This window comes from Streptomyces sp. NBRC 110611 (genome assembly GCF_001590865.1).
Taxonomy (GTDB): Bacteria; Actinomycetota; Actinomycetes; order Streptomycetales; family Streptomycetaceae; genus Streptomyces.
The window spans coordinates 460,663-518,333 of the sequence record NZ_BBUY01000003.1; the positions used below are offsets into that span (position 1 = coordinate 460,663).

A 57,671-nucleotide genomic window follows, 5' to 3' on the forward strand; every position below is an offset into this window, starting at 1 on the left:
GGAAACCGTCGGATGTGCCGGAGGGCGTTCCGGGCAGCGGAGCGGACTCCGGAGTCTGTCCCGCCATGGTCCACACCATGGGTCCCTGACTGGCCCCCTGAGTCATCGACCCCTCCACCGTCGCGCCGCCGTGCACCTCTCGGACCCGTGCCTGGTCGACGGCGGTCCGCGGTGTCGTCCGCCCATCATAGGAATGCCGGTCGCGGGTTGTGACGCACCCGGGGGTGATCAATACGGCGGGGCCCGGCATTCGCAGCTGTTTTCTCCCGGGATCACCCTGTTTTTTCCGGCAGGCGGGGGGCGCCCGGAGCCGGCCGGTACGCCCGTCCGTATGCGGCGGCCTGCTCAGTCGCGGGCGGGTCCCCGTGGCGGGCTGACGGTCGTCCTGGGGGAGCGTCGCTGCGACGAGGTCCGCACGATCAGATCGGTCGGTATCACCTGTTCGATGGGCCGCCCGTTGTCGAGCCCCTCGATGGCGTCGATGAGGATCTGGACGACGGCGGTGCCGATGCGGCGCGGCTTGAGCGACAGGGTGGTGATGGGCGGCTCGGTGTTCGCGTAGACCGTGGACTCGCTGCAGCAGACCAGCAGCAGGTCCTCCGGTACCCGCAGGCCGTAGCGCCGGGCGGCGGCGAGCAGATCGGTGCCGTTGGGGTCGAAGAGCCCGTAGACGGCGTCCGGCCGGTCCGGGCGGGCCAGCAGCCGGTCCGCGGCGACGGCGCCCGCGCACGGGTCGTGCGCCGGATAGGACTCGTACACCGGGTCCTGGCCGACCCGCTCGCACCAGCGCAGATAGGCGGTGGTCGACAGGCGGGTGTAGGTGTCGGTGGTGGTGCCCGTGAGCAGGCCGATACGGCGGGCGCCGGCGTCGGCGAGGTGGTCGAGCAGGCCGAGGACGGCGGCCTCGTGGTCGTTGTCGACCCAGCCGGTGACCGGCAGGGTGCCGCCGGGGCGGCCGTCGGAGACGACGGGGATGCCGTGCCGGACGAGTTCGGTGACGACGGGGTCGCCGTCCGCGGGGTCGATCACGACGGTGCCGTCCAGCGCGACGTTGGACCACACGTCGTGGCGGGACGTCGCCGGGAGGATGACCAGGGCGTATCCGCGGGCCAGCGCGGCGGAGGTGGCGGCTCTGGCCATCTCGGCGAAGTACGCGAACTCGGTGAAGGTGAAAGGTTCATCCCCGTACGTGGTGACGGTCAGGCCGAGGAGCCCCGACTTGCCGGTACGGAGCGTGCGGGCGGCCGCGGACGGGCGGTAGCCCAGCCGGTCGGCCACCTCGCGGACATGGCTACGGGTGGCATCCGGAAGCCGGCCCTTGCCGTTGAGCGCGTCGGAGACGGTCGTGATCGACACACCGGCTGCGGCGGCCACGTCCCGGATGCCCGCCCGTCCCAGTCGGCGACCGGTCGACCGGCTCACCTGGTGCTTCCCTGCTGCTGTCATGGCGAGCCGATAGTAGGGCTCAATACGGCCATTCGCGGGGCGCGGCCGACGGCCACGGAAAGGCACGTTTCTGCAAGGTGATCACCCATCAATGTCCTGCTAAATCAAGGAAGTTGGCGATCATATTGATCGTTCAGGGGGAGATGTGCCGCCTCTGCCTGCCGATCGCTTCAGGTCTCGAAGAGGTCTCAAGTCACCTTGACGAGGGATGCGCGCCACGGCGCGAGCCACCGGCGCGCACTCACACGGGGAGCGCGACTGAGGTGCTGCGCGCGGTGCGGTCCTGGCAGCGGGCGCCCGGGCGCGCGTGGGGTGCGGTGCCCGTACCGCTGACGGCTGGGGCTGCCGTCGGACGGGGCAATCCTCATAAGGTGTGCAGTATTGGAGATGAGCAGGACGGTTCGAGGAGGACCTGCGGTGAGCGAGAAGACCCCGAAGCTGCGTGCTGCGCTGGACGGCATTCCCACCTACAAGCCCGGCCGGCCGGCGCCCGCCGGTGAGGCCGTCACCTACAAGCTGTCCTCCAACGAGAACCCGTATCCGCCGTTGCCCGGGGTTCTGGAGAGCGCGGTGACCGCCGCCGGTGCGTTCAACCGCTACCCGGACCTGGCCTGTACGGGTCTGATGGCGGAGCTGTCGGAACACTTCTCGGTGCCGCTGGAGCATCTGGCGACCGGCACCGGGTCGGTGGGTGTGGCCCAGCAGCTGGTCCAGTCGACGGCCGGGCCGGGGGACGAAGTGATCTACGCCTGGCGGTCGTTCGAGGCGTACCCGATCATCACCCAGGTCTCCGGCGCCGCGTCCGTGCAGGTCCCGCTGACCTCCGGTGAGGTGCACGACCTGGACGCGATGCTGGCCGCGGTCACGGACCGTACCCGGCTGATCTTCGTCTGCAACCCCAACAATCCGACCGGCACCGTCGTGCGCCGTGCGGAACTGGAGTCCTTCCTGGACCGGGTGCCGGGCGACGTCCTGGTGGTGCTGGACGAGGCGTACCGCGAGTTCATACGCGACCCGGAGGTGCCGAACGGTATCGATCTGTACCGGGACCGCCCCAATGTCTGTGTGCTCCGCACCTTCTCCAAGGCGTACGGTCTGGCCGGGCTGCGGATCGGCTTCGCGGTGGCGCACGAGCCGGTGGCCGCCGCGCTGCGCAAGACGGCGGTGCCGTTCGGGGTGAGCCAGCTCGCGCAGGAGGCGGCGGTGGCGTCGCTGCGCAGCGAGACGGCGCTGATGGAGCGGGTCGACGCGCTGGTGGCCGAGCGCACACGGGTGGTCGAGGCTCTGCTCGGGCAGGGCTGGACGGTCCCCGAAACGCAGGCCAACTTCGTCTGGCTGCGGCTGGGGGAGCGTACGACCGACTTCGCGGCGGCCTGTGAGCGGGCCGGAGTGGTCGTGCGGCCGTTCCCCGGCGAGGGGGTACGGGTGACGATCGGCGAGACCGCGGCGATGGACCTGTTTCTGCAGGCCGCGGAGGAATTTCGCAAGGCGTTGTAAGCCGTTGCCGGCCATGTGGCGCTAGCAGGGCGCCGTAAGGCGTTGCGAAGCGAGACAAGGCTTTGCGCATCGAGGCCGTGGGTCTGCCGCCCGCGGCCTCCGGCGTGTGTACGCATGGTGTAAAGGTGCGTGACTGCAGTCACGCACCCCCGGGAGCGAAGGTTGCGAAGCCATGGGAGATAATTGCTTGTGAATGTGAACGCGTTCACAAGCTCGGTCGTTCCATCCCTGTATGTGCCGATTTTTGTGACGCGCACGGGACATTGCCCTGGGCAATGGCGACGTAAGGAGAGAAAGGGTGGAGCTGGCGTTGGCGCCAGAGACACTGGCGCGATGGCAATTCGGCATCACGACCGTCTACCACTTCCTGTTCGTCCCCCTGACGATCTCCCTTGCCGCTCTGGTGGCCGGACTCGAGACCGCATGGGTGCGAACGGGCAAGGAGAAGTACCTCCAGGCCACCAAGTTCTGGGGCAAGCTCTTTCTGATCAATATCGCGATGGGTGTCGTCACCGGCATCGTCCAGGAGTTCCAGTTCGGGATGAACTGGTCCGACTACTCGCGGTTCGTCGGTGACGTCTTCGGCGCCCCGCTGGCCTTCGAGGCGCTCATCGCCTTCTTCTTCGAGTCCACCTTCATCGGTCTGTGGATCTTCGGCTGGGACAAGCTGCCCAAGAAGATCCACTGCTTCTGCATGTGGATGGTCTCGATCGGCACGATCCTCTCGGCGTACTTCATCCTGGCCGCGAACTCCTGGATGCAGCACCCGGTCGGCTACAAGTACAACGTCGCCAGCGGACGGGCCGAGCTCACCGACTTCTGGAAGGTGCTGACCCAGGACACCACCCTGGTCGTCGTCTTCCACACGCTGACCGCCGCCTTTCTCACCGGTGCCGCGTTCATGGTCGGCATCGCCGCGTACCACCTGATGCGCAAGAAGCACATCAAGGTCATGCGGACCTCGCTGCGCCTCGGTCTGATCACGCTCGTCATAGCCGGCGCCCTCACCGCGATCAGCGGTGACGAGCTCGGCAAGGTCATGTTCCGGCAGCAGCCCATGAAGATGGCCGCGGCCGAGGCGCTGTGGGACACCGAACAGCCCGCGCCGTTCTCGGTCTTCGCCTACGGCGATGTCGACAAGGGCCACAACAAGGTCGCCATCGAGGTTCCCGGCCTGCTCTCCTTCCTCGCGCACAACGACTTCTCATCGCCGGTCCCCGGCATCAACGATGTGAACAAGGCCGAGCAGGAGAAGTTCGGGGCCGGCGACTACCGGCCCAACATCCCGGTCGCCTACTGGGGCTTCCGCTGGATGATCGGCTTCGGGATGACGTCATTCGCCATCGGGATCGCCGGTCTCTGGCTCACCCGTAAGAAGTTCTGGCTGTCGCCGGGGCTGCGCACGGGGGACGAGGAACCACCACACCTGGTGCTCACCAAGAACAAGGTGCTCGGTGCCCGGCTGAGCAAGTGGTACTGGTCGCTGGCCTTCGTCACCCTCGGCTTCCCGCTCCTCGCGAACTCCTGGGGCTGGATCTTCACCGAGATGGGCCGCCAGCCCTGGGTCGTCTACGGCGTGCTGCGCACCTCGGACGCGGTCTCCCCGGGTGTCTCGCAGGGCGAGGTGCTCACCTCGATGATCGTCTTCACCACGCTCTACGCGATCCTCGCGGTGATCGAGGTCAAGCTGCTGGTGAAGTACGTCAAGGCCGGCCCCCCGGAGCTCACCGACTCCGACCGCAACCCGCCCACCAGGATCGGCGGCGACAGCACGGACGCCGACCGGCCGATGGCCTTCTCGTACTAGGAGGCGACTGTGCAACTCCACGACGTCTGGTTCGTCCTCATCGCCTTCCTGTGGATCGGGTACTTCTTCCTCGAAGGATTCGACTTCGGGATCGGCGTCCTCACCAAGCTGCTCGCCCGCGACCGGCGCGAGAAGCGGGTACTGATCAACACCATTGGCCCGGTCTGGGACGGCAACGAGGTCTGGCTGCTCAGCGCGGGCGGCGCGACCTTCGCGGCCTTCCCCGAGTGGTACGCCACCCTGTTCTCCGGTTTCTACCTGCCGCTGCTGCTCATCCTCGTCTGCCTGATCGTGCGCGGTGTGGCCTTCGAGTACCGCGCCAAGCGGACCGAGGAGCGCTGGCAGCGCAACTGGGAACAGGCGATCTTCTGGACCTCGCTGCTGCCCGCGGTGCTGTGGGGTGTGGCGTTCGGCAACATCGTGCGCGGGGTGCGGATCGATGCGCACAAGGAGTACGTCGGCGGTCTGCTCGACCTGCTCAACCCGTACGCGCTGCTCGGCGGACTGGTCACGCTGACGCTGTTCACCTTCCACGGCGCGGTGTTCGCCTCGCTCAAGACGGTGGGTGACATCCGGGAGCGGGCGCGCAAGCTGGCCTCCGTCCTCGGCCTGGTCACCGCCGTGCTCGCGGTCGGCTTCCTGAGCTGGACCCAGGCCGAAAAGGGCGACGGCATCAGCCTGATCGCCATGGTCGTCGCGGTGCTGGCGCTGGTCGCGGCGCTCGGAGCCAACCGCCTCGGGCGAGAGGGCTGGGCGTTCGCCTTCTCCGGCATCACCATCGTGGCGGCGGTCGCGATGCTGTTCCTGACGCTCTTCCCGAACGTCATGCCGTCCACGCTGAACGAGAGCTGGAGCCTCACCGTCAGCAACGCCTCGTCCAGCCCGTACACCCTGAAGATCATGACCTGGTGCGCGGGGATCGCCGCTCCCCTCGTCATGCTCTACCAGGGGTGGACGTACTGGGTGTTCCGCAAGCGCATCGGTACTCAGCACATCGCCGAATCCCACTAGCCCGGGCTGAGGCCGCTTCCGCCCGGGGCGGCCTCAGCCGCGACCTCAGCAGTGGATGTTTCACAGGATGGAATGTTTCACGTGAAACCCGTCGACCCACGTCTGCTCCGCTATGCCCATGCCACTCGCGGCTTCCTCGTCGCGGTGGTGCTGCTCGGCCTGGCCGGGGCGGGTCTGGTCGTCGGCCAGGCGATGCTGATCGCCGAGATCGTGGTCGGTGCCTTCCAGCACGGCCTCGGTCCCGGCGGTCTGACCACCCCGCTGGTACTGCTCGCCGCGGTCTCCGTCGGGCGCGGTCTGGTCTCCTGGCTCACCGAGCTGGCCGCGCACCGGGCCGGCGCGGCGGTGAAGTCCGAACTGCGGATGCGGCTGGTCGAACGGGTGGTGCGGCTGGGACCCGGTGTACGGGTGGCGCGGCCGGGAGCGGGCGACGAGCCGGCACGGCCGGGGGCGGCCACCGGCACCGCGGCCGATGACCGAGGCGCGGAGATGCGTACCGGCGAACTGACCACCCTCGCCACCCGCGGTATCGACGCCCTGGACGACTACTTCTCCCGCTATCTGCCGCAGTTGGGGCTGGCGGTCGTCGTCCCCGTCGCGGTGCTCGCCCGGATCGTCACCGGTGACTGGATCTCGGCGCTGACGATCGTCCTCACCCTCCCGCTGATCCCGCTCTTCATGGTCCTGATCGGCTGGGCCACCCAGTCGCGGATGGACCGCCAGTGGCGGCTGCTCTCCCGGCTGTCCGACCACTTCCTCGATGTCGTCGAGGGGCTGCCCACCCTCAAGGTCTTCGGCCGGGCCAAGGCCCAGGCCCGCGCCATTGGCAGCATCACCAGCGACTACCGCCGCGCCACCCTGCGCACCCTGCGGATCGCCTTCCTCTCCTCGTTCGCGCTGGAGCTGCTCGCCACCATCTCCGTCGCCCTGGTCGCGGTCGGCATCGGGATGCGGCTGGTCCACGGCGAACTGGATCTCTACACCGGCCTGATGGTGCTGGTCCTGGCGCCCGAGGCGTATCTGCCGTTGCGGCAGGTGGGCGCGCAGTATCACGCCGCGGCCGAGGGGCTGGCGGCCGCCGAGGAGATCTTCGCAGTACTGGAGACGCCGCTCCCCACGCCCGGCACCGCGCCCGCGCCCCCGGGGACCGGGCTGGCCGTCGAGAACCTGGTCGTCCGCCACCCAGGCCGGACCGCCGACTCGCTCCCCGCGACCTCGTTCGAGGTCCGGCCCGGCGAGACCGTCGCGCTGATCGGGCCCTCCGGAGCCGGTAAGTCCACGCTGCTGAGCGTGCTGCTCGGCTTCACCGAGCCGTCCGAGGGCCGGGCTCTCGTCGACGGCCGGGACATCGCCTCGCTCGCCCCCGACAGCTGGCGGCAGCGGATCGCCTGGGTGCCGCAGCGGCCGCAGCTGTTCGCCGGCTCCATAGCCGAGAACGTACGGCTGGTACGGCCGGACGCGGACGACGCCGCCGTACGCACCGCTCTGGCCGACGCCGGCGCGCTGGACTTCATCGACGCGCTCCCCGACGGTATGGCGACTCGGCTCGGCGAATCCGGCGCCGGGCTGTCGGCCGGCCAGCGCCAGCGCCTGGCACTGGCCCGCGCCTTCCTCGCCGACCGGCCGATCCTGCTGCTGGACGAGCCCACCGCGAACCTGGACGGTGAGACGGAGGAGGCGATCGTCGCCGCGGTCCGCCGGCTCGCGGTCGACCGTACGGTCCTGCTCGTCGTCCACCGGCCGGCGCTGCTGGCGGTGGCGGACCGGATGGTACGGCTGCCGGATCCGGCGGCGGTGCCGGGACCGGCGGCGGTTTCACGTGAAACAGCGGGCAGCGCATCCCCAACGTCCGCACCGCTCCCGGCAGTCGAGGCGTCCGACGGCGAGACCGCCCCGGCTTCCGGCCCCGCCGGTGGTCCGGTGCTCACCCGGCTGCGGCGGATGGCCCGGGCCCGTCGGGCGCGGTTCGCGCTGGCGCTGCTGCTCGGAAGTCTCGCCCTGGGCAGCGCGGTGGGGCTGATGGCGACCTCCGGCTGGCTGATCTCGCGGGCCGCACAGCAGCCGCCGGTGCTGTATCTGATGGTGGCGGTCACCGCGACCAGGGCGTTCGGCATCGGCCGCGCGGTCTTCCGGTACGCCGAGCGACTGGTCGCCCATGACGCGGTCTTCCGGATGCTCGCCGACGTACGGGTCGCGGTCTTCCGCCGCCTGGAGCGGCTGGCGCCGGCCGGGCTCAGAGAGCGTCGCCGCGGCGATCTGCTGTCGCGGCTGGTCGCCGATGTCGATGCGGTGCAGGACTACTTTCTGCGCTGGCTGCTGCCCGTCGGCGCGGCAGTGCTGGTCGGGGCGGGCGCGGTCGGTTTCACCGGCTGGCTGCTGCCGGAGGCCGGGGTGGTCCTTGCCGTCGGACTGCTGCTCACGGGCGTGGGCGTGCCGGCCCTCTCGGGCGCGCTGGCCCGGCGGACGGAGCGCCAACTGGCGCCTGCCCGCGGTCGGCTCGCCACGCGGGTGGTCGATGTGCTCACCGGCACCGCCGAGTTGACGGTGGCCGGCGCCCTTCCGGCCCGTACGGAATCGGTGCGCCGTGCGGACCGCGAGCTGACCCGGGTCGCCGCCCGCTCCGCCGCCGTGGCCGGGACCGGCGCAGGGCTCTCGGCGCTGCTGTGCGGGCTGACCGTCGCCGCGGCGGCGGTGGCCGGTGTCCAGGCGGTGCACGCGGGCCGCCTGGACGGAGTGGCACTGGCGGTTGTCGTGCTGACTCCACTCGCCGCGTTCGAGGCGGTGACCGGGCTGCCACTGGCCGTGCAGTACCGGCAGCGCACCCGGCGCGCCGCCGAGCGGGTCTTCGAGGTGCTGGACGCGCCCGAACCGGTGCATGAGCCGGTCGCGCCCGCGGAGCCGCCCACGACACCGTTCCCCCTGGTCGTACGGGATCTGGGGGCGCGCCACCCCGGTCAGGACCGGCCGGCGCTGGAGGGGATCGGCTTCACCTTGACGGCCGGTCACCGGCTCGCCGTCGTCGGCTCGTCCGGCGCCGGCAAGTCCACGCTGGCGCAGGTGTTGCTGCGCTTCCTGGACCGGGAATCGGGGGCGTACACGCTGGGCGGAGCGGACGCCCAGGCGGTGGACGGTGATGCGGTCCGGCGGCTGGTGGGGCTGTGCGCGCAGGACGCCCACCTCTTCGACAGCTCACTGCGGGAGAACCTCCGGCTCGCCCGCCGCGACCGGAGCACCGGCGCGGAGGGCGACGACCATGACCTCTGGGAGGCGCTCGACCGGGCCCGGCTCGCCGACTGGGTGCGGGGACTGCCGGACGGGCTGGACACCATGGTCGGGGAGCACGGCGCCCGGCTGTCCGGTGGCCAGCGGCAGCGGCTGGCCCTGGCCCGTGCACTGCTGGCGGACTTCCCGGTGCTCGTCCTGGACGAGCCCGCCGAGCACCTCGACCTGGCCACCGCCGATGCGCTGACCGCCGATCTGCTGGCCGCGACCGAGGGCCGTACCACGGTCCTGATCACCCACCGGCTCACCGGCCTGGAGGCGGTCGACGAAGTGCTGGTACTGGAGCACGGCCGGGCCGTGCAGCGCGGCGGATACCCGGAGCTGGCCGCGGCGGACGGTCCGTTCCGGCGGATGCTGGAGCGCGAGCGGGCGGTGGACGCGGTGTACGGCGAGGCGGCGGGCGTACGGGCCGGCGCATAGCGCGGTACGGGCGGCAGGCGGAGGCGGTAGGAGCGGTAGGGGGCGGCAGGTACCAGGGCACCCAGGAGCCGAGCGCTCCCCGTTGCCCCATAACCGCACTTTCCTTGCAAATGCCCACTTATTACTCTCATGGGCATGGACACCGCCCCGGACCCCATGGACGCCGCCACCGCGGCCACCCGCAGCCTGCAGGGCCTGTCCTCCGAGCTGACCGCCCGGGTGCCGCAGCTGCTGGAGGCGATGCGTACCGTCGGCGCGGGCCTCGATCTGCACATCACCCTCGACCGGATCGTGGAGACCGCCGCCGAGCTCGCCGACGCCCGCTACGCCGCCATCGGGATCATCGACGACGCCCGTGAAGGGCTGTCGGACTTCGTCACGTACGGAGTGACCGGGCAGCAGCACGAACGGATCGGCGCCCTGCCCGACGGCCACAAGGGTCTGCTCGGCGCGCTGATCGAAAACCCCCGGCCGGTGCGCCTCGCCGACCTCACGCAGGACCCGCGCTCGGCCGGCTTCCCGCCCGGGCACCCGCCGATGCGGACGTTCCTGGGGGTGCCGATCCGTGTCCAGGGCGAGATCTTCGGCAATCTCTATCTGACGGAGAAGCGCGGTGGCGGGGAATTCAGCGAAGAAGATCTGCATATGGTGCGGGTGCTCGCGACCGAGGCCGGTATCGCCATCGGCAACGCCCGGCTGCATGCGGCGACCCGCCAGCGGGAGCGGTGGATCGACGGTTCGGTGGCGGTGACCACCGAACTCCTCGCCGGCAGCGACGTCGACGACGCGCTCGCGGTGGTCGCCGAGCAGGCGCGCAAGCTGGCGGACTCGGCGGCCGGCATCGTCCTGCTGCCCGACGACGAGGGCGGTCTGGAGATCGTCGCGGTATCGGCGGACGACCCCACCGGGATCTTGGGGACGCAGATTCCACCGGACAGCCCGGTGGCCGAGCAACTCCTCGCCGGGGAGCCGGTGTTCGTGGACGACTCGGCCACCGATCCGCGTATGGTGACGGCCATCGCACCCCGCTTCGGGCCGAGCATGATGCTGCCGCTCAAGAGCGGTGGGCGGGTGCTCGGCACCCTGGCCACACCGCGGTCCCGGGGCGCCCGCCCCTTCACCGCCGCCGAGCGGACGCTCGCCACCCAGTTCGCCGCGCAGGCCGCGCTGGCGCTGGTGCTGGCCGAGGCCCAGCGCGACCGGGAGCGCCTCGCGGTCTACGAAGACCGCGACCGGATCGCCCGCGACCTGCACGATCTCGTGATCCAGCGGCTGTTCGCGACCGGCATGATGCTGGAGAGCGCACAGCGCAGGTCGGACGTTCCGGATGTGACGGATGGCGTCGGCAAGGCCGTCGACGAGCTGGACGTCACCATCCAGGAGATCCGGACGGCGATCTTCGCCCTCCAGCAGGGCCCGGCCGAGGCGCCGTCCGGGCTGCGCACCCGGGTTCTGCGCGAGATCGGCACCGCCGCCGTACCGCTCGGCTTCCAGCCGTCGGCCAGCTTCATCGGCCCGGTCGACTCCCGGGTCGGCGAGCTGACCGGCAAGAACCTGATCGCCGCACTGCGCGAGGCGCTGTCCAACGCCTTCCGGCACGCCCAGGCCTCCCGGATCGACGTGGTCGTCGACGCGACGATCCGCCTGCCGGACGGCACCGACGGCGTCCGCCTGACCGTCGCCGACGACGGCATCGGCATCCCGGACGGCGGCCGCCGCAGCGGCCTGAAGAACCTCGCCAAGCGGGCCGAGTCCCTGGGTGGCGCCAGCGCCCACGGCCCGGGTCTGGGCGAGAACGGCAGGGGGACGACGGTGACGTGGGAAGCGCCGCTGTAGGCGATGCCGCGACGCGTTGACGTGATGCGCTACGTCGATACGACTCCCTCGGGGCGCCGCACTCCGGCACCGTCATGGCCCGCCCCGCGGCGGCCCGTCGCGTCGTGGCCTGTCGGCCGGCCGCAGAGCCGGTCGGCGTCCGTGGTGCGCTGGTAGTACACGCGGTTTCCGTCCCGTACGCGGGTGACCAGCCCCGCGCGGAGGAGGCGGCTGAGGTGGTAGGAGACGGTCGACGGGCTCAGGTGGTGGCGGGCGGCGAGCTGTGTGGTGGTGCGGGGCACGTCGAGGCCGGTCAGCACGAGGGAACGGGAGTGGCCGATGACGTTGCCGAGGGAGGGGGCGGTTCCCTCGGCGGTCCGGTCCTTCCCCTGTGGGCGGTGGGCCGGGCGGTGCGGGCGGACCGGGTAGACGAGGTGGATGCCGCGTTCATGCCAAGGATCCACGCTGATGAGCCAGCTGTGCGCAAGCGTCGAAGGGAAGAGTGTGACGTCCGTGGTCCCGGAGACCTCCAGCTGCTGTTCGTTCTCCAGGCGGAGTGCGCCGCGGTCGTAAGCGATGTCCCGGTGCAGGGAGTTGAGCGCGGTGTGCAGACCGCCGCGCGCGATGATGCGTGCCCGGTGGTCGATATCCGCCTCCGCCCGGGCGGAGAGGGCGGGCCACATGGGCGCGAGGCGCCGTTGCCAGAACGATGCCAGCTCGTCGGCGGCCTGCTGTGCGAACGCCTGCTCGCCGAGTTCCAGGAAATCCCGGACACCCGGGAGTTCGGATGCGGAGGTCCGCTTGGGCAGCGCTGCGGACTGGAGCACTCTGTTCATCTGGCGGGCGACGATGGGCGACGGCGTGGTGGCGACCTGATGCAACTCCACATCGACATCGGGTGCGAGGTCGCTGCCCGGCCCGGGGGTCAGGAAGTCCGGCGCGTAACCGTGGATCTCCCGGCGCAGTGCGGAGAGCAGGTGCAGGCCGCGCTCCCGTAGCGCGGCGTCTACCTGCTGTCCGTTCAAGTGCGTCCTGCTCGCCGCTCGCGGCCGGCGCGGGTGCAGCACCGCACCGGCCTGCATCAGCGGTGATACCGCGAAACGTATGGCCGCCAGGGTATCCGTGCTCACCGCGATGTCGATCAAGGTTGCCCCCGTTATGCCCCGACATGCCGCCGGACATGTCCCCCGAGTCGTAGCAATGACGCGCACATGCTAAAAGCCGCCGCTCCATGCACACACGGCTTTCGGGATTGACCGACGTGGCCGCGCGTACGAGTAGCCACATCTGCGCAGGGGGCCTACGCACAGCCACGTATGCGTGGGAGGTGCCGCTGTCGGAGCTGTTGTACGAGGGTTGAACGACGGTTGTACGAGGGGCGCCGTGGGGCGGCCGGAGCCGTCAGCGCGGCCCGGCTTTCGGCGCTCCACGCACCGGCGTCGCCGCTGCCCGTTCGCCGCAGCGCTGAAGGATCTCCTCGATGACGACCGCGACGCCGTCGTCATTGTTGGACGCGGTACGGCGCGTGGTGGCCGCCAGCACCTCCGGATGGGCGTTGGCCATGGCATACGAGGTGCCGGCCCAGGTCAGCATCTCGATGTCGTTCGGCATGTCCCCGAAGGCGACGACCTCGTCCGGTGAGATACCGCGCTCCGCACAGCAGTGGGCGAGGGTGCCGGCCTTGCTGACACCGGGGCCGCTGATTTCCAGCAGCGCGGTGGGGCTGGACCGGGTGAAGGACGCGATCCCGCCCGCGGCCGTACGGGCCAGCGCGAGGAACGCGTCGGGCTCCAGGTCCGGGTGGTGTGCGAGCAGCTTGATGACGGGCTGGTCGGGGAAGGCGGGATCGACGCTCCCGGCGGGGTCCGGCGGTGCCACGAAGTCCTCGGCCAGCAGCTTCTCCGCCGGCGCGACGACCGCGGCCGGGTCCAGGAGGAGCGGCGGGTACTCCGGCTCGTAATGAATGCCGCCGGTGCGCTCGATGGCGAACGACGTGCCGGGCGCGGCACTGCGCAGTGCCGCCACGACGTCCAGCGCGGCCGTGCGTTCCAAGGGGCTGACCTCGACGACCCGGCCGCCGTGATGCAGGTCGACGACAGCCGCGCCGTTCGCGCAGATCGCCAGTCCGTGACCGTGCACATGGTCGCTGACCACGCCCATCCAACGAGCCGGGCGCCCGGTCACGAAGAACACCTCGATGCCGGCCCGCTCGGCGGCGGCGAGTGCGGCGATCGTCCGGTCGGAGACCGTTTTGTCGTCGTGCAGCAGCGTGCCGTCGAGATCGGTCGCGATCAGCCGGGGTGCGACGACCGCTTCGGGCGCCCGGGCCGGCGTGGGGGAGGCATCAGTCACGGGGTCATCTTCCCGTACCGCAGCGCACAGGCGTGCAGCAGGTTGCGTGTATGAGCCGGTCCGGGCGGGCGCGCGTCGAGCGGTCGGCCCTCCGTACGGCTGCCCGGCCGCACGGCCGTACGCTCGGGGTCATGCGACTGAGCACCGTGATTCTCCCCGTCCGACGCTGGTCCGAAGGCGGGTGCCGGCCCTGGCAGCGCGCAGAGGAGCTGGGGTTCCACGCCGCGTACACCTACGACCACCTCTCGTGGCGGAGCTTCCGTGAGCAGACCTGGTTCGGTGCCCTGCCGACGCTGACCGCGGCCGCGGCCGCGACCTCACGGATCCGCCTGGGCACCCTCGTCACCTCGCCGAACTTCCGGCACCCGGTCACCCTCGCCAAGGAGCTGATCTCGCTCGACGACGTCAGCGGCGGCCGTTTCACCCTGGGAATCGGCGCCGGCGGGAACGGCTTCGACGCCACCGTGCTCGGCCAGGAGCCCTGGTCGCCGCGGGAACGGGCGGACCGTTTCGCCGAGTTCATGGCGCTGCTGGACCGGCTGCTGACCGAGGACGCGGTCTCCTTCGAGGGCACGCACTACTCCGCCGAGGAGGCGCGCAACATCCCCGGTTGTGTGCAGCGGCCGCGGCTGCCGTTCGCGGTGGCGGCCACCGGCCCGCGCGGTATGGCGCTGGCCGCCCGGTACGGCCAGGCCTGGGTGACCACCGGTGACCCCAAGGTCTCGAACGGAGGCGGTACGCCGGCCGAGTCGCTGGAGGCGGTTCGCGGGCAGGTCGAACGGCTCGCCAAGGCCTGCGCCGACCAGGGCCGGGACTTCGGCGAGCTCCAGAAGATCATGCTGACCGGCTTCACTCCGGATCGTCCGCTGGACTCCCTGGACGCCTTTGTCGACTTCGCCGGACGCCATGGCGAGCTGGGCATCGATGAGCTGGTCGTCCACTGGCCGATCGCGGATTCGGTCTTCGAGGCAGATGTCGCGGTCTTCGAGCGCATCGCCAAGGAGGGGCTCGCGCAGCTGGGAGCCCGGTAGGGACGGCGCGGGCGCGGTCCCCGGCTCCGTCCCCGTGGTGCCTGGCTGCGTCCCTGACTCATCCCTGACTCGGCTCCGACGCGCCCGGCCACGCCCCGGCCTCCGCTTTACCCCACATATAGCTGCGAAGGGGGAGAATTGGGGCAGCGACGCAGTGCGGGGGACGCGGCGCGCGATGGACGGCCATCGCGCGAGCGGACTGGTGCCTGCGCCGGAGTGCGGCGTTTGGGAATGCGGCGTTTGTGGAGGAGCCATGGCACAGACCCGATTCGCCCCGGACCGCGGGCTGACCTCGCGCATGGTGACGACGATGTTCTTCATCGGGTTGCTGTACGTCGTGGTCGTCAGCGCGCTGGTGGTGCTGCTCAAGGGCGCCTGGGTGGTGGTGCTGCTGATCGCGGGGGCGATGTTCGTCGCGCAGTTCTGGTACAGCGACCGGATCGCGGCGTTCAGCATGGGCGCGCGTGAGGTCTCTCCGGACCAGGCGCCGGAGCTACACGGCGCGGTCGACCGGCTCTGTGCGCTGGCCGATATGCCCAAGCCACGGGTCGCGATCGCCCAGTCGGATGTGCCGAACGCGTTCGCCACCGGCCGTAATCAGAAGAACTCGATGGTGTGCGCCACGACCGGGCTGCTGCGCCGACTGGAGCCGGCGGAGCTGGAGGGCGTACTGGCCCACGAGCTGTCGCATGTCGCGCACCGCGATGTCGCGGTGATGACCATCGCCTCGTTCCTGGGCGTCCTGGCCGGGATCATCACCCGGGCCGCGCTGTGGAGCGGTGTCGGGCGCAACAACCGGGACCAGAACGCGGCCATCGCCGTGCTCATCGTCACCGCCGTCAGCGTGGTCGTCTACGCGATCAGCTTCCTGCTGACCCGGCTGCTGTCCCGTTACCGCGAGCTGTCCGCCGACCGGGCCGCCGCGCTGCTGACCGGCCGCCCTTCGGCGCTGGCCGCCGCACTGACGAAGATCACCGGCCAGATGGCGCGGATCCCGACCGAGGATCTGCGCAAGGCCCAGCCGTTCAACGCCTTCTACTTCGTCCCCGCGTTCAACAAGGAGAGCTTCAACCGGCTGCTGTCCTCGCACCCATCGCTGGAGCAGCGGTTGGACCAGCTGGGACGGATAGCGGCGGAGCTGGGGCGGCCGTGACGCGGTGAGCGGCGGAGCGCAATCGGAGACGGGGCGGGGCGCCGTCGGGCAGTGCGGAGCGCAACCGGAGACGGGGCGGGACGCAGTCGGGCAGTGATGAGCAAGGAGTACGTCGCGTATGGGATTTCTGGACGCCATCCTCGGCCGCAGCAAGCCGGTCCGGCCCGACCTCGACCAGCTCTTCGCGCTGCCGTCCGCTGCGGTGACTCTCCAGGTCGCGGCCGGGTTCACCGCCACCGGCGTCGGTTCGGTGTGCTTTGCGAGCGTCGAGGGCGGGGCGTTCTCGCGCATCCAGGAGGAGGCGCGGTCCCTGCTGGACGGTTCGGTGGAGTTCACCCAGGACGCGTACGGGTATACCTGGCTGCTCGTACGGCACTCACCGGACGATGTGGCGGGCCTGGTCAACGACCTGCACGCGGTCAACACCTCGCTGGAGGAGGCGGGTTTCGGTCCGCAGCTGCTGTGCTCCCTGCTCGGCTTCCGCGATGCGCGGGAGCGGTCACTGGCGCTGGTCTATCTCTACAAGCGCGGCACGTTCTACCCGTTCGCGCCGCAGCCCGGTGCCGGCGAGAAGCGTGACAACTCGCTTGAACTGCAGGTACGGGCGATGCTCGGGGACGATCTGACGGTCGAGAAGGATCTGGCGCGGTGGTTCCCGGTGTGGGGTGCGCCAGGGCTGTGAGCCGACGGGGCCGGCGCCGCGTGCGCCCTCTCCCTCTCCGCTCCCTCTCCTGTCTCTCTCCTCTCCCATCCCTTCCCCTTATCCCTCCCTCTCGGCGTCCTCCTCGCGCGGCTTCTCTTCGTGCCTGCCCCGTGCGAGCTCGCTCGCCTTCCTCGCCTTGGCGCTGGTCACCTCGTCGGCCGCCCAGCGGGCCCACTCCTCCAGGGTTGCCGTCATGCGCAGGCCGTACTCCAGCGCGATCCGGCCGTAGACCGAAATCATCTCCTCGTCCCAGTCGGCGGTCTCGTCGATGCGCTCGCACTCGGCGTGTGTGCGGGCGGCGAGCTCGGCCTGTTGCAGCAGGTAGGCCTGGGCTTCGAGCGGTGTGACGATGCCGAGGAAGAAGACGCGCAGCAGGCTGTCGTTGCGCGTGCTGCCGCCGGGCGTGATGTCGGTGAGCCAGTGCCGTAGCTCTGCCAGGCCGTCGTCGGTGATCGCGTACTCCTTGCGGCCGCGAGGGCCGTGGGCGGCGATCTCGACCAGGCCGGCGGTCGTGAGCTTGTTGAGCTCGCCGTACACCTGGCTCTGGGTGGCCGGCCAGACATTCGCGAGCGTGGCGTTGAACAGCTTCATCAGGTCGTAGCCGCTCGCCGGGGATTCGGACAGCAGGCCCAGTACCGCATGTCTCAAGCTCATGACTCACACTTTACCTTCCACTCTTGACATGTCAAAGGTGGAGCTTCTAGCTTCGACATGTCGAAGTTGGAAGGTCTGGTTGTGGGTGCGACGGCCGGTCGGTCGCCGGCGCACGGCCACGACCGAAGCGCGACGTGACGGAGCGCGACGGAAAAGAGGGGGAACCATGAAGTACCTGAGGGGCTTCATTCCATGGCTGGTCTTCGCGGTGGTCGGGTCGTTCGGCTGGCAGTGGGGCGCGCTGGCCGGCCTGGTGACGGCGGTCGTCCTGCTCGTCGCCGACCGCGCCGCAGGTCTGAAACTGGACTACCGCCTGCTGGAGTACGGCACGATCGTGTACTTCGTGGGCCTCGCTCTGCTGGCTTTCGCCCGGCCCGACAGTGGCCTCAAGCTGTACGCCAGCTCGCTCTCGATGGGCTGGCTGGCGGTCATCGCCTGGGTGTCGATAGCGGTGCGGCGCCCCTTCACGATGGGGATCGCACGCCGGATGGCCCCACCGGAGGTCTGGCACACCCCGCTGTTCCGCCACATCAACGTCGTACTCACGGCCGCGTGGGCACTGACCTTCACCCTTACGGCGATCGCCCAGGCCATTGTCTCGGCCTACGAGTTGAACGTCGTCTTCACGATCGTCATCCAGATCGCCGGATTCGTCCTTCCCGTCAGCTTCACCTCCGCCTATCCGGAACGAGCCAGGGCCCGCTTCCTGGCGCGGTCCGGCGTGCGGACCGACATCCAGGGAGGCCTGGCCTCATGACCACCACACCCTCCTCCTCAACGTCCCCCACCACTCCGCCCACCACCACGACTTCCACTGCTGCATCCCCGACCGTCGCGTCGACCGGCGTGTCCGAGTCCACGGCTCCCGCACCGCACTTGGCCGGTAACTTCGCGCCGGTCATGGACGAGCTCACCGCCTACGACCTCCCGGTCACGGGTACGATCCCGCCCGAGCTCACCGGCTGGTTCCTGCGCAACGGCCCCAATCCGCGGGACGCCGCCACCGCACACTGGTTCTTCGGCGACGGAATGGTCCATGGCCTGCGCCTGGAGGGCGGGAGAGCGGTCTCGTACCGCAACCGCTGGGTCCGCACCTCCAGCTTCACCGGTGAGGAGTCCACCCGGGATGCGGAGGGCCACCGCAATCTGGCGGCGGGAGTGGCCAACACCCATGTCGTCCGGCATGCCGGCCGCACCCTCGCACTGGTCGAGTCGTCGTTCCCCTATGAGATCGACTGCCGTCCCGGTCATGAGTTGGAGACCATCGGCGTCCATGACTTCGGCGGCCGGCTCACCACGGCCATGACCGCCCATCCCAAGACCTGTCCCACGACCGGCGAACTGCACTTCTTCGGCTACGGCGGTGCCACTCCGCCCTACCTCACGTATCACCGCGCCGACCCGGCCGGGGAGTTGGTGATCAGTCGTCCCATCGAAGTGCCGGCGCACACGATGATGCATGACTTCCACCTGACCGCAGGCCATGTCGTCTTCATGGACCTCCCCCTCGTCTTCGACCGTGAGCATCCCGGTATGCCGTACCGCTGGGATCCGGAGTACGGCGCCCGGCTGGGCGTACTGCGCCGAGACGACCCCTACGGCGAGGTCCGCTGGCTGCCCATCGACCCCTGCTATGTCTTCCACGCGCTGAACGCCTACGATGACGGCGACCAGCGGATCGTCCTTTACGTCTCCCGCTATGCCGACTTCGGGAACATGACGGCGTTCACCGGAGGGACCATCCCCTGCCTCTGGCGCTGGACGATCGATCTCGCCTCCGGCACGGTCATCGAGGAACAGCTGGATGACCAGCTGTGCGAGTTCCCGCGGGTCGACGACCGCCTCGCCGGGCTGCCGGCCCGCTACGGCCATGGCGTTGCCGCCGAGCCTCCCGGAGGCGGATCGATGCCCGGCGCCCTGCTCCGCTACGACCTGCGGACCGGCGAGGCCGTCCGGCACGACTTCGGTCCTGGGCGCACTCCGGGCGAGGCGGTCTTCGCCCCGGCGGACGACCGCCCGGGCGGGCCGGGCTGGCTGATCACCTATGTCTATGACGCGACCACCGACACCAGCGATCTGGTCGTGCTCGACGCCGAGGACATATCCGCCGACCCGGTGGCCACGGTCCATCTCCCGCAGCGTGTGCCGTACGGGTTCCACGGCAACTGGCTTCCGGATCCTGCAAGTTGAGTCCCTCCCGCTGGGGCGCGCGTCACCTGAGCGGCGTCACCTGAGAGGCGCTGGCTGAGGGGCGTCGGCTGAGGGGGCGGTCGAGGAACCGCGAACCGTGCGGGCGTGTCACGCTTCGGGGGCGTCGGTGCCTCTGGTGCCTGGGTCGCGCGATGCCAGCGCGTCCATCGTGCGGGCCTGCACCTCCCGCTGGGCGGCGGCGGTGATGAACGCGGCGGTGTTCTCCGTGCCCACCAGGGCCCGTACGGCCTGCACGGCCTCAGCGGGGAGCGCCACTGCCTCCCAGGGGGCAACGTCCGCCGAGAGGTCGCTGTTCGAAGCACCGGGCTTCGAGGCACCGGGCTTCGAGGCACCGGGCTTCGAGGCGCCGGGCTTCGAGGCGCCGGGCTTCGAGGCGCCGGGCTTCGAGGTGCGGGACTCGGAGGCTCCGGTCGTCGAGTCGGCTGCGGTACGGGGGTCCGCGACCGGCTCGGCGGCCGGTGGACGGGCGGGCGGGGCCGAAGGGGGCGGGAAGGCCTCGCGGAGGTGGTGGCGGAGGTGCCGGGTGGCCAAGGTGCGCATGGCGCGGGCGAGTTCGGCGTCGATCGTCTGCTGGGCGAGCGGGCGGAGCCGCCGTACGAGGGCGGCGGCCTCCGCGGCCTCGTCCTCCGTGGGCGGATGATCAAGGAACGGCCGGAAGACATGTTCGGAGGTGAAGTCCAGAAAGCGGGCGGCGATGTGCTCCACCTGGCCGCGCAGCTCGCGCAGATGACCGGAGATCGCCGGCAGCGGAACACCGGACGAGTGCAGTTCGGCGGCGACGGCGAGTTCCTGGGGGCTGGGCACGAGGAACTCGTCCTCCCTGCCGGGGATACGTTCCAGGACACCCAGCTCCACGGCCTCGGCGACCGCTGTCTCGTCGGAGACGCCACCGAAGGCGGTGTCCAGCTCCGCGCGGCTGATCCGGGACGCCTGCTCGTCGCTCCAGGGCCCGTCGATCTCGGCGACCAGGCCCAGGACCCCGCCGAGGTCGCGGCCGGCGTCCCAGGCCTCCAGGAGTTCCTTGATGCTGGCGAGGGTGTAGCCACGGTCGAGCAGCTCGGAGATCTGGCGCAGCCGGGTCAGATGGGTGTCGCCGTAGACGTTCGCCCGGCCGCGGCGTTCCGGACGGGGGAGCAGTCCGCGGTCCTGGTAGGCACGGATCGTACGGACCGTGGCGCCGCTGAGATGGGCCAGGCCCTCGATGCGGTATTCGGACGGGGGATGTCCGGCCGCGGGGTGTCCGAACGGAGGTTGTCCGGCTGGGTGGTGTCCGGTCGGGTGGGGGTCGGCCATCCGGTGTCGGCTGGCCGGCGGCGGCTGCTCGGTCACTCGTTGCTCCTCTGAGATGGCCGCGCGCTATGAGAGGGCCGCGCGGCCTACCGAGCCCGCCGCGGCCCGTGCGGCCGGGGAGGAGGCCAGATAGGCGACGGCCTTGCGCAGCGACCCTTCCTGCGAGGGATGGTACGACCGCCGCAGGTAGCGCGGGATCGCCGCTCCCAGCTCCCGCCAGGTGGGCAGCAGGCCTTTGCGGACGGCGCGGTTGTGTTGGTGTAGCGAGTAGCGGGAGGGGGTGGCGAGTTGGGGGTCGTGACGTAGGAGGTAGGCGGTGCCCCAGCCCCAGAGGTAGAGCAGGACGGGGGCGGTCACGGCCATTCCCAGGATCCGGCGGGCGTAGCGGGCCGGGTCGGGTCCGCCGGTGTGCTGGTACATGTCGAAGGCGACCGCGCGGTGCTCGACCTCCTCGGCGCCGTGCCAGCGCAGCAGGTCGAGCATCACCGGGTCCGGGCGGGCGCGGTCCAGGCCGTCGGCGGCCAGTACCCAGTTGCCGAGCACCGCAGTGAACTGCTCGATGGCGGCGATCAGGGAGAGCCGGAAACGCAACCACTCCCGCTGGGCTACGGGAATGCCCAGTGGTGGCTGCTCACCCAGGAGGTGATCGAAGAGGAAGTCGACGTGCCGGGTGTAGGGGCTGGTGTCCAGACCCTGACGGGCCAAGTGGTCGAGCACGTAGGAGTGCTGGAGACTGTGGGTGGCCTCCTGGCCCATGAAGCCCTTGACGTCCTTGCGGAGCTGCCCGTCCCGGACCAGCGGGAGGGCCTCCTTGAAGACCTTCACGAACCAGCGCTCGCCGGCCGGCAGCAGCAGATGCAGGACGTTGATGACGTGGGTGGCGGTGGGTTCGTCGGGTATCCAGAGCAGTGGAGTCTCACGCCAGTCGAAGGTGACCCGGCGGGGCGTGATCGCGTAGGGCTGCGGTGCTCGGTGCGGCTGCTCCTGAGGGGGTGGAGTACTCATGCGCGGCTCCTGACATGCGCAGGTGTCTGTCGCAAGCGTCTGTCGCAAAACGTCTGTCGTAGGTTTCTGTCGCAGGTCGGTTGGCCGGGCAGGGCCGGCCCGCCCGGGCCTCGTGGACGGCTTTCCGTGGCCGTCCCGGTGGTCTACAGCCTCGGCTCGATGCGGGCGAGGGCGCGGAGAGCGCGTGGGGCGAAGCGGGACAGCAGATGGACTCCGCGGGCCTCGGGCGTGACCGGGACCACGGCCTGGTTGTGGACCACCGCGCTGAGGACGGCGTCGGCGACCTTCTCCGGGGGGTAGTTGCGCAGCCCGTACATCCGCGCGGCCTTGGCCTGGCGGCGCTTCTCCTCTTCGGCGGAGACGCCGGCGAAGCGGGCGGTGGTGGTGATGCCGGTGTTGACCAGTCCGGGGCAGATGGCCGAGACACCGATGCCCTGGCCGGCCAGCTCGGCGCGCAGGCACTCGCTGAGCATCAGGACTGCCGCCTTGGAGGTGCTGTAGGCGGGCAGCACCTTCGACGGCTGGAAGGCGGCGGCCGAGGCGGTGTTGACGATATGGCCGCCCTGTCCGCGTTCCGCCATCCGCTTGCCGAAGATCCGGCAGCCATGGATGACGCCCCACAGGTTGACGTCCAGGACCTTTTTCCAGTCCTCGGTGCTGGTCTGCAGGAAGGAGCCGGACAGCCCGACGCCGGCGTTGTTCACCAGCACGTCGACGGTGCCGTACTCGGCGTCGGCCTTGTCGGCGAGTTTCTCCATCGCGGCCTCGTCCGCGACGTCGACGGTCTCCGCCCAGGCCTGCGGTGCACCGATCAGCCGGGCCAGGTCGGCGGTTCGGGCCGCGCCCTCGGCGTCCCGGTCGACGGCGATGATGCGCGCACCGGCCTCCGCGAAGGCGAATGCGGTCGCCCGCCCGATGCCACTGGCCGCGCCGGTCACCAGCACCAGCTGTCCGCCGAACCGGTCGGCGTGCGGGCCGGCCGCGGCGACCTGCTTGGCCGGGTCCCCCTCCTCCTTGGCGGTGACGAACTCGCCGATCCAGGAGATGAGTTGGTCGGGGCGGGTGCGGGGCACCCAGTGCCGGGCCGGGAGGGTGCGGCGTACCAGCCGGGGTGCCCACCGCTCCAGGTCGTCGTAGAGCCGCGGAGAGAGGAAGGCGTCGCCGGTGGGGGTGATGAGCTGCACGGGGCAGTGCGCATAGGCGTCGGCGCGCGGGCGGCGGAGCCGGGGGAGGACGTTGTCGCGGTAGAGCCAGGCGCCGTGGGCCGCGTCGGCGGGCAGTGAGGCGGTCGGGTAGTCGCCGCCCGGTACCTTCTCCACCCGTCGCAGGATCTTCGGCCAGCGCTTGCCGAGCGGTCCCTGCCAGGCCAGTTCGGGCAGCGCGGGGGTATGCAGCAGGTAGACGTACCAGGACTTGGCGCTCTGGTTGAGGAGCTGGGCGGCGCGGCGCGGGGTGGGGCGCGCCATCCGCTGCTTGATCCAGTGGCCGAAGTGGTCCAGGGACGGTCCCGACAGGGAGGTGAAGGAGGCGATCCGGCCCTCCGTCCGTGGCACCGTGGCGAACTCCCAGGACTGTACGGATCCCCAGTCGTGGCCCACGAGGTGCACCGGGCGGTCGGGGCTGACGGCGTCGGCGACGGCCAGGAAGTCGTCCGTCAGCTTCTCCAGCGTGAAGCCGCCGCGCAGCGGCTGCGGGGCGGTGGAGCGGCCGCAGCCACGGACGTCGTAGAGCACGACATGGAAGCGGTCGGCCAGGCCGCGGGCGACCTCGGACCAGACCTCCTTGCTGTCCGGGTAGCCGTGCACCAGCAGCACCGTGGGCCGGGCCGGATCACCCAGCTCCGCGACGCACAGCTCGACGTCACCGGTGCGCACCCAGCGCTCCGTCGCCCCCGCAAGGCCCGGAACCCGGCCCTCTCCCATACCGTGCCCCGTCCTCTCGTCCCCTGTGTTCCGTCCCGTCCTCACGCGGCCTGCTCCTCCTGCCAGCGCCGCACGTGCGGCAGATCGTCGTCCAGCCAGAAGGCGCTCTCCTGCGGGTCCTTGGAGTCCGTGACGACCAGGATCTCCTCGAACTTCGCGCCGGTGCCCCGGAAGCCGAGGTGGGGTTCGACCGCCCACAGCCCGGGCGCCGGCGGATGGTCGGAGAAGGAGTACGGGCTCCACAGCGGGGACCAGCCCTCGCGATGGCCGTGCAGTGCGTCGGAGGCGAGGCCCCTGAGGGACTGGGTGCCGAACCCGAACAAGGTGGGGGACCAGCGGCGCTGCCTGACCCGGTCGACCTTGTGGGCGATGACGCCGAAGGGGTAGGCGCGGTGGCGGTTGGCGTAGCCCTGCCGCACCATGAGGCGGTCGACGTCCTCGTAGATCTCCCGGAGCGGGCGCCGCTCGCGCACCTCACGCAGGATCAGCTCCCGGTGCGCTTCGAGGTCGGCGAGCAGCCGGTCGTGCACCGGGTTGAGCCCCAGGCAGCCGGAGTAGCCGATGTCGGCGGTGAAGCCGTTGTGGACCGGTGCCATGTCGAGGATGAAGGCCATCCCCGGCTCCAGCCGCCGGTTGGTGGGGAAGAACTGCAGCGGAATCCGGAAGCCGACGAAGGCGGTGCGGTCGCCGAACCAGGCGAACGGCAGATGGAACCAGTCCCGTACCCCGCGCTCGTGCAGCCATTCGCGCTGCATCCGTGCCGCCGCGCGCTCGGTGATCCCGGGCCTGAGCTGAGCGGCCACCGCTTCCGCGCAGGCGTAGGCGAGCTGCTGGACCTCTCTGAAGCCCGCCAGCTCGGCGGTGGTGCGTGCGCCGGCTCCTGCTGAGGTCGCTGAGGTGACTGAGGCCATCGCCAACCGTCCGTCCGTGAGCAGTTCATCGCGGTACGTGCCCGTAACTTGACATTGATGAATGTGACAATGCCCGGCGACTGCGTCAAGAGGTGTGCACGCCCGGCTTCCGGCACCGGCCTGACGCCGACCCCCGAACCCTGACACCGAACTCTGACGCCGAACCCTGACGCCGGACCGCTGGAAGCAGGAGAACCCCTAGGGGCCGTAATACCGCAGGGGGAGGCGGATCCCACCGCCTGGGCTGACGACCGGCGCGCCGGGCGGGCCTACCGTCGATGACGTGACTGTGATCGTGACCGAAAGCCTGAGCAAGCGGTTCCCGCGGGTGACCGCCTTGGACCGGCTCTCCGTTGACATCGCCCCCGGCGTAACAGGCCTGGTGGGCGCCAACGGCGCCGGCAAGTCCACCCTGATCAAGATCCTTCTCGGCCTGGCCCCGGCCACCGAAGGGACCGCGCGCGTGCTCGGCCTGGACGTGGCGAAGGACGGCAGCGCCATCCGCGAGCGGGTCGGCTATATGCCCGAGCACGACTGCCTGCCGCCGGATGTCTCGGCCACGGAATTCGTTGTGCACATGGCCCGGATGTCCGGCCTGCCGCCGACTGCAGCCCGTGAGCGCACCGCCGACACCCTGCGTCACGTCGGCCTCTACGAGGAGCGCTACCGCCCCATCGGCGGCTACTCCACAGGTATGAAGCAGCGGGTGAAGCTCGCCCAGGCGCTGGTCCACGACCCACAGCTGGTGTTCCTCGACGAGCCCACCAACGGCCTCGACCCGGCCGGCCGGGACGAGATGCTCGGCCTGATCAGGCGCGTTCACACCGACTTCGGCATCTCCGTCCTGGTCACCTCCCACCTCCTCGGTGAGCTGGAGCGCACCTGCGACCACGTCGTCGTCATCGACGGCGGCAAACTGCTGCGCTCCTCCTCCACCGATGAGTTCACGCAGGTCACGACCTCGCTGGCGGTCGAGGTCACGGATACCGACGCCCATCCGGACGGCACCGGGGCGCTCCGCCGGGCCCTGGCCGGCGCCGGGGTCGCGGTGACCACCGGCGGCGCCGGCTCCGACGGCCTCGCCACGCCCGGCCATCTGCTGTTCATCGACGCGGCCGGGGAGGAGACCTACGACCTGGTACGGGACACCGTCGCCGGACTCGGGCTCGGCCTGGTCCGGATGGAACAGCGCCGCCACCGCATCGCCGAGGTCTTCCGTGACGCCGACGAGGCGGCCACCGCCCCGGCGGCCCCGGCCACCTCGGCCGCCGGCCCTGCCCCCCTCGCTCCCACGGGCGCCCCCGGCGCCCCGTACGTCACCCAGGACGGAGGCGCCCACGATGCCGTCTGACCCCACGACCTCCGTACCGGCCTCCGCACCGGCCACGCCGACCGGTGCGTACATCCACAACATCGGGTACCGCCACTACGACGGCCCCCGTCTGGGCCGCGGCTACGCCCGCCGGTCGCTGTTCTCGCAGAGCCTGCGCGGTGCCTACGGCCTGGGCCGCTCGGCCAAGAGCAAGGTGCTGCCGATGCTGCTCTTCGCGGTGATGTGCCTGCCCGCCGCGATCATGGTCGCGGTGACGGTGTTCACCAAGGCCGGCAGCCTCCCGGTCGGCTACACCCGCTACGCGATCTTCCTCCAGGCCGTCATCGGCCTCTATCTGGCCGCCCAGGCACCGCAGTTGGTCTCCCGCGATCTGCGGTTCAAGTCCATACCGTTGTACTTCTCCCGCCCCATCGAGCGCGGCGACTACGTGGCGGCGAAGTTCGCGGCCATGGCGAGCGCCCTGTTCCTGCTCACGGCGGCCCCGCTGGTGATCCTCTACGTCGGGGCACTGCTGGCGAAGCTGGACTTCCTCGACCAGACCAAGGGCCTGGCCCAGGGGCTGGTGTCCGTGGCGCTGCTGTCGCTGCTGTTCGCCGGGGTGGGCCTGGTCATCTCCGCCCTCACCCCGCGCCGCGGGTTCGGCGTCGCCGCCGTGATCGCCACACTCACCATTCCCTACGGCGCGGTGAGCGCGGTGCAGGGCATCGCCTTCGTCCAGGGCAGTGAATCCGCCGCCGGCTGGCTGGGGCTGTTCTCCCCCATCACGCTCATCGACGGGGTGCAGTCGGTCTTCCTCGGCGGTACCAGCTCCTTCCCCAACGGCCTGACGCCGTCGACCGGCGCCGGATTCGTCTACCTCCTCGTCACGCTGACCGTCATCGCCGGCAGCTATGCCCTGCTGATGCGCCGCTATCGGAAGGCCGGACTGTGACCACGCTCCACATCGACCACGTCTCCCGCTGGTTCGGCAATGTCGTCGCCGTCAACGACATCACCATGACCATCGGCCCCGGTGTCACCGGCCTGCTCGGCCCCAACGGCGCCGGCAAGTCCACCCTGATCAACATGATGGGCGGCTTCCTCGCCCCCTCCAACGGCTCCGTCACCCTCGACGGGACGACGATCTGGCGGAACGCCGCCATCTACCGCCACATCGGCATCGTGCCCGAGCGTGAGGCGATGTACGACTTCCTCACCGGGCGCGAATTCGTCCTGGCCAACGCGGAGTTGCACGGCCTCGGCCGGCGGGAGGCGGCCCGGGCGCTGGCCACCGTCGAGATGGAGTACGCCCAGGACCGCAAGGTCTCGACGTACAGCAAGGGCATGCGGCAGCGGGTGAAGATGGCCTCCGCGCTGGTCCACGACCCGTCGGTGCTGCTGCTCGACGAGCCGTTCAACGGCATGGACCCGCGCCAGCGGATGCAGCTGATGGAGCTGCTGCGGCAGATGGGTGACCAGGGCCGTACGGTGCTGTTCTCCTCGCACATCCTCGAAGAGGTCGAGCAACTCGCCTCGCACATCGAGGTGGTGGTGGCCGGCCGGCACGCCGCGTCCGGTGACTTCCGCAAGATCCGCCGGCTGATGACCGACCGCCCGCACCGCTACCTCGTCCGGTCCGACAACGACCGCGCGCTGGCCGGGGCGCTGATCGCCGACCCGTCCACCTCCGGCATCGAAGTGGACCTCGTCGAGGGCGCGCTGCGCATCCAGGCGGTCGACTTCGGCCGCTTCACCGAACTCCTGCCACGGGTCGCCCGCGACCACGGCATCCGCCTGCTGACGGTCTCGCCCTCCGATGAATCGCTGGAATCCGTCTTCTCCTACCTCGTCGCGGCCTGAGGCCTGAAAGGAGCCCTGACGCATGTCCACGACCACCCCGACGGCCTCGCCGGCGTCCACCGCCGCGCCCAAGGCCTCGCTGTTCCACCCGACCGTCGCCCGGCTGACCTACCGAGCCCTGCTCGGCCGGCGCCGAGCCCTGATCCTCTTCGTCCTGCCGGCCCTTCTGGTGGCCCTCGCGGCCGCCGTCCGGGCGCTGGCCGGCGCCGACGACGCCACCGCCGGCGGCATCCTGGGCGGCTTCGCGCTGGGCACGATGGTGCCGCTGATCGGCGTCATCGCCGGTACGGGCGCGATCGGACCGGAGATCGACGACGGCTCGGTGGTCTATCTGCTGGCCAAGCCGGTGTCCCGGCCGACGATCATCCTCACCAAACTCCTCGTCGCGACGGGCGTCACGGTCGTCTTCTCCGCCGTCCCCGTGCTGCTCGCCGGCTATCTCCTGAACGGCAACAGCCAGCAGATAGCGGTGGGTTACGCGGTGGCGGCGGCGATCGCCTCGGTCGCCTACAGCGCGCTCTTCCTCCTCTTCGGCACGATCAGCCGGCACGCCGTGGTCTTCGGCCTGGTCTACGCGCTGGTCTGGGAGGCGTTCGTCGGAAACCTCGTCCCCGGTGCGCGGACCCTCAGCATCCAGCAGTGGGCACTCGCCATCGGCCAGCGGGTCGCCGGAGACGGCGCGATCAGCGCCGACGTCCAACTCCCGCTCGCGATATGCCTGCTGGTGGCTCTCACGGCAGGCGCGACCTGGTACGCCGGCCGTCGGCTCAAGGCGCTCACCCTGGCGGGCGAGGAGTAACGGAGGAGCCGGAGCACACGGCATGGGGGCGAACGCGCTATGCGCCCCCGCCGCTGCTCTTCTGCCGGTCGTTGAACTCCTGCACGTTCCGCAGATGTTCCTGGTAGTCGGCGGTGAAGCGGGTGTCGCCCGGCTTGACGGTGACGAAGTACAGCCAGTCCCCGGCGGGCGGTGCCCCCGCCGCCTTGAGCGCGTCCGCCCCCGGGCTGTCGATCGGGGTGGGCGGCAGCCCCCGGCGCCGGTAGGTGTTGTACGGGCTCTTGTGCTCGGTGTCGGCGTGGCTGGTGTTGAGAGTGCTGCGGCCCAGTGCGTAGTTGATCGTCGAATCCATCTGCAGCGGCATCCGCCGGGCCAGCCGGTTCTCGATGACCCGCGCGACCCGGCCCATGTCGGCCGACCGGTCCGCCTCCGCCTGCACGATGCTGGCGATCACGACGGTCCGGTAGGACGTGATGTGATCGTCGGCGAGCCGCTGGTTGGCGGTCCTGACCATGTACGAGAGCAGGGAGGCCGGGCCGGCGTCCGGGTCGATCGGATATGTCGCCGGAAAGAGGTAACCCTCCGGATTGCCTCTGGCCTCGGTCGGAAGCGGAAGGCGCGCGGTTCCGGCGGCCTTCGCGGTGGAGCCGCCGGGCAGGTGCAGGGCCCGGTCCACGGCGGCGTAGATCTGTGTCGCCCGCTGCCCCTCCGGGACGGTCAGCTTCGCCCGCTCCGGCCCCCGCAGCAGCCGCGGCAGGAGCAGCACCGCGAGGATCACCAGAACGGCCAGGACGGCAACGATGACGAGTCGGCCGATGCGCTGAACATGGCTCATAGGTCCGCACCGTATCGCTGCGCCCTTCCGCTGCGCTTGGCCTGCTTCCCACGTTTTTGGCTTTCCCGCCGTGGCGCCTGGCGGCGGGCTGTTTTCCGCTGCGCGGGGCTGTACGTCACGGGTGCGCCCCTCCGGACTGGCGTCCTGCGGTGCGCCCCCTCCCGTGGGTAGGGGGGACCTCGTCGGTGGGGGTGACCGTAGCCCTGTACGTGTCCGCAGTGGACCACTCGCGTCCACCCCCACCGGCCGTCTTCTCTCCCCCTCACGGGAGGGGCCGCTCCGCAGGACGGCAGTCCGGAGGAGCGGACCCGCACCCGACCAAACCACGCCCGCCGCAGGCGCAACGGCGAGAAACGCCCGCGGCGGGACGGCCGACAACGTGGGAAGTCAGCCAAGCGCAGCGGAAAGTAAGTCGCCAGGCCGGATGTCCCCCGGAAGCGGGACATCGGCGGCCAGTACGTCACCGCCGTCGCAGTGCCGTCCGACGACGGTGACGGGCTCCGGTGCGGCGGGTGAGGCGCGGCCGACCAGCCGGGGCGCGGAGCGCACCCCGTACAGCGCCGGCCGTGGGGTGTCGCTCATGCCGGCGTCCACCGCCACGAACGTGTGCCCACCGGACCGTTGGACGGCCAGCACCCGGTAGAGGACGACCCCGGCCGGACCCGCGATGGCACGGCCCGGTTCGACGGCGAGCCGGGGTACCGGGAGACCGGCCGTCGCACAGCCGCCCGCCAGCTCCGCGCGGATCTTGACGCCGAGGGTGGCGATATCCAGCGCGGGCTCACCGGGGCGGTGGGCGATGCCATGGCCGCCGCCGAGATTCAGTTCGGTAAGGACGACACCGTGCTGGTCATGGATCCGCGCCAGCAGCCCGATCAGCCGCCGTACCGCCGAGAGGTAGGGCTTGGCAGTGGTGATCTGCGAGCCCAAGTGGCAGTGCAGGCCGACCAGTTCGAGGCGTGGCTGGCCGAGTACCCGGGTGATGGCGTGCTGCGCGGAACCGTCGGCGAGCGACAGCCCGGACTTCTGGTGGTCGGTCCCGGCGCGGAGCCTGGCCTGGCCGCCGGCGGCGATCCCCGGCACGACCCTGATCAGCACCTTCTGCCGGCTGCCTGCCGGGACCGCGGCGGCCAGCCGCGCTATCTGCGTGGTGGAGCCGATGACGATCCGCCCGACCCCGAGGCGGAGACCGGCCCGCAGACCGTCCGGGCTCCTGGCGTTGCCGTGCAGCACCATCCGCTCGGGCGGGAATCCGGTGGTGACGGCCGGCTCCAGCTCGCCGGCGGAGCAGACGGCCAGGCCCAGGCCCTCCTCCCGCACCCAGTGGACCATCGCGTGGCACAGGAACGCCCTGGCCGTGTAGTAGACGTCGGCGCCGGCGAAGGCCCGCAGGTAGGCGCGGCAGCGGCGGCGTACCTCGGCCTCGTCCAGGATGTAGGCGGGGGTGCCGAAGCGGTCGGCCAGCTCGGTGAGCGGCACACCGCCCACGGCCGTCTCGCCGTGCGGGAGCGGCGCCGCGGCGGCCGGCCGGACCGGCTCGGTGGCGGTACGCGGCGCGGGCGTCACGGCGGTGGCCCGGGGGGTGGCTTGAGCGATCACCGGGGCAGCGGCCGGAGCGGCTGCCTGGGCGGTCCGGGGCAGAGTGCGGTGACCCATGAGCGTCGCCCCTTCCTCAGACGGCCTGGAGGTGCGGGCGCACGCGGGGTGTACGTGACAGATGCGCGGCCTCTAGGACGAGCCGGGGGTCGACGATCAGTATCGCGCCGACCGGTTCGGCCAGCGCCCGCAGCGCGGGTTCGGAGAGCCTGATCCAGCGCTGGCCGCCGCCGAGGGACGCGGCGAGCCGCTGGGCCGAGGTGAAGCCGACGACGGTACGGCCGCCGAGCGGAGTGCGGAACAGGCGGGCCGTACAGCCCGCGGGGCCCGACCGGACGGGGACGAAGAGAGGCCCGGCCGGGACACGTTCGGAAGGCTCGGGGTCTTCCGCGTAGCGAGGGTGGAACACGGCGTTGCTCCTCGAAGGCACCTGGGCCGCCCCGAACCGGTGGATGACGCAGACGCCGGGGCTCGGCTCTGCCGACGCGATTGTCGGCCTCGCCGACGCTATGCCCGGCGGGAGGGGGCCCTCGGGGGGCGTTTACGCGTTATTGACGGGTTGTGGCCCCTACTTGACGCATTCGCTGCGGCCGGCCGAGTTCCATGCCTCCCAGGCCGTGAAGGAGCAACGGTGGGTAGCGGGCGGAAACGGTAGGTAGTTGCCGATAAGCGTGGCAGGTCAGCCAAAGAGGCGTTCCAGGACGACGGCGATGCCGTCCTCCTCGTTGGACACGGTGAGTTCGTCGGCGACTGCCTTCAGTTCGTCGTGGGCATTGGCCATCGCCACGCCGTGTGCGGCCCAGGCGAACATCGGTATGTCATTGGGCATATCGCCGAAGGCCACCGTCTCCTTGGCGGTGAGGCCGAGTCGGCGGGCGGCCAGCGACAGCCCGGTCGCCTTCGTCAGGCCCAGCGGCAGCAGTTCGACGATCCCCTCGCCGGCCATCGTCACGCCCACCAGATCACCGGCGACCTGGCGCGCGACGGCCGCCAGCGCGTCGTCGTCCAGGGTCGGGTGCTGGAGGTAGACCTTGTTGAGCGGGGCCGTCCACAGCTCGCCGAGATCGTCGATCATGACGTTCGGCAGCGGGCCCTCCTGGACGCGGTAGCCGGGGCCGACCAGTACCTCGCCGTCCAGGCCGTCCCGGCTCGCCGCCAGGAACAGCGGTCCGGCCTCCGCCTCGATCTTGGACACGGCGAGGCCGGCCAGCTGGCGGTCGAGGGTGACCGAGGTCAGCAGGCGGTGCTCACCGGCGTGGTAGACCTGGGCGCCCTGGCCGCACACCGCGAGGCCCTGGTAGTCGAGGGCGTCGAGGATGTGCCGGGTCCAGGGCACCGCCCGGCCGGTGACGACGATGTGCGCCGCGCCCGCCTCGGTGGCCGTGGTGAGTGCCCGGCGCGTGCGCTCGGAGACGGTGTCGTCCGGGCGCAGCAGCGTGCCGTCGAGGTCCGTCGCGATGAGCTTGTACGGCAGCGGCGGGACGGCGGGCCGGCCGTCCGCTGCCGGGGCTGCCCCGCTCACTTGGCGACGGGTTCGAGGGTTTCGCGGCCGCCCAGGTAGGGGCGGAGCGCCTCGGGGACGTGTACGGAGCCGTCCGCCCGCTGGTGGTTCTCGAAGAGCGCCACGATCGTGCGCGGGATGGCGCAGAGCGTGCCGTTGAGCGTCGCCAGCGGCTGGACCTTCGGCTTGCCGTCGACGGTCTCGCGCATCCGGACCGAGAGCCGGCGCGCCTGGAACTCGTTGCAGTTCGAGGCCGAGGTCAGCTCGCGGTACTTGCCCTGGGTGGGGATCCAGGCCTCGCAGTCGAACTTGCGGGAGGCCGAGGCGCCGAGGTCGCCGGTGGCGACATCGATGACCTGGAAGGGCAGCTCAAGGGAGGTCAGCCACTGCTTCTCCCAGTCCAGGAGGCGCTGGTGCTCGTTCTCGGCGTCTTCCGGAGCGACGTAGGAGAACATCTCCACCTTGTCGAACTGGTGGACGCGGAAGATGCCCCGGGTGTCCTTGCCGTACGTACCGGCCTCACGGCGGAAGCAAGGGGAGAAACCGGCGTAGCGCAGCGGCAGCTTGGCCGCGTCGACGATCTCGTCCATGTGGTACGCGGCGAGCGGGACCTCGGAGGTGCCGACCAGGTAGTAGTCGTCCTTCTCCAGGTGGTAGACGTTCTCGGCGGCCTGGCCGAGGAAGCCGGTGCCCTCCATGGCGCGCGGGCGGACCAGCGCGGGGGTCAGCATCGGGGTGAAGCCGGCCTCGGTGGCCTGGGCGATGGCGGCGTTGACGAGCGCGAGCTCCAGCAGCGCGCCGACGCCGGTCAGGTAGTAGAAGCGCGAGCCGGAGACCTTGGCGCCGCGCTCGACGTCGATCGCGCCGAGCAGCTCGCCGATCTCCAGGTGGTCCTTGGGCTCGAAGCCCTCGGCGGTGAAGTCGCGGATCGTGCCGTGCGTCTCCAGGACGCGGAAGTCCTCTTCGCCGCCGACCGGTACATCGGGGTGGACGAGGTTGCCGAGCTTGCGCAGCAGCTGCTGGGTCTCTTCCTTGGCCTCGTCCTGGGCGGCGTCGGCGGCCTTGACAGCGGCCGCCAGCTCACCGGCCTTCTTCAGCAGCTCGGCCTTCTCGTCGCCGGCGGCCTTGGGGATGAGCTTGCCGAGTGCCTTCTGTTCGGCACGCAGCTCGTCGAAGCGGACGCTGGACGACCTGCGCCGCTCGTCGGCGGAGAGGAGTGCGTCGACGAGGTCGACGTCCTCTCCACGGGCGCGCTGGGACGCGCGCACACGGTCGGGGTCCTCACGGAGCAGGCGAAGGTCAATCACATCCACCAGGCTACCGGGGCCGTGCCCCGCCACTCGACGTGATATTCACCGGGGTGGCCTTTTGTCTGGTTTGCGCAGTTTATTCCCTTGGGGGTGGGGAGTGCGGGGGAAGTGCCGGGGGGAATTCGCGAGGTCCGCGAGGGGGGTCGTGAGGGGGGTGTATGGGGGGTTTCGTGGTGTCCGGGGCGGGGGCTTTGCACGGCTGGGCGGGGGGAGTTGCGGCCCTGGTTTTCCCCGGACAACTCCCGGTTGTCCACAGGCTCTGAGGGTTCTCGGAATCTTATCCACAGGCTGTGTGTGGGATCTGTGGAAGTCGGAGGCGATCATTCCGCTCTTGAAATGCTCGGCTAAGGATTCTCCGTCTAAACCCCGTTCCCGCACTCTTTCGTGTGGGATTGCCTCGCTCTAAAGGATTGATTGCGTAAATTGTGCTGACGAGGGCCGGGGCGGGGTGCTGTGGAGTGGCGCGGAACGGCGCGGCGCCAGTGCGGTGTCAGTAGGGCGATTTGTCGACTCTGTCCGGCCTTCGTGTCGACTTACCCACAGGTCGAGAACCGAACCTGTGGAAAACTTTGTGGACAACCCACAGCCTCCCCAAAGCCGCAGGTTGTGCCGCCGCGGTGGCCGGCTCAGGCCCGTCCGTCCAGGCAGCGCGCCAGCCAGTCCGACGCCTCGGTGAACGCCGAGTCGGTCACCTGCCGGCGCACGGTCGGTGTCGTCTCGTCCGCCCGCGGATACGAGCCGAGGAACCGCACATCGCGGCAGACCCGCTTGAGGCCCATCAGGACCTCGCTGACCCGGCGGTCGGTGATGTGCCCCTCGCAGTCGACCGAGAAGCAGTAGCGCCCGATGCCCTCACCGGTCGGCCGCGACTCGATCCGCATCATGCTGACGCCGCGCACCGCGTACTCCTGCAGCAGCTCCAGCAGCGCACCGGGGTGGTCCTCGGACAGCCACAGCACGACCGAGGTCTTGTCCGCACCGGTCCGCGCCGCGGGCCGGGCCGGGCGGCCCACCAGGACGAAGCGGGTGGTCGCGTTCTCCGCGTCATGGATGTCGGTGACCAGCGGCGTCAGCCCGTACGTCGCCGCCGCGAACTCCCCCGCGAACGCGCCGTCGTAGCGCCCCTCCTGCACCAGCCGCGCGCCATCGGCGTTCGAGGCCGCCGACTCCCATACGGCCTCGGGGAGTTGGGACGCCAGCCACTTGCGCACCTGCGGCTGGGCGACCGGGTGCCCGGTCACCGTCTTGACGTCGTCGAGTGACGTACCGGGGCGCACCAGCAGCGCGAAGGTGATCGGCAGCAGTACCTCGCGGTAGATCATCAGCGGTTCGCCGGCGGCGAGTTCGTCGAGGGTGGTGGTCACCCCGCCCTCGACGGAGTTCTCGATCGGCACCAGGGCGGCCGCCGCGTCACCGGCCCGCACCGCGTCCAGCGCGGTCGGCACCGACACCATCGGCACCAGTTCACGGGTCGCCGCCTCCGGCAGGCTGCGCAGCGCGGCCTCCGTGAACGTGCCCGCCGGGCCGAGATACGTATAGCGGCTGGCCGACATCGTGAGCACTCCCTCGCGTCCTGCGGGGGCACCCCGCCGATCTTCTTCCTGACTGCCACGATACCCAGCCGCCCGGACACCCGGGCGGGACTTCCCGCAGCTGGAACGGGCGGAGGGGCAGGCCGGACGGCTGTCCCCCCGGCTGGACGGGCAGGCCGGACGGCTGTCCTCCGGCCGGACGGCTACCCCTCCAGGAGAGGCTGTCCCACGTAGCCGCCCGCTTCCGCGGCCGGCGGGACCGCGAAGAGTCCGCTCGCCTCGTGCCGCAGGAACGGCGACAGCGCGTCCCCGCGGTCCAGCTTCCGCTGGATCTGGGTGAAGGCGCGCAGCGGGTCGGACTGCCAGCAGACGAACAGCAGCCCGGCGTCCGGGGCGCCGTCCTCGCGGAACCCGTCGTGGTAGGAGAACGGGCGGCGCAGCAGGGCCGCGCCCTGGTTGGCCTCCGGTGCCGCGATCCGGGCGTGGGCGTTGGCCGGGATGACCGGCAGTCCGTCCGGGCCGCTCGCGTCCAGCTGCATCGGGGTGGTCTCGGAGCCGCCGGTCAGCGGGGCGCCGTTGTCCTTGCGGCGCCCGATGACCCGCTCCTGCTCGTGCCGGGAACGCTTCTCCCAGTCGTCCAGCAGCATCCGGATCCGCCGGACGACGGCGTACGACCCGCCGCGCATCCACTCCTGCTCGGCGTCCCGGCTCACGAAGATCCGCTGGTCGAAGTCCTTGTCGGACGGTTTGGGGTTGTTGGTCCCGTCGACCTGTCCCATCAGATTGCGGGCCGTCATCGGGTGCGCGGTGGCGCCCGGCGTGCGGTTGAAGCCGTTCATCTGCCAGCGCGGCCGGGCGGTGCCCGCGGCCTGCTTCTGGAGCGTCCGCAGCGCGTGGAAGGCGACCAGCGCGTCGTCGGCGCCGATCTGGATCCACAGATCTCCGTTGCTGCGCCGGGGGTCCAGCGCGTCGGCGGAGAAGTCGGGCAGCGGGTCGAGCGCCACGGGGCGCCGCTTCACCAGGTCCGTACGGTCGAAGAAACTGTGGCCGAGGCCGAAGGTGACGGTCAGCGAGGACGGGCCGGCGTCGAGCGCGACGCCCGTGTCGGCGTCGGCGTCCGGGGCGCGCCCGGCCATCAGCTCCTCGGCCGTACGGGACCAGCGGCGCAGCAGTGCCGCGGCGGCCTTGCGGTCCGCGCCCGGCGCCAGGTCGAAGGCGACGAGGTGCCCGTTCGCCTGGAGGGGGGTGGTGATCCCCGCCTGGTGCTTGGCGCGTGCCGGGCGGAAGGCCACCTCGGTCGAGCCGATCGTGCTCAGGGCCGTGGGGGAGCTGTCGTCGCCGGCGGAGCCCGCGATGGCGGCGCCCGCCCCGCCGACGACCAGCCCGGCCGCGCCGGCCGCGCCGACGGTGCCGAGCAGCCGACGGCGGGACAGCTCGAGGGAGGTCTGGGAAACCTGGGGGGAGGAGGCCTGCTCGGTCTGCTTGCCCGTGGGCTTGGTTCGCTTGCTCATCAGCCGATCTTCACGTTCTTGATCTCGGTCACCTGGTCGATGTCGGACGTCCGTACCAGCAGCGAGAGCTGCCATTCTCCGGGCACCGGGAGCTGGACGTCGCTCGCGCGCCAGTGGCCCCGGCTCATATGCCGGGGGACGACCGGCAGCGGCCCGAGCTTCTTGTCCTTCTGGGTGAAGGACACCTTGACCTCGGGTACGTCCATGGCCTTGCCCGACGGGTCGGAGATCCGCAGCCGCAGCTCATTGGCGTTGCCGCTGCGACCGGGGTCCAGGTCGAGGCGGGCGCTGCCCTTGCCGCCCGGGCCGCCGGTGTCGAACGGGATGGTCAGCACCTGCGGCTGATTGGCCGCCACGGACGTCCCGCCCGAGGCGGCTCTGACCGCCTCTTCCGTACGGGCCGGCTCGGTGGAGGTCAGCACCGTGGTCACCATCAGCAGGACGACGGCGACCGATGCCTCGGCGAGGACCGACCGGCGCAGCCCCAGCCGCTCCGGGTCCGCGTCGCGCAGCCGCTTGACGCGGGCGGTGCGCAACGCGGCCTGCTGGCGGGCCAGTTGGGCGGCCCGCGCGGGGTCCGCCGCTCCGGAACCGGTGTCTGCCACATCCGCCCTGGCGTCGTCCACCCCGCCGTCTGCGGTATCCGCCACGGCATCTGCCCCGGCCCCCGTCTCGGCCCCGACCCCGGCCCCGGCCCCGGCTCCGGCCCCGGCATCTGCCTGCTCCGTGGTTGCCCGTGCCGCCACCGTCGCCGCCACCGGTGTTGCTCCCGCGGTCGCCCGTACCTCTCCCAGCCGCGCCGTCCAGCGCCGCGACAGCCAGGCGAACCCCACCATGACCACCACCAGCGCCACCTTGACCAGCAGCAGCCGCCCGTACGCGGTGTCGGTCAGCGCGCGCCAGCTGCCGACCTGCCGCCAGGACTGATAGCTGCCGGTGGCCACCAGCACCACCACGGACCCGAAGGCGAGCCGGGAGAAGCGGCGTACGGCGGTCCGCTCCACCGGCGGCCCCCAGTACAGCGACACCACCAGCGCCGCCAGCCCGCCCAGCCAGCCGGCCACCGCGAGCAGATGCAGCACATCGACCGGCATGGCGATGGCGGCCTGCGGCCCGGTCGAGGCGTGTTCGGCCATCGCCCAGGTCGCGGCGAGGCCGGTCGCGACGATCACCCCGCCGACGCCGAGTCCCAGGGTGAGGTCCCGGCGCCGCTTGCCCTGCCCCGCGTGGTCGGCGGACTCGTCCCCCGTGCGCGCGTACGCCCCGAAGAGCACCGCCACGAACAGCGCCGCGGCGGCGAGCAGCAGCAGCCGGGAGACCAGTGCGGCACCCGGCCCGGTGGCCAGGACCTCCCGTAGCCCGCCGAGGTCGAAGACGTCGGCGAGATCGCCGGACCCGGTGTACGGGCCGCGCAACAGCAGCATCAGGACGGTGGTGGCGGTCAGCGCCGTCCAGCCGTGGACGACCAGCCGCTGTACGGACCGTACGCGCGCCGCGGCCGGCCGGCAGGCCAGCACGAAGGCGGAGCCGCCGGTCAGCAGCACGAATCCGGCGTAGGCCAGACAGCGGGCGACGCCGTACAGCACACCCACCAGGCCGCCGCCGGCCTCCTGCTGGGGTACCGCGGCGGCGGTCTCGGAGGGCGCGCCGACCGAGAAGGTGAAGGCGCCCGAGACCGGGTGGCTGTCGGCGGAGACCGCCTGCCAGGCGACGGTGTACGTACCGTCGCGCAGCCCCGGCATCAGCCCCGTGCCGAACTTGACGGTGCTGCCGCTGCACAGATCGCGCAGCTTGCCGCGGTCCACCCGCTTGCCGGCCGGATCGAGGACCCGGATGGAGTCGTCGCCCATCGCGACGCCTTCGGAGAAGGTGAGCGACACCTGCTCGGGCGCCCGGTCCACCACCGAGCCCTGCGCCGGCGTACTGCCGGTCAGCGCGGCGTGTGCCGAGGCCGGGGCGGCGGCGCCGAACAGCGCGCCGGCCAGGGCCACCGCGACGACCAGAAGGCGCAGCACGGCGGACCGTCGAGGCCGAAGCCCGATGGTGACCAAGGTGATCGCTCCTCTCATTCCTGTTGACGCCGGCCGCCTCGTTGCCGCCGGTCGCGCACCCCCGCTGCTGGTTCCTGGTTCCGCTACTTCTTCTCGTCCCCCGGCTTGTAATTGACGGCCTTGACCGGGACCTCGACCGTGATCGGCTTTGCGGTGGCGAAGTGCAGCTCGATGGTGACCTTGTCGCCCTCGACGGGCTTGTTCGTCAGGCCCATGAACATCACGTGGTCGCCGCCGCGGGCGAGCTTGAGCTCACCGTTCGCCGGTATCTCCAGCGACTCGACGTGCTGCATCTTGTTGCCGGACGTCGTGTGGAGGGAGATGTCCTTGGACAGGTCGCTGGTGACCGAGGTGAGCTTGTCGGCACCGCCGCTGTTCTTGATCGTGAAGAACGCGCCGGCCATCTTCTGGGTGACCGGCTGCGGCATGTACGCGTCGGAGACCTTGAACTGCGCGGTGTCCCCGTTGCCGCAGCCCGCGAGGGCGAGTCCGGCGGTGACGGCGAGAGCGGTGGCGGCGGCGAGGGACGTACGACGGTTCATGGTGCGGTGGTTCCTGGTGGTGAGAGGGCGGTGGTTCGGGGTGCGGTGGCGGTTCACGGGTTCTGCCCCTTGACGATCTTCGGGAGCGCGGTGGTGTAGTTGTCGGCGGTGGCGTCCTGCATGCCCATCCAGTGGATCTTGTCGTCCTTGGGGGAGCTCAGCAGAACCTGCGCGCCATGGGTGGAGACCACGTCGCCGTTCTTCTTCTTGACCGGCTTCTCGATCCCGATGTTCACGCTGCGCGCGCCGGTCTGGATGGTCTCGAACTTTCCGGACAGCCCGACGAAGTCCTTGTTGATGCCGGCCAGCCACTTCTTCAGGGCGTCCGGGGTGTCACGCTCCGGGTCGGAGGTGATGAAGACGACCCGGAGGTCCTTCTGCTGGGCCGCGGGCAGCTGCTTCACCGCGACCGCGATGTTGCCCATCGTCATCGGACAGACGTCCGGGCAGTTGGTGTAGCCGAAGTAGATCAGCGTCGGGTGGCCCTTGGTCTTCTCCAGCAGGTCGTACTTCTCGCCGTTGGTGTCCGTGAGCTCGAGGTCCGGCTTCTCCAACGGCTTGTCGAGCGTGACGATCGGCTTGGCCGTCGTTCCTCCGGAGACCACGGCGGCGGGCTTGTTCTCGTCGCCGCCACAGGCGGTCAGGCTGAGTGCCGCGGCCGCCGTGAGGGCGGTCGCGATCAGGGTCCTTCTACGCATTGCAGATATATCCCATACGTTCGAAAATCCCGGCTCTTGGGGCCTAGGGTCCTCTGCGGTCCCCAAGCCACGGACGTGGACACGGCCACAGCCATAGGCGCGGCCACGGCCACAGGCACGGAGCGTGGACACGGAGCGCGGACGAGACGAAAGGTTTCCCCTCGCCGTCCGTCCCCCGCCGGTACCGGGAAGGTCCCGGCCCGGCCCCTACCGGGAAGCTGGTGCCGGACCGGCGCGGTCGGGCGCCGGCCCGTGCGATGGTCAGGCGTTACGGCGGCGGCCGGCGAAGACGCCGAAGCCGACTCCAAGGACGCCGACGACGATACCGACGACGCCCAGGACACGAGCCGTGGTGTCACTGGCGGATGCCGCGGTGGCCGTCGCGTTCTCGGTGCCGCCCTTGTCGTCGGCGCTGCCCGCGCCGGACGTGCCGTGGCCGTCGTCCTTGGCGGCGATCAGATTGAGCACCGGCGCCGGGTTCTCCGGCTCCGGGGCACCCTCCTTCACCGGCTCGATCCAGCGCACGACCTCCTTGTTGTCGTACGTCTGGAGGGCCTTGAAGACGAGCTGGTCGGCGTCCGCGGGCAGCTTGCCGACGGAGACCGGGAACTGCTGGAACTGACCGGGCCGGACACCGCCCTTGTCCTCGTCCTCGGCCGTCCAAGTGATCTTCGAGGGGGCCTCGTTGATCTTCTCGCCGTGCATCTCGATCGGCTTGGCGAGCTTGGACTTGGTGACCTCGACCTTCCAGCCGGGCACCGGCTGCGGCATGACCGAGGCCAGCGGGTGGTCGGCCGGCAGGGTGACCTCGAGCTTCACCGTCGAGGCGTTGTCCCGCTCGTTGGGCACCTTGAAGTTGACGACCGCGAAGCCGCCCTTCGCGGCCTCACCGGGCTGCACGCTGACGTGCGCGAAGGCCGGGCCCGCGAACAGCAGCACACCGCCGGCCGCGATACCGGCCACGAGCGGCAGTCGCGAGACCGTCGCCCGCACAGACCTCTTCAACACGGGCTGCTTCGCCGCAACCTTCTTCGCCGCAACCCTCTTCGACATCTCGACCATTTCTGACATATCCGACGTCTCCGAAATCCGAGAGCGCTCCACAGGAACACTCCACAGGGAGGAAGGAGGCACTCAGCAGCCGCTGCAGCCGTTGCTGAGCACCACGAACGGTGGTGGATGGCACGCATGCGGCGGCACCGCGCGAGCCCGTACCCGGTCCAGTCCTGTTCTGTCCTGTGGGAGCGTGCTTCGCGTGACGTCAGGCCGCCAGGGCCAGGGCGGGCGGCCCTCGCCTGATGACACTGTGGTGGAGCTCGACGGTCTTGGGCCCCGGTTTGTCATCCCCGTACGAAACGGGGGCGCGCAGCGCATCGTCCTGCGCTGGGCGGAGGCCCGCGAGCAGGGCGCGAACCAGCGTGAGCGACCCGCGCACGGCACCGATCACCGATGCCACCGCGATCTCGTACGCCGCCGGGCCCGACAGCCGGACCAGCCGCCACAGCGCTGCCTCACCGCGGCGCAGCAGCCAGCCCACGGCGAGCGCGGCCAGCAGATGCATCAGCAGCATGGGCAGCGACGGCACCATGCAATGCGCCGCCCCCAGCTCAACGCCGCCCGTACCGGCTCCGGCCGGGGCGCTCAGTCCCGCCGTGGACGCCGCGTCGAGACCGCTCAGCCCGAGAACGCGCCGCGCTTCGGTGCCGTCCATCTGCCCTGCGCCGAGCCCGCACGTCAGATGCCGGGCGAGCGAGACCACTGCCCCCTCGGACAGCGCACCTGCCTGCCCACCACTCCCCGCCCCACCGGAAACCGGCATCGGCATCCGCATCGGCGGTGTCGGCTGCTGTCCCCAGGCGAACAGTGAGTGCAGAGCGAGCTGGCCCACGGCGAGTGCGGCGGCGATGCCCGGCAGCGAGCGTTCCCGCCCGGCCAGCGGAGCCGCGACCGCGAAGACCACGACGGCGGCCACACCCAGCGTCCACAGCGGTACGGCCGCACACGACGCGATCATGTGCCCGGCCGCGGACAGCACAACGCAGACCGCGGCGAAGACCGCGGCTCTCAGCAGCCGCAGGTCGGCAGCGGCGCGTGCGGTGGAGGCGGGCGGGGTAGGCATGGCCGCGCCATCATCCCACTGCCACTGTCGCCTGCCTACGGCAGGGCAGCCGTCCAGGGGGCGCGTAGAGGGGTGTCAAGGGCGGCCGACAGGGCGCGCGGCGGCGCACGTGGCAGCGCTTCATCCAGAGCGTGCGCTCAGTCTTCTACACCGTGCGCTCAGTCTTCGCATCCGCCGAACGAGCGGTATCACCGTCCGGACATGCTTACGGACCTTGGGGCACGGCAATAGGTAACGATATGTCGAGCCGCGGCCAGGAGGCTGGAGCGATGAGCATCTGGTGGTCACTCCATTTGCGGCGTGAGGCTGCGAGCGTGCCGCTCGCCCGCCGCCTGCTGCTGGGCACGATGGAGACAGCGGGCGTCGACCCGGACATCTGTTACGACCTGTCGGTCGCCCTCTCCGAAGCCTGCGCGAACGCCGTCGAGCACGGCGGCGACGCGGCCAGCGAGGATTACCGCGTCACGGTCTTCATCGACGGCGACACCTGCCGTATCGAGGTCACGGACTCGGGTCCCGGCTTCCGCGCCTGCCCGCCCCCGGCCCCACCCCATACGGCCGCGGGCCGCGCCCTCCCGCCGGCCCCTGTACCCACCCCCGCGCAGGCTCCCGCTTTTGCGGAAGAAGGCCGGGGGCTCTTTCTGATCGAGGCCCTCACCGACCACGTCCGCTACCGCAACCGCACAGGCCGCCCCGGCGCCGTCGTCAGCTTCGACAAGATCCTCAAGTGGCGCGAGGGCGCCGCCCTCCCCATGGCGTCGTGAGCGGTAGGCCAGGGCGGCCCCGCCCGTCGTTGGCCCAGCCACTGCAATGACGGGTGCGGGGGGCCACTTGGGGAGGGAAAACGCAACTTCGACATGGTCGGCAGAGGTGGCTACCTTCGCCTGGTCTTCGGCGATCGCCCACGGTCGCACAGGAGTTCCTTCAGGCTGAGCCACCCGCGGGGCCACACCAGGCACCCCCGACCACGGAGAGATGCATGCCTCGTCTTGCGCTGTACACATTCGGTGTTCTGAAGTCGCCGCTCGCCGATCCCGCACCTCTCACGCGCGAGTTCTACGACATTGGTGAGGTCGTCTACCAGCAGATCAGCCAGCAGCCCGGATACCTCGCTCATGCGGATGCGGCAGGCGGCAGCCGGGGCTCACACTTCGACTTGGACTGGGGTGCGTGGGGAGAGTTCGCCGTACCGGCCTGGTACGGCAAGGGCCGTACGGTGGAAACCACCGCCCTGGCCGCGACCCTCTCGCTCTGGACCGACCTGCGCCCCGCCTTCGACGCCATCTACACCGGTCTGCACCGTGAGGCGCTGAACAGGCGTTACGACTGGTTCGAGAGGACAGAACAGCCGGGTTACGTGTTCTGGTGGGTCTCCGACGGCGTGATACCCACCTGGCAGGACGGGGTTTCCAGGCTGGAGCACCTCCACGACCACGGCTCCGCGCCGCACGCCTTCACCTTCCACCGCTCGTTCGCCCCGGACGGAACTCCGACCAGGATCAAAGGCATCGGGCCGAAGAGCGACCAGGTTCGCTGAGGCGTTTTTTCGTGGTGGTTCCGGGTAGAAGTGTGGAGACGTGTTTGGGGCGTTGAGGTAATTCGATGGGTCGGGGGGCCGCGTATGAGTAGTGCGTCATCGTCGTATCCGGAAGGCACAGCGGGCGCAGCGCCTGATTCCAGCGGAGTGCCTGATTCCGAGCGGCGGCCTCCCAAGGTGAAGCGGATCGCTCTCAAGCCACCTGCCCCCGGACCGCTGCCCGAGCGAGAAGGCTTCAGCGATGAGCAGCCCGACCCGCTCGACTCGTTACTGAAGAAGGTCCGCCGAGGGGAGAAGATCGCCGCGCCCGGCGGGAAGCAGGAGAGCGGCGAGCGGGATCTCCATGACGAAGAGTGGCGCGCTCACGACAGCAGCGGTCCGTACGGCCAACGGCGTCGCCGTCGGAACTGATCGGACTGATCGGACCGATCGGACCGATCGGAACTGATTGGCGTGAGCGAGTCCTTCACGTTCCTTGCGTCATGTACCTGTATCTGTACCTCTACCTGCACCTGCACCTGCACCTGTGGCTGTGCTTGTGCTGTGGTCAGGAGCAGACGGTGCCGTTCGCCGGGACCTTGCCGTCCAGCAGGTGTCCGTTCACGGCCTTGGTGGCGCACTGATCGGTGCCGTACGTGCCATGGCCCTCACCCTTGACGGTGAGCAGTACGCCCACCCCCTTCCCGAGCTTGTCGGCCATCTTCCGGGCGCCCTCGACGGGCGTCGCCGGGTCGCCCGCGTTCCCGATGACGACGATGGGGGCGGCGCCCGGCGCCGAGACCTCCGGGGTGTCGCTCGTGCCGGTGACCGGCCAGCCGGTGCAGCCCAGCAGGCCCTTCGCGGTCATCTCGCCGAAGACCGGTGACGCCTTGCGGAACTCCGGCAGCCTGGCCTGCACTTCCTCGGGAGTGCTGCGTTGCTTGGTGTCGGCGCAGTTGATCGCGGCGTTGGCGACCTGCATGTTGCTGTAGCGCCCCTTGTCGTCCCGGCCGCTGAGGATGTCGGCCAGCAGCATCAGGCCGTCGCCGCTGCCCTGCTCCGCGGCGGAGAGCGAGGACGTCAGGATCGGCCAGGCCTCCTTGGAGTAGAGCGCCGAGGCGATGCCGACGACCGCCTGCTCCTGGGTGAGCTTGCGCCCGCTCTCGGTCGGCAGCGGCTGCCGGCCGGTCTTCTCCAGCAGATCGACGATCCGCCGGCGCCCCTCCTCGGCGCTCTGGTACGGGCAGTCGCCGCCCGTCTTGGCGCAGTCGGCGAGGTAGTTGTCCAGCGCCTGCTGGAAGCCTTTCGCCTGTCCCAGGGATTCCTGTACCGAGTCCTGGGTCGGGTCGACCACGGCGTCCAGGACCGTACGTCCCACCTTCTTCGGGAACAAGTGGGCGTAGACGCCGCCCAGTTCGGTCCCGTAGGAGATCCCGAAGTAGTTGAGCTTGGCATCGCCCAGAACCTGGCGCATCAGGTCCATGTCGCGGGCCGCGCTCTCGGTGCCGACGTGTGCGAGCACCTTCCCGGAGTTCTTCTCGCAGGCCGCCGCGTTCTTCCTGTTCTGCTCGGCCGTCCTGGTGAGGTCGAGGTTCTGGGCGCGCTGCTCGTCCATCTCCCTGTCGCTCAGGCACTTCACGCCCGTGCTGTCGCCGACGCCTCGCGGGTCGAAACTGACCAGGTCGTAGCGTGCGCGCAAGGGCTGGGCCGCGTCGTAACCAGGCAGCGTGGCCACGCCTGACGCGCCCGGGCCGCCGAAGTTGAAGACCAGCGAGCCGATCCGCCTGCCGTCCTTGCCCTGGGTCTTGGCCTTGGCGCGGATCATCGCGAGGTCGATGGTGTCGCCGGTGGGCTTGGCGTAATCGAGGGGGGCCTTCAGCGTCGCGCACTCCCATGCCGTGCCGTCCGGGAGCTTGCCGGGCGCCTTGCCCTCGCCACCCTGGGCGGCGGACGGCACCGGGCAGGGCTGCCAGTCGAGCTTCTGGGAGGTGAGCGAGGCGGGCAGCGCGGCGGCCGCTGGGGTGCCCGGCGTTGCGCGGCCTCCGCTGTCCTTGCTCTCGTCCTCGCCCTTGGTGCCGGTGCAGGCGGTGGCACCGAGGGCGAGGAGGAGGGAGGCGGAGAGGAGGGTGGTGGTTCTCGGGGTGAGAAAACTGGGCATTTGGGTCCCTCTGGGGTGGAGTGGCGTGGGGTGGGGTGGGGCGGGGCCGGATGGTGTGCGGGTGGTGTGGTGGCGGTGCGGTTCGGTGCGCGGTGTTGTGGCGGTGCGGTCGGGTGTGCGGGGCTGCTGTTGTCAGGCGCCCAGGCCGGCGTCCCGGGCCAGGAGGGCGGCCTGGACGCGGTTCTCGCAGCCCAGCTTGGCAAGGATGCGGCTCACGTACGTCTTGACCGTGGCCTCGCTCATATGGATGCGCTGCCCGGCGTCCGCGTTGGAGAGGCCCTCGCCCAGCAGTGCCAGGACCTCCTGTTCGCGCTCCGTCAGTGTCTCCAGGCGGCGGCGGGCCTGCTCGGCGCGGCGTACGGTCTGGCCGGAGGCCAGGGAGTCCACGACGTGGCGGGTGGCGCCCGGCGAGAGGTACGCGTCGCCGGCCGCGGCCGCCCGCACCGCGCGCAGCAGCTCCGCGGGGGCCGAGTCCTTGAGGAGGAAACCCGAGCTGCCGTCCGCCAGGGCGCGGAGTACGTTCTGCTGTTCGCCGAAGGTCGTCAGGATCAGTACCCGGGTGTCGGGGACGGCCCGGCGCAGTTCGGCCAGCGCGGTCAGCCCGTCCATGACCGGCATCTGGATGTCGAGCAGTACGACGTCCACACGCTGGGCCCGGGCCAGGTCGACCGCCTCCCGGCCGTTCGCGGCCTCCGCGACGACGTCGATGTCGTCGGCCGAGCCCAGAATCATCCTGATGCCCGCCCTGATGAGCGGCTCGTCGTCCGTGACGAGAACTCTGATCACGACTCTCCCGTGCTCTGCCGGTCTGCTGGGCCGTTCCGAGCGGTCAGGCCGTTCCGAGCGGGTCTGGCCGCCTGGTCACGGTGACATCATCCCTGAGCCGGTCGCCCCATGCGGATGCCGATGCCGATGCCGATGCGTATGCGGATGCGGAGCGAGGCGCCTGCCGCCAGCCGCCAGGCGCCATCCGGGAGGCGGTACGCCACGGTGCAGCTGCCATGCTCACGGTTTGACCTCGAAGGACTTCTTCTCGATCAGCTTGCCGTCCTTGAAGCAGAACCGGAAGACAGGACTGTTGTCCCAGCTGCTGCCCATCTCCGTGGACTCCAGGCTGAGGCATGTCGCCCCCTCGGGCACGGGCGGTGCGCCCTTGCCCAGGTCGGTGGCCAGGTCGCTGGGCAGAGCCGAGTCCCCGTCCGGCAGTTGCTTGCGCACCTCTGCCTCGGACTGGCCCACCTTCACCTCGTCGTACTGCTTCGGCTCGATCATGGTCTTGTTCGCCTCGCCCGCGAGGAAGATCCCCATGCCGACCAAGGCGGCCACCAGCAGCAGGGCGAGGGCTGCCGCCACTCCGCAGCCGATGGCTATGCCACTGCTCCTGTTGTTCTTGCTCATCGCTCTGGCCAGCTCCTTCGGCAGACCGTCCCGGTAGATGACCGGATCACTCTGGCCCGGGGAGCCCGCCGGAATCTGCCGCCGAACGTCGTCCGTCGGAGCGACGAACGGTCCCTCTGCGGGGGCGGCCCACGGATCCTCCGGCGAGGGGCTCGGGGCACCGCCCTCCGGGGAGGAGTACGGCAGTACGCCCGCCAGCCGGAAGCCGCCGTCCGCCGTGGGGCCGGCGTGCACCATGCCGCCGATGAGCCGGGTCCGTTCGCCCAGCCCGGTCAGTCCCTGGCCGCCGCTCACCGCCTTCCGGGCGTCGTCCGCCGCCGTCGCCGGTACGGGTCCGTTCGCGACCTCCACGACCAGCGAGTCCGGCTCGTACCGCAGCGCAATGGTGATCGAGGCGCCAGGGGAGTGCTTGTGGGCGTTGGTCAGGCCCTCCTGGGCGATGCGGTACGCCGCGTGATCGGCGGTCGGGGGGAGCGGGCGCGGCTCGCCGGAGCGCCGCAGCTGCACGTCCGTCCCCGCGTTCCGCGACGCCGTCACCAGGCTCTCGATACCGGCCACCCCGCGCGACGGCGCCGTGGCCTCCTCCGCCCCCATGGCCGCGAGAGCTTGGGAGCCCGAGCCGGGACGCGGGGCGGCACTCCCGTGAACTCCGTGAACTCCGTGGGCCCCGTGAACCCCATGGTTCCCATGATCCCCGTGGCCCCCGTGGCCCCCGTGGCCCCCGTGGCCCCCGTGGCCCCCGTGAACCCCGTAGACCTCGTGATCGGGGGCCTGGGTGCCGTCCCGCAGCAGCCCCACCACCTCGCGCAGCTCGTGCATCGCGGCCACCGAGGCCTCGCGCAGCACCCCCACGGCCTCGCGCTGCCGCCCGGTCAGCTCGCGGTCCACCTCCAGCGCACCGGTGTGCACCGAGATCAGCGCGAGCTGATGGCCCAGGCTGTCGTGCATGTCCTGTGCGATGCGCTGGCGCTCCCGCAACCGGGCCTGTCCGGCGATCATCGCGCGCTCGCGCAGCAGATGGGCGTTGTACTGCCGGAGGGTGTCCAGCAGCGTCCGGCGCTGTGACCAGTAGCGGCCGGCGAGGCCGGGCACGATGTCCACAACCAGCAGCGTCAGGGTGGTGAGGACCAGCGACAGCGGCGAGGAGAGAGGCATCCGCAGGAAGCTGAGGCCGAAGTCGAGGACGTACGCGAGGGTGAAGGTGCCGAGCGCCTTGCCGACGTGGGAGATCCGCCGTCCGGCCGACCAGGCGGCGAGGAGGATCAGCGGGAAGAGTCCGAACAACACGGTCGAACCGGCGGCGGACACCAGCAGTACAGTCGCCGGCAGCACCCGGCGCAGCAGCGACAGCACTACGGCAGCGAGCGCGACGGCGACGACCCGTACGATGCCTTCGCCGCCCAGGCCCTCGATACCCGCCGCCAGCAGGCCCAGCACCACACCCAGCAGCGATTCGCCCGCGATGCGCCCGGGCGGCCACATCCCGGGATCGCGGAGAGCCCTGAGGGGGTCGGCCAGCCGCCGGGGTGCCGAACGCAGCCACTCCGCCACTGCCTGGCGGGCCGGTATCGAAGGGCGATCCGGCGAAGGGCGACCCGGTATCGCAGGGTCCGTACGTTCCACAGGTGTCACCCGGCAACGGTAAGCAAACCGCCGCGCGCGGGACAGCGCCTTTCGTCGCGAGGCAGGAGCGACCAAAGTCCCGCTACCCGCAGTGCCGACATCCGCGACCCGCAGTAGCGCTGTCCGCTACCCACCGTGTCCGCACCCGCCGCCCGCCTCGCTGCCCCGTTCCGCCAGGGGAACGGCCGTCGTGATCAAGCCATCGAACGGGCTATCGTGCCCCCCAGCCGGTTCTGGTGTCCGAGCAGGGGAGAAGGTCTCACGGTGTCTGAGGTGGGGCGACTCGTAGCGGGCCGTTACCGGTTGGTAGAGCACGTGGGCCGCGGCGGTATGGGCACCGTGTGGCGGGCCGAGGACGAGGTGCTCGGCCGCCAGGTCGCCGTGAAGAAGCTGCACGTCCAGCCACACCTGCAAGACGACGACATCCAGCGGCTCTACGAACGCACCCGCCGCGAGGCCCGCAGCGCCGCCCGGATCACCCACCCCAACGTGATCGTGGTGCACGACGTCGTCGATGACGAGGGCCTGCCGTGCATCGTCATGGAGTACATACCCTCGGTCACCCTGAGCGACGTCCTGAAGCGGCAGGGCACGCTGCCGCCCCGCGAAGCGGCGCGGATCGGCGCCAGCATGGCCGCCGCCCTGCGCGCCGCGCACGACGCGGGAGTACTGCACCGGGACATCAAGCCCGCCAACGTGCTGCTCGGCCAGGACGGCCGCATCGTCCTCACCGACTTCGGGATCGCCGTACAGCCCGGTACGCCGTCCCTGACCAAGACCGGCGAGCTGGTCGGCTCCATCCACTACCTCGCGCCGGAGCGCCTGCGCAGCAACGTCGCCGAGCCCGGTCCCGCCAGCGACCTGTGGTCCCTCGGTGCGGCGCTGTACGAGGCGGTCGAGGGGCGCCACCCCTTCCAGCGGGACACCGCGATCGAGACGGCGTACGCCATCGCCACCGAGGCCCACGACCCGCCGCGCAACGCCGGGGACCTGATCCCGGTGATCCAGGGGCTGCTCGCGAAGGACCCCGGGCAGCGGATGGACGTACGCGAGACCGAACGCCTCCTGAGCCGCGCGGCCGCCTCCATCGGTCCGGCGGGGACTGCCCCCGTCGACCCGATGAGGACCATCGATGCGACGGGGACCATCGACCCGACAGGGGTCATCGCCCCGGCGGGGAAGAACACGAAGAACTCGAAGAACGCGAAGAACGCGAAGAGCGCGAAGAACACCCCCGCCGATGCGACCACCCGGCTGGAACAGATGCGAGCCACCAAGGCCTCCGCATCTCCCGCGTCCCCTATATCCCCTGCGCCTGCGTCCCCCACATCCGCGTCCCCCGCGCGGCGGGGCGGGCGCGGCCGGCGTACGGCACTGTGGGTGGTCTCGGCGGTAGTGGTCGCCGCCACCGCGACCGGCGGAGTGCTGCTGTGGCCATGGGACGGTGGCGATGCGGTGCGCACCCACCCGGCCCCGTCCGGCGCCTCCAGCGACCGTCCCAGCTCCAGCCCCGCCCCTCCGACCCCCAGCTTCTCGCCGTCGCCGGTCCCCGCCGGCTACCAGCTCAAGAAGGCCGGCCAGGGTTTCTCCGTCCCCGTCCGGGACGGCTGGACCGCCAAGAAGCTGCGCGGCGGCGAACTCGGCTACATCGACCCGACCGGACTGGTGAGCCTGCGCGTCGATGTCGTCGAGTTCGGAGGGACCGATCCCGTCCGGCACTGGCGTGAGACCGAAGAGGACCAGACGCGTCGGGACTGCCCGGGTTACGAGCGGGTGCGGATGCACAACATGACCTTCCGGGGAAGGCCCGCCGGGTATTGGGAGTTCACGTTCAAGGGCCGCGTACGGGATTACCGGGCGGTGGAGGTGGCGTTCAGTGGAGAGAACGGAGCCCAGTACGTGGTCTACCTGTCCGCGCCGGACGCACAATGGCACAAATACCGTCCGGACTTCGACGCCGCCGTCAACGGAATCCGCCTCGGCGAATAAGGCGAATAAGGCGAACACGGCGAATAGCGCGAACAAGCGAACAAGGCGAAGAGGCGAATAAGAGGTCAGTGCGGTTGGTCGGCTGGCTCTCCGTGGCCTTGCCAGGGCCGGGCGAGCGCGATCAGCGCTACTGCCGAGAGAAGAACAAATCCCAGTACCACGACGGCCGTTGACATCTCGGCGACGAGAGCGGTGGTGCTCTCCAGAAGGCCGGGGAGCGGTGCGGCAGCAGCGCCGAGTACGAATTGGGCGCCGCCGAGCATGCCGGAGGCGGCTCCGGGGGCATCACCACCGACCGCGAGGATGATGGTGGTCGCCGCGGGCAGCACTATGCCGAACCCGAATGTCACGCCGAACAGACAGGCCCAGGTGGCCGGCAATGTGCTGATACCGCCGGCGAGCAGAGCCACCAGTGTGAGCGCGCCGGCCACGGTGATGGCCACGCCGGTCACGAGCAGCGAGTTGAGGCGTATCCACCCGGCCAGCCGTCCGAATACCGCACCGGCCATGACGGTGCCGACGGCGTTCGTGGCGAAGACGAGGCCGTATTCGGTGGGCGACAAGCCATAGCTGCTTTGGAAGACGAAGGGCGAGCCGGTGATGTAGGCGAACAGGGCCGCCAACGCACAACCCATGACGAGGAGATAGCCGACCAGTTCGCGACGCCGCAGCAATCCGCCCATCGTGGCGGGTACGGCCCGCAGACCGCCTCGTCGGCGCCGCTCGACAGGGAGCGATTCAGGAACCCACGCCCAGACTGCGGTCAGCAACAGCAGTCCGGTCGCGGCCAGCGCCACGAACACCAGACGCCACGAGCCGACGCCGAGAAGGAGACCTCCGGCGACCGGCGCAAGAACCGGAGCGGTCATCCCGATCACGCTCAGCGTGGAGAGCCGGCGGGCTGCCTGGGCGCCGGTGAACCAGTCGCTGACGACCGCCCGACCGATGACGAGCCCCGCGCTGCCGGCGATCCCTTGCAGCAGTCGGGCGACGTCGAACACGGCGAGGGACGGCGCGAGCGCGCACACCAGGGAGAACAGGCTGAACATGCCGGAGCCGGCCAGGAGCAGGCGTCGTCGTCCGGTCGCATCGCTGACCGGGCCGAGCACGATCTGACCGGCGGCGAGCCCGACGAGGCAGGCCGTCAGGGAGAGTTGGACGGCCGTGCCCGAGGTTCCGAACGAGGTGACGATCTGGGGGAAGCCGGGCGCGTACATGTCGGTGGCGAAGGGCGATACCGCCGAGAGTGCACCAAGGACGATGATGAGTCGCCCCGTTCCGGTCCGAGGGGGCGCGGAATCGATAGTGACGGTCATCGGTCTCCAGACGACGGCGTGGACGACGTGGCGGCCGGTGCGACCGCTCCGTTCGACATCGTCGGCGCCGGGGCCGCGCCACGGTGTGGAGCACGGGGCCCGAGGGTGTGGAGCACGGAGCCCGAGGGTGTGGAGCACCGTGCACCCCGGACGGTCGGGCGCCAGAAGCGCGCCCGCGTCAGGAATGCGCCTGCCGGAACCGGGCGGGGGTGGTGCCCCGGTCGCGCCGGAAGGCGTAGCCGAAATTGCTGGGCGAGGCGTAGCCGACCTCGTGCCCGATCCGGGCCACCGGCCAGTCGGTCTCGACGAGCAGGGCCGCGGCCCGGTCGAGGCAGCGACGCCGGTGGTACTCCCCCACCGAGGCCCCGTACAGCGCGCGGAATCCGGTGGTGAGACGCCGGACCGACATCGACGACGCGCGGGCCAGACCGGCCAGCGTCGGCGGCGTGTGGCGTTGCTGCCAGAGCAGTTCGGGGACCCGGCGCAGCGCGGCCACCTCGTGCTCGTCCAGGGCCGGGGCCGGGGCACGGTGCCGGGCGTCTGCGGTCGGTGGGGGAACCGTGAGGCCGTCGATCAGTGCGGCGAGCGCCGCCACGAGCCGCGATTGCATGAAGAGCAGGCGCCCCGGGGACGAGCGCCGGTGCAGGAAGATCTCTTCCAGCGGCCCGGCCACCGGGAGCAACGCGGGGGATCGGCCCAGATACCGCTCGCGCGCGATGTTTTCCGGCCCGATGGCGGGGAGCGCGTCCGCACCGAGCCCCCTGAGGTAGGACTCCAGTCCGGTCCAGGTCCCGGTGATCGACACGGCTCGGTACCGCTCGCCGTCGGCGTGCGCGACGACACCGGCGGTGGCGCACCGGGGGCTCAGCGCCACCGAGCCGGCGTACAGGCCACCGGTGTGCAGGTCGCCGGTGACGGTCGCGGCCTCGGCCTCGGACGGGCTGATGTACATGCGTCCGTCGACGCAGTGCTCCAGCTCGAAGTGGTCGTCCGGGAAGGCGTACCCGACCTGGTGCCCTCCGGTGAACGCGACGTCGTAGCGGACGATGTGGAACCCGCTCCGCAGCGGCGTCACCTCGATCGTGCCGTCACCGACCTCCGGACGAAGCCGGTGCCGGACGGTGCCGTCGCCGCCCTCGTCGGTCTGAGCGATCGAGGCGTAGTACGCGGCGTACGTCGCGTCCGACGCTGTGGAACCGGCCGCGCCGATGAGCTGATGAACCCGGGACACAGTGACGCAGGTTAGCTTTCCGTAGGGCCCGTGCAGGACCCAGTGCGCGCGGAGGGCCGGAACTTTTTGTCGCGGTGCGGGAATGACGAGCGGTGACCGCTGGTTGATCTCTTCGTACGCAGCGAGAGGCTGCGCTGAACGAGGGGGAGCAGCCATGTCAACGAACAACGCCAACACCGCCGCCAACGCCACCACGGTCCACGGCAGCGTCGCGCAGGGATATGAGGGCGTGCGCGAGGAGTTCGCTGCCTTTGTCGCGGGGGAGGAGAACGATCCGGGCGCCCAGCTCGCCGCGTACAAGGACGGGAGACTGGTCGTCGACCTATGGGCGGGGGATGTCAGCGGGGATTCGCTGACCGGTGTCTTCTCCACCACCAAGGGCGCCGCCCACCTGGTGGTCGCGCTGCTTGTGCAGGACGGGACGCTGGAGCTCGACCGCAAGGTTGCCGACTACTGGCCGGAGTTCGCCGCCGAGGGCAAGGGCGCGCTGACGCTGCGCGAGCTGCTCGCGCACCGCTCCGGCGTCATCGGCGCGGACGACGGCTTCACGCCGGAGGAGCTCGCCGACGACCGCGTGATCGCCGAACGGCTCGCCGGGCAGCGGCCGTTCTGGCAGCCGGGCGTGGGGCATGGCTATCACGCCCTGGTGATCGGCGCGCTCACCGGTGAGGTGGTCCGGCGGGTCACCGGCCGGTCCATCCAGGAGATCTACGAGGAGCGCGTCCGCGCGCCGTACGACCTCGACTTCTTCCTGGGGCTGCCCGAGTCCGAACGGGCCCGCTACCGCGACGTGCTCCCGATGCTGCCGACGCCCGAGCAGCGCGCCGAGCTGACCGCCAACGCGAGCGGTCGCTACAGCCGGCGCTCGATCGCCTTCAACACCAGCGCCGACCCGTCCTTCGACCTGACGGCGTTCGTCAACTCCGATGTCTCGCTGGCGAAGAGCCCGGCATCGGTCGGCGGCGCGGGCAACGCCCGTGGCATCGCCGGGATGTACGCCGCGACCATCGGTGGGTTCAACGGCCGGGGCCCGCTGCTCAAGCCGGACACGGTCGCCGAGTTCTCCCGCATCCACTCGACCGGCACCGACCTGGTCGTCAACGCCCCGGGTACGTTTGCCCTCGGCTTCGAGGCGGTCAGCGTGGCCTTCCCGGCGCTCGACGCGAACGCCTTCGGACACAGTGGCGCAGCCGGCTCGCTCGCCTTCGGCGACGTGCGCTCGGGGCTCGCCTACGGCTACACGCGCCGCCGGTACGCCTACCCGGGCGGCGCAGCCCCGGAGAACGCCCGCCTGTCCAAGGCGGTCTACGAGGCCGCGATCGCATAGCCGGGAGGCCGTGACTGCCTAGCTCTGCGGGACGCGCGCTGGGGTGGCACCCGTGCGCGCGTCCGGCTATGCGCTCCGCTCCGGCTATTCGAGGGTGACCGCCCAGTCGCCCCAGGCGATGTGGCATACGCCGTCCGGTGCGATGCGGACCGGGAAGCCGTAAACGCCGAGGCTGCCTTGCGTGTTGAAGAGGTGGCGGATGCGTTCCAACGTGTTCCACAGGCGACGGGGTCCGCCCTGGTGCACGGTCGGGGGATCGTCCCGGCGTGCCTCGGCGCGCGCCCATGAGCCGTCCGCGTGCAGCAGCCAGGCCGTCCGCCGCTCGCCCTGTTCCGCTTCCTCGTAGTGCGTCTCCACACCGGGCACGGCCAGGAACAGCTGGGTCTTCACGTCCCAGGCCCGGTCGACGTCGAGTACCGGATACCGGCCGACGGTGACCTCTTCCCCGTCCTCGTCCCGGGCGTGGGGGAAGCGGGCCAGGAGGCGGGGCGGGTAGTCGGCCCCGTGGCGGACGCCCATGAAACCGGCCTGGTGCGGCTCGACGCGCCCCGCGGCGCCACCGTCGGCGGTCTTGTCCGCGCCGATCACCATGCCCGTGCCGGTGATCGTGCACACCAGCCGTCCCCCGGGCCGCAGCGCGGTGAGCCACGCTGCGGGGACGCGCGGGACCGACACCATGGCCACGATCCGGTCGTAGGTGCTGCCGGGCAGGTTCCCCGTGGCGTCCAGGGTGGCCACCTCGGGCCGGTGCCCGACCTCGGCGAGCCGCTCCCGCGCTGCCTCGGTCAGGTACGGGTCCACGTCCACGCTCGTCACGCGGTGAGCGCCGAAGCGATGGCACAGCAACGCCGAGGAGTACCCCGACCCGGTGCCCACGTCGAGCACGTCCATGCCCTCGTCGGGACGCACATGCCGGAACATCTGCACCACCAGCGAGGGCAGCGTCGCCGAGGACGATGGCGCACCCTCGGGCCGGTCACCGGGCTCGGCACGGTCCGCGTGCAGCGTTCCGAGCCGGGTCACGAGCGAGGTGTCGCGATAGGCGGCACGCATCCACCCCGCCGGGTCGCTCGGCCCGTCCACCAGCCTCGGCCCGCTCTCCTCGCGCTCCCACCAGCGGGGCACGAAGAGGTGACGAGGGGTCGCGCGCACGGCCTCGCGCCACCGGGACTGCGCGTGTGTCACCTCGTCCGCCAGCGCCGAGGCACATTCCTGCCAGGTCGCGCTCACCGTGCACCACCGGGGAGGACGAGCGGCAGGGCGCTGGAGGAGACGAGCGGAAGCGTGCTGGGGAACTTGGGCAGGCACGCGGGCTGTCCGGGCTGGCAGGCGGAGTCACCGGGGGTGCATCCGCCCGCACGCGGGGGCGGTACTTGCTCGACGGCCCGCCACCACCGTTCGGACCCGACGAGCTCGGCGAGCCGCTGCTCGCGGACGTTGCCGCACGGCATGAACCGTGACAGGACGCACAGAGCGAGGTCACCGTTGGGCAGGATCGCCGCCCGGCCTCGGCCGCACCGTCCGCACAGCGCGTCCACACCGGGCGCAGCGGAGGTACCGGCCGCGCGGCCGACCGCCCGTACCCGGTCCATGGTCACGTCCGTGATCCCCAGGGCCTCGATCTCCGCACGCGCCTCGTGGACGCGCTGTCCGTCGAAGACTTCCACGATGCCGACCCGTACGGGGATGCCCCGGCGGTGCGCCTCGGTGAGGTTCGCGAGGGTACGCAGGTAGCTGCCGGTGCGAGTGGTGATGCGGTCGTGTTCGTCGGGGTCGTCGCTGTAGTAGCTCGTCGCGAGCGTCACGCCGTCCCGGGCGAACACGTCCCACCACGCGGGCCGGACGTGGAACAGGTTGGTGTAGATCTCGACGCTGCGCCCCAGACCCAGGGCGAGGTCGACCAGCTCGACCCAGTGCGGGTACAGCGTCGGCTCGCCGCCGATGAGCTGAAGGTGCGGGATCCGGAGGGCGGCCGCGTCGGCGATGACCCGCTTCCAGTCCGCGGGCGTCATAGTGCCGTGTGTGCCCTGGGGGCTGGACTCGGACAAGCAGTGCGTGCAGGTGAGCTGACACCCGCCGGTGATCTCCAGCTCAAGCGAACTGAGCATCGCGGCCCGGGCGTTGGTGGGGCCGGCCGTGATTGCCGTCATGCTCGCGAACTCCTCTGTGCCGTGTGCGTGTGTGCTGTGTGGCGGCGAATCTCCACGTTGCAGTCGGTGGCCTTAGACATATCGCCGGCGTCGTAGGCCGCGTCGCGCTGCCGGGCCAGGGCCCCGCACACGTCGCACCCGGCGACCGGCGCAGGATCCGATACCGGTTCCAGTAGATGAACCGGTCGACACCTACGGGGCATCAGCTCACCACCTCCATCTGACTCCCGGTTGCGTACCGGGTGTAGTCAATTGGTCACCACGGCGGCCCAACTTCCAATAGGCTGGGCTGACTTGAGTGGGCAAAATCAGATCCGCTGTCCACTGCGATGCTGCGTCAGTTCACCAAAGCGGGAGGTCACAGCGTTGGACGAGACGAGCAGCCCAGAGATTTTGAATCCCCTCCAGCGCTTCGGCTCGGACGTGAAGCGCGTCCGCCTCGGGCGCAAGCTCACGCAGAAGCACCTGGGCAAGGCCGCTGGCTACACCGATTCGTACGTCAGCCTGGTGGAAGCCGGGAAGCAGATGCCCAGTACGAAGTTCGCCATGGGATGCGACTTGGCGTTCGGGACGAACGGCCTGTTCGCAGGCTTGTTGACGCGGATAGAAGAGGGAGATCATCCGAGCTGGTTCGTCCACTACCTGGAACGGGAGAAGGCGGCGGCCCGCATCCACGACTACTCGGTCCACAGCATCATGGGCATCTTGCAGACTGAGGCGTATGCCCATGCGATCTTCCGTGCCGGACACCCGCAGGCACGCGCCGACGTGATCCAGGGCAAGGTCGATGCCCGTTTGAGGCGTCGCG

General features: G+C 70.7%; 48 protein-coding genes (2 of these 48 only partly in view). 20 read left to right on the forward strand and 28 right to left on the reverse strand.

Annotation, left to right across the window (positions count from 1 at the left end; all coding sequences use genetic code 11):
* Both AZE13_RS10265 and AZE13_RS10270 read right to left on the reverse strand, forming a co-directional pair.
* On the reverse strand, positions 1 to 79 hold the start of the coding sequence (locus AZE13_RS10265; protein WP_079123863.1) for a metallophosphoesterase. Its footprint begins 1,007 nt before the window's first position; the window shows 79 of its 1,086 coding nt (coding positions 1-79); it begins with the start codon at positions 77 to 79; the stop codon falls past the left edge of the window.
* 266 nt (positions 80 to 345) lie between these two features.
* On the reverse strand, positions 346 to 1,446 hold the full coding sequence (locus tag AZE13_RS10270; protein WP_066929270.1) for a LacI family DNA-binding transcriptional regulator: 1,101 nt from the start codon (positions 1,444 to 1,446) through the stop codon (positions 346 to 348).
* A 417-nt stretch (positions 1,447 to 1,863) separates the two neighbouring features.
* Between AZE13_RS10270 and hisC the strand changes: the two genes are divergently transcribed.
* The 5 genes from hisC (at position 1,864) to AZE13_RS10295 (ending at position 11,299) form a co-directional block, all read left to right on the forward strand.
* Entirely contained in the window at positions 1,864 to 2,943 is a 1,080-nt protein-coding gene (gene hisC, locus AZE13_RS10275; RefSeq protein WP_066929272.1) for a histidinol-phosphate transaminase, read from the forward strand.
* Between the two features lie 298 nt (positions 2,944 to 3,241).
* Complete coding sequence (locus AZE13_RS10280; protein ID WP_066929274.1) at positions 3,242 to 4,750, forward strand: cytochrome ubiquinol oxidase subunit I; 1,509 nt, start codon at positions 3,242 to 3,244, stop codon at positions 4,748 to 4,750.
* A 9-nt stretch (positions 4,751 to 4,759) separates the two neighbouring features.
* Entirely contained in the window at positions 4,760 to 5,761 is a 1,002-nt protein-coding gene (gene cydB, locus AZE13_RS10285) for a cytochrome d ubiquinol oxidase subunit II (protein WP_066929276.1), read from the forward strand.
* Positions 5,762 to 5,842: 81 nt separating this feature from the next.
* Positions 5,843 to 9,463: a thiol reductant ABC exporter subunit CydD gene (gene cydD, locus AZE13_RS10290; RefSeq protein WP_066929585.1), complete on the forward strand. Its 3,621-nt coding sequence runs from the start codon at positions 5,843 to 5,845 to the stop codon at positions 9,461 to 9,463.
* A 135-nt stretch (positions 9,464 to 9,598) separates the two neighbouring features.
* Positions 9,599 to 11,299 (forward strand): GAF domain-containing sensor histidine kinase, encoded by a 1,701-nt coding sequence (locus tag AZE13_RS10295; RefSeq protein WP_398780128.1) that lies wholly within the window; start codon positions 9,599 to 9,601, stop codon positions 11,297 to 11,299.
* Between the two features lie 29 nt (positions 11,300 to 11,328).
* Here AZE13_RS10295 and AZE13_RS10300 read toward each other — a convergent pair whose 3' ends face one another.
* Both AZE13_RS10300 and AZE13_RS10305 read right to left on the reverse strand, forming a co-directional pair.
* Positions 11,329 to 12,408, reverse strand: coding sequence for a helix-turn-helix domain-containing protein (locus AZE13_RS10300; RefSeq protein WP_147264636.1), 1,080 nt, complete (start codon positions 12,406 to 12,408; stop codon positions 11,329 to 11,331).
* Between the two features lie 271 nt (positions 12,409 to 12,679).
* Positions 12,680 to 13,630, reverse strand: coding sequence for a Cof-type HAD-IIB family hydrolase (locus AZE13_RS10305; protein WP_066929283.1), 951 nt, complete (start codon positions 13,628 to 13,630; stop codon positions 12,680 to 12,682).
* Positions 13,631 to 13,761: 131 nt separating this feature from the next.
* Here AZE13_RS10305 and AZE13_RS10310 point away from each other — a divergent pair, with 131 nt between their 5' ends.
* From AZE13_RS10310 to pspAB, 3 genes are all read left to right on the forward strand, one after another.
* The gene (locus tag AZE13_RS10310; RefSeq protein WP_066929589.1) at positions 13,762 to 14,661 is read left to right on the forward strand and encodes an LLM class flavin-dependent oxidoreductase; all 900 of its coding nucleotides are present in this window, start codon (positions 13,762 to 13,764) and stop codon (positions 14,659 to 14,661) included.
* 253 nt (positions 14,662 to 14,914) lie between these two features.
* Entirely contained in the window at positions 14,915 to 15,814 is a 900-nt protein-coding gene (gene htpX / locus AZE13_RS10315) for a zinc metalloprotease HtpX (RefSeq protein ID WP_066929285.1), read from the forward strand.
* A 118-nt stretch (positions 15,815 to 15,932) separates the two neighbouring features.
* Positions 15,933 to 16,496 (forward strand): PspA-associated protein PspAB, encoded by a 564-nt coding sequence (gene pspAB, locus AZE13_RS10320; RefSeq protein WP_066929287.1) that lies wholly within the window; start codon positions 15,933 to 15,935, stop codon positions 16,494 to 16,496.
* A 78-nt stretch (positions 16,497 to 16,574) separates the two neighbouring features.
* Here pspAB and AZE13_RS10325 read toward each other — a convergent pair whose 3' ends face one another.
* Positions 16,575 to 17,171, reverse strand: a complete 597-nt coding sequence (locus tag AZE13_RS10325; protein ID WP_066929288.1) for a PadR family transcriptional regulator — start codon at positions 17,169 to 17,171, stop codon at positions 16,575 to 16,577.
* Between the two features lie 166 nt (positions 17,172 to 17,337).
* Between AZE13_RS10325 and AZE13_RS10330 the strand changes: the two genes are divergently transcribed.
* Together AZE13_RS10330 and AZE13_RS10335 are read left to right on the forward strand one after the other, a co-directional pair.
* Entirely contained in the window at positions 17,338 to 17,928 is a 591-nt protein-coding gene (locus AZE13_RS10330) for a hypothetical protein (protein WP_066929290.1), read from the forward strand.
* Positions 17,925 to 19,361: a carotenoid oxygenase family protein gene (locus tag AZE13_RS10335; RefSeq protein WP_079123864.1), complete on the forward strand. Its 1,437-nt coding sequence runs from the start codon at positions 17,925 to 17,927 to the stop codon at positions 19,359 to 19,361. The genes AZE13_RS10330 and AZE13_RS10335 overlap by 4 nt, the downstream gene beginning before the upstream one ends.
* A 108-nt stretch (positions 19,362 to 19,469) precedes the next feature.
* Here AZE13_RS10335 and AZE13_RS10340 read toward each other — a convergent pair whose 3' ends face one another.
* The 4 genes from AZE13_RS10340 to AZE13_RS10355 form a co-directional block, all read right to left on the reverse strand.
* The gene (locus AZE13_RS10340; protein ID WP_066929591.1) at positions 19,470 to 20,585 is read right to left on the reverse strand and encodes a MerR family transcriptional regulator; all 1,116 of its coding nucleotides are present in this window, start codon (positions 20,583 to 20,585) and stop codon (positions 19,470 to 19,472) included.
* A gap of 153 nt (positions 20,586 to 20,738) precedes the next feature.
* Positions 20,739 to 21,677: a metal-dependent hydrolase gene (locus AZE13_RS10345; protein WP_066929292.1), complete on the reverse strand. Its 939-nt coding sequence runs from the start codon at positions 21,675 to 21,677 to the stop codon at positions 20,739 to 20,741.
* A gap of 143 nt (positions 21,678 to 21,820) precedes the next feature.
* On the reverse strand, positions 21,821 to 23,599 hold the full coding sequence (locus AZE13_RS10350) for an SDR family oxidoreductase (protein ID WP_066929294.1): 1,779 nt from the start codon (positions 23,597 to 23,599) through the stop codon (positions 21,821 to 21,823).
* 41 nt (positions 23,600 to 23,640) lie between these two features.
* Complete coding sequence (locus AZE13_RS10355; protein ID WP_066929300.1) at positions 23,641 to 24,510, reverse strand: M24 family metallopeptidase; 870 nt, start codon at positions 24,508 to 24,510, stop codon at positions 23,641 to 23,643.
* 283 nt (positions 24,511 to 24,793) lie between these two features.
* Between AZE13_RS10355 and AZE13_RS10360 the strand changes: the two genes are divergently transcribed.
* From AZE13_RS10360 to AZE13_RS10375, 4 genes are all read left to right on the forward strand, one after another.
* On the forward strand, positions 24,794 to 25,861 hold the full coding sequence (locus tag AZE13_RS10360; protein ID WP_181690303.1) for an ABC transporter ATP-binding protein: 1,068 nt from the start codon (positions 24,794 to 24,796) through the stop codon (positions 25,859 to 25,861).
* Positions 25,851 to 26,774: an ABC transporter permease subunit gene (locus tag AZE13_RS10365; RefSeq protein ID WP_066929304.1), complete on the forward strand. Its 924-nt coding sequence runs from the start codon at positions 25,851 to 25,853 to the stop codon at positions 26,772 to 26,774. The genes AZE13_RS10360 and AZE13_RS10365 overlap by 11 nt, the downstream gene beginning before the upstream one ends.
* On the forward strand, positions 26,771 to 27,682 hold the full coding sequence (locus AZE13_RS10370; protein ID WP_066929306.1) for an ABC transporter ATP-binding protein: 912 nt from the start codon (positions 26,771 to 26,773) through the stop codon (positions 27,680 to 27,682). The genes AZE13_RS10365 and AZE13_RS10370 overlap by 4 nt, the downstream gene beginning before the upstream one ends.
* A gap of 79 nt (positions 27,683 to 27,761) precedes the next feature.
* Positions 27,762 to 28,481 carry an ABC transporter permease subunit gene (locus AZE13_RS10375; protein WP_066929592.1) on the forward strand — a complete coding sequence of 240 codons (720 nt, stop codon included), beginning with the start codon at positions 27,762 to 27,764 and terminating at the stop codon, positions 28,479 to 28,481.
* 37 nt (positions 28,482 to 28,518) lie between these two features.
* Here AZE13_RS10375 and mltG read toward each other — a convergent pair whose 3' ends face one another.
* The 12 genes from mltG to AZE13_RS10440 form a co-directional block, all read right to left on the reverse strand.
* Complete coding sequence (gene mltG / locus AZE13_RS10380; RefSeq protein WP_066929307.1) at positions 28,519 to 29,295, reverse strand: endolytic transglycosylase MltG; 777 nt, start codon at positions 29,293 to 29,295, stop codon at positions 28,519 to 28,521.
* 387 nt (positions 29,296 to 29,682) lie between these two features.
* Positions 29,683 to 30,951 (reverse strand): diaminopimelate decarboxylase, encoded by a 1,269-nt coding sequence (gene lysA / locus AZE13_RS10385; protein ID WP_079123866.1) that lies wholly within the window; start codon positions 30,949 to 30,951, stop codon positions 29,683 to 29,685.
* Between the two features lie 16 nt (positions 30,952 to 30,967).
* Entirely contained in the window at positions 30,968 to 31,300 is a 333-nt protein-coding gene (locus tag AZE13_RS10390) for an SAV_915 family protein (protein WP_066929311.1), read from the reverse strand.
* Positions 31,301 to 31,570: 270 nt separating this feature from the next.
* Positions 31,571 to 32,413 (reverse strand): HAD family hydrolase, encoded by an 843-nt coding sequence (locus AZE13_RS10400; RefSeq protein ID WP_079123867.1) that lies wholly within the window; start codon positions 32,411 to 32,413, stop codon positions 31,571 to 31,573.
* Positions 32,410 to 33,699: a serine--tRNA ligase gene (gene serS / locus AZE13_RS10405; protein ID WP_066929593.1), complete on the reverse strand. Its 1,290-nt coding sequence runs from the start codon at positions 33,697 to 33,699 to the stop codon at positions 32,410 to 32,412. Before serS ends, AZE13_RS10400 begins: the two co-directional genes overlap by 4 nt.
* A 629-nt stretch (positions 33,700 to 34,328) precedes the next feature.
* Positions 34,329 to 35,255 (reverse strand): prephenate dehydratase, encoded by a 927-nt coding sequence (gene pheA / locus AZE13_RS10410; protein WP_066929595.1) that lies wholly within the window; start codon positions 35,253 to 35,255, stop codon positions 34,329 to 34,331.
* Positions 35,256 to 35,437: 182 nt separating this feature from the next.
* Positions 35,438 to 36,745 (reverse strand): iron uptake transporter deferrochelatase/peroxidase subunit, encoded by a 1,308-nt coding sequence (gene efeB, locus AZE13_RS10415; RefSeq protein WP_079123868.1) that lies wholly within the window; start codon positions 36,743 to 36,745, stop codon positions 35,438 to 35,440.
* On the reverse strand, positions 36,745 to 38,814 hold the full coding sequence (locus tag AZE13_RS10420) for a copper resistance protein CopC (RefSeq protein WP_066929315.1): 2,070 nt from the start codon (positions 38,812 to 38,814) through the stop codon (positions 36,745 to 36,747). Before AZE13_RS10420 ends, efeB begins: the two co-directional genes overlap by 1 nt.
* A 65-nt stretch (positions 38,815 to 38,879) precedes the next feature.
* Positions 38,880 to 39,338, reverse strand: coding sequence for a copper chaperone PCu(A)C (locus tag AZE13_RS10425; protein ID WP_066929317.1), 459 nt, complete (start codon positions 39,336 to 39,338; stop codon positions 38,880 to 38,882).
* 53 nt (positions 39,339 to 39,391) lie between these two features.
* A complete protein-coding gene (locus tag AZE13_RS10430; RefSeq protein WP_066929319.1) occupies positions 39,392 to 40,036 on the reverse strand; it encodes an SCO family protein in 645 nt (214 codons plus the stop codon).
* A 261-nt stretch (positions 40,037 to 40,297) separates the two neighbouring features.
* The gene (locus tag AZE13_RS10435) at positions 40,298 to 41,089 is read right to left on the reverse strand and encodes a YcnI family protein (protein ID WP_079123894.1); all 792 of its coding nucleotides are present in this window, start codon (positions 41,087 to 41,089) and stop codon (positions 40,298 to 40,300) included.
* 208 nt (positions 41,090 to 41,297) lie between these two features.
* Complete coding sequence (locus tag AZE13_RS10440) at positions 41,298 to 42,155, reverse strand: hypothetical protein (RefSeq protein WP_066929323.1); 858 nt, start codon at positions 42,153 to 42,155, stop codon at positions 41,298 to 41,300.
* A 269-nt stretch (positions 42,156 to 42,424) separates the two neighbouring features.
* Between AZE13_RS10440 and AZE13_RS10445 the strand changes: the two genes are divergently transcribed.
* From AZE13_RS10445 to AZE13_RS36280, 3 genes are all read left to right on the forward strand, one after another.
* On the forward strand, positions 42,425 to 42,919 hold the full coding sequence (locus tag AZE13_RS10445; RefSeq protein WP_066929325.1) for an ATP-binding protein: 495 nt from the start codon (positions 42,425 to 42,427) through the stop codon (positions 42,917 to 42,919).
* A gap of 215 nt (positions 42,920 to 43,134) precedes the next feature.
* Entirely contained in the window at positions 43,135 to 43,692 is a 558-nt protein-coding gene (locus AZE13_RS10450) for a DUF3291 domain-containing protein (protein ID WP_066929327.1), read from the forward strand.
* Between the two features lie 177 nt (positions 43,693 to 43,869).
* Positions 43,870 to 44,103, forward strand: coding sequence for a hypothetical protein (locus AZE13_RS36280; RefSeq protein WP_147264637.1), 234 nt, complete (start codon positions 43,870 to 43,872; stop codon positions 44,101 to 44,103).
* A gap of 136 nt (positions 44,104 to 44,239) precedes the next feature.
* On the opposite strand, the gene AZE13_RS10455 is transcribed toward AZE13_RS36280, so the two are convergent.
* The 3 genes from AZE13_RS10455 to AZE13_RS10465 all read right to left on the reverse strand — a co-directional run bounded on the left by AZE13_RS10455 (position 44,240) and on the right by AZE13_RS10465 (position 48,709).
* Positions 44,240 to 45,829 carry an alpha/beta hydrolase gene (locus AZE13_RS10455; RefSeq protein WP_066929329.1) on the reverse strand — a complete coding sequence of 530 codons (1,590 nt, stop codon included), beginning with the start codon at positions 45,827 to 45,829 and terminating at the stop codon, positions 44,240 to 44,242.
* Between the two features lie 132 nt (positions 45,830 to 45,961).
* Positions 45,962 to 46,615 (reverse strand): response regulator transcription factor, encoded by a 654-nt coding sequence (locus AZE13_RS10460; RefSeq protein ID WP_066929330.1) that lies wholly within the window; start codon positions 46,613 to 46,615, stop codon positions 45,962 to 45,964.
* 219 nt (positions 46,616 to 46,834) lie between these two features.
* A complete protein-coding gene (locus AZE13_RS10465) occupies positions 46,835 to 48,709 on the reverse strand; it encodes a sensor histidine kinase (protein ID WP_066929598.1) in 1,875 nt (624 codons plus the stop codon).
* Positions 48,710 to 49,114: 405 nt separating this feature from the next.
* Between AZE13_RS10465 and AZE13_RS10470 the strand changes: the two genes are divergently transcribed.
* Positions 49,115 to 50,839: a serine/threonine-protein kinase gene (locus AZE13_RS10470; RefSeq protein ID WP_066929331.1), complete on the forward strand. Its 1,725-nt coding sequence runs from the start codon at positions 49,115 to 49,117 to the stop codon at positions 50,837 to 50,839.
* A gap of 65 nt (positions 50,840 to 50,904) precedes the next feature.
* On the opposite strand, the gene AZE13_RS10475 is transcribed toward AZE13_RS10470, so the two are convergent.
* Positions 50,905 to 52,155, reverse strand: a complete 1,251-nt coding sequence (locus tag AZE13_RS10475) for a multidrug effflux MFS transporter (protein WP_066929333.1) — start codon at positions 52,153 to 52,155, stop codon at positions 50,905 to 50,907.
* Between the two features lie 178 nt (positions 52,156 to 52,333).
* On the reverse strand, positions 52,334 to 53,386 hold the full coding sequence (locus AZE13_RS10480; RefSeq protein WP_066929339.1) for a helix-turn-helix transcriptional regulator: 1,053 nt from the start codon (positions 53,384 to 53,386) through the stop codon (positions 52,334 to 52,336).
* A gap of 154 nt (positions 53,387 to 53,540) precedes the next feature.
* On the opposite strand from AZE13_RS10480, the gene AZE13_RS10485 reads away from it, so the two are divergent.
* Positions 53,541 to 54,713: a serine hydrolase domain-containing protein gene (locus AZE13_RS10485; RefSeq protein ID WP_066929340.1), complete on the forward strand. Its 1,173-nt coding sequence runs from the start codon at positions 53,541 to 53,543 to the stop codon at positions 54,711 to 54,713.
* A gap of 84 nt (positions 54,714 to 54,797) precedes the next feature.
* On the opposite strand, the gene AZE13_RS10490 is transcribed toward AZE13_RS10485, so the two are convergent.
* Together AZE13_RS10490 and AZE13_RS10495 are read right to left on the reverse strand one after the other, a co-directional pair.
* Entirely contained in the window at positions 54,798 to 55,943 is a 1,146-nt protein-coding gene (locus tag AZE13_RS10490; protein WP_066929341.1) for a methyltransferase domain-containing protein, read from the reverse strand.
* On the reverse strand, positions 55,940 to 56,863 hold the full coding sequence (locus AZE13_RS10495) for a radical SAM/SPASM domain-containing protein (protein WP_079123870.1): 924 nt from the start codon (positions 56,861 to 56,863) through the stop codon (positions 55,940 to 55,942). Before AZE13_RS10495 ends, AZE13_RS10490 begins: the two co-directional genes overlap by 4 nt.
* A 366-nt stretch (positions 56,864 to 57,229) precedes the next feature.
* On the opposite strand from AZE13_RS10495, the gene AZE13_RS10500 reads away from it, so the two are divergent.
* Positions 57,230 to 57,671: the 5' portion of a helix-turn-helix domain-containing protein gene (locus tag AZE13_RS10500; protein WP_066929342.1), read on the forward strand. The gene runs 383 nt beyond the window's last position; the window shows 442 of its 825 coding nt (coding positions 1-442); it begins with the start codon at positions 57,230 to 57,232; its stop codon lies beyond the right edge, outside the window.

Coding starts and splice junctions, on each gene's coding strand:
- AZE13_RS10270 (WP_066929270.1), bottom strand. CDS start 1,446: ATGACAGCAGCAGGGAAGCACCAGGTGAGCCGGTCGACCGGTCGCCGA.
- AZE13_RS10295 (WP_398780128.1), top strand. CDS start 9,599: ATGGACACCGCCCCGGACCCCATGGACGCCGCCACCGCGGCCACCCGC.
- AZE13_RS10310 (WP_066929589.1), top strand. CDS start 13,762: ATGCGACTGAGCACCGTGATTCTCCCCGTCCGACGCTGGTCCGAAGGC.
- htpX (WP_066929285.1), top strand. CDS start 14,915: ATGGCACAGACCCGATTCGCCCCGGACCGCGGGCTGACCTCGCGCATG.
- pspAB (WP_066929287.1), top strand. CDS start 15,933: ATGGGATTTCTGGACGCCATCCTCGGCCGCAGCAAGCCGGTCCGGCCC.
- AZE13_RS10325 (WP_066929288.1), bottom strand. CDS start 17,171: ATGAGCTTGAGACATGCGGTACTGGGCCTGCTGTCCGAATCCCCGGCG.
- AZE13_RS10330 (WP_066929290.1), top strand. CDS start 17,338: ATGAAGTACCTGAGGGGCTTCATTCCATGGCTGGTCTTCGCGGTGGTC.
- AZE13_RS10335 (WP_079123864.1), top strand. CDS start 17,925: ATGACCACCACACCCTCCTCCTCAACGTCCCCCACCACTCCGCCCACC.
- AZE13_RS10345 (WP_066929292.1), bottom strand. CDS start 21,677: ATGAGTACTCCACCCCCTCAGGAGCAGCCGCACCGAGCACCGCAGCCC.
- AZE13_RS10350 (WP_066929294.1), bottom strand. CDS start 23,599: ATGGGAGAGGGCCGGGTTCCGGGCCTTGCGGGGGCGACGGAGCGCTGG.
- AZE13_RS10355 (WP_066929300.1), bottom strand. CDS start 24,510: ATGGCCTCAGTCACCTCAGCGACCTCAGCAGGAGCCGGCGCACGCACC.
- AZE13_RS10365 (WP_066929304.1), top strand. CDS start 25,851: ATGCCGTCTGACCCCACGACCTCCGTACCGGCCTCCGCACCGGCCACG.
- mltG (WP_066929307.1), bottom strand. CDS start 29,295: ATGAGCCATGTTCAGCGCATCGGCCGACTCGTCATCGTTGCCGTCCTG.
- lysA (WP_079123866.1), bottom strand. CDS start 30,951: ATGGGTCACCGCACTCTGCCCCGGACCGCCCAGGCAGCCGCTCCGGCC.
- pheA (WP_066929595.1), bottom strand. CDS start 35,255: ATGTCGGCCAGCCGCTATACGTATCTCGGCCCGGCGGGCACGTTCACG.
- efeB (WP_079123868.1), bottom strand. CDS start 36,745: ATGAGCAAGCGAACCAAGCCCACGGGCAAGCAGACCGAGCAGGCCTCC.
- AZE13_RS10420 (WP_066929315.1), bottom strand. CDS start 38,814: ATGAGAGGAGCGATCACCTTGGTCACCATCGGGCTTCGGCCTCGACGG.
- AZE13_RS10425 (WP_066929317.1), bottom strand. CDS start 39,338: ATGAACCGTCGTACGTCCCTCGCCGCCGCCACCGCTCTCGCCGTCACC.
- AZE13_RS10430 (WP_066929319.1), bottom strand. CDS start 40,036: ATGCGTAGAAGGACCCTGATCGCGACCGCCCTCACGGCGGCCGCGGCA.
- AZE13_RS10435 (WP_079123894.1), bottom strand. CDS start 41,089: ATGTCGAAGAGGGTTGCGGCGAAGAAGGTTGCGGCGAAGCAGCCCGTG.
- AZE13_RS10440 (WP_066929323.1), bottom strand. CDS start 42,155: ATGCCTACCCCGCCCGCCTCCACCGCACGCGCCGCTGCCGACCTGCGG.
- AZE13_RS10445 (WP_066929325.1), top strand. CDS start 42,425: ATGAGCATCTGGTGGTCACTCCATTTGCGGCGTGAGGCTGCGAGCGTG.
- AZE13_RS10450 (WP_066929327.1), top strand. CDS start 43,135: ATGCCTCGTCTTGCGCTGTACACATTCGGTGTTCTGAAGTCGCCGCTC.
- AZE13_RS10455 (WP_066929329.1), bottom strand. CDS start 45,829: ATGCCCAGTTTTCTCACCCCGAGAACCACCACCCTCCTCTCCGCCTCC.
- AZE13_RS10465 (WP_066929598.1), bottom strand. CDS start 48,709: ATGTGGCCGCCCGGGCGCATCGCGGGCGAATCGCTGCTGGGTGTGGTG.
- AZE13_RS10475 (WP_066929333.1), bottom strand. CDS start 52,155: ATGACCGTCACTATCGATTCCGCGCCCCCTCGGACCGGAACGGGGCGA.
- AZE13_RS10485 (WP_066929340.1), top strand. CDS start 53,541: ATGTCAACGAACAACGCCAACACCGCCGCCAACGCCACCACGGTCCAC.
- AZE13_RS10495 (WP_079123870.1), bottom strand. CDS start 56,863: ATGACGGCAATCACGGCCGGCCCCACCAACGCCCGGGCCGCGATGCTC.